Below are 55,798 nucleotides of genomic sequence, written 5' to 3' on the forward strand. Positions count from 1 at the left end.
CTTCCGGCAGCAATCCGCGTAGCGGATTCAGACCAATGCCATCGTGAGAGGCAAGGAAGTTAAACCAGGTGGTCTGCTGTGACGGCAGCGTCAGCGACTGCGCCCACTGACTGAGCGCGCGGGTGTCCTGGCGGTGCACGGCGTGCAGAACCAGCGGCGGCAGCGAAAACTGATAGACCATGTGGGCTTCGTCCAGCCCGTTGCCCAGATAGGAAATGTTGTCTTTATGCGGAACGTTGGTTTCCGTGATAATTGCCGTGCCAGGCGCGACGTCATCGGCGATAGCGCGAAACAGCTTTATCAACCGGTGGGTCTTTTCCAGATGAATGCAGCTTGTGCCCGGCGTTTTCCACATAAAGCCTACTGCGTCGAGACGCACATAATCAGCCCCGTGTTCAAGGTAAGTCAGCAGCACGTCGACCATCGCCAGCAATACATCCGGATTGGCATAGTTGAGGTCGATCTGATCTTCGCTGAAGGTGGTCCATAAATGACGCACGCTATTATCTTTCAGAGTAAACGGCGTCAGCAGCGGTAATGCGCGCGGACGCGTGACCGCGCTCAGATCGGTCTGCGGATCCATTTCAATAAAGAATTGTTCAAATCCCGGCGTCTGCTGTAAATAATGTGCGAACCACTCGCTTTTCGCCGACATATGATTACAGACAAAATCAAACATCAATTGACAGGATTTATTTAACGCCGCGATATCCTGCCAGTCCCCTGTTTCTTCGGCGACCTTATAATAATCGATGACCGAGAAACCATCGTCAGAAGACCAGGGATAAAAGGGCAGCAGATGGACATGGGAGAATATTGACGCCAACCACCGGGAATAGAACCGATTAAATGTAGGCAGTGGTTTTTCTTTTTCACTGTGAAATTGGTCGGCGTAAGTAATCAACACCACATCGCTTTCATCCCAGTGTGGTTTACGCTTTTTCGTAATAACCTTTCGCGCGTTTTCTATTCGCGCGTTGAGCATTTCATCATGACGATGCGTCCATGAATCTTCACAGACAAAACTGAGGCATTCCTGAATTTTGTGCTTCACTTGATTTTTCCGTGGTAGCGGTCCCATGACGCAAGAGACTACTCCCGGTAAAATTAGCTGTCAATGCAGGACACGGGGTTTTCGCGGCGAAAAAAAACCATTTTGGCAGCCCAAAAATCGTATTTGTGAGCTGCCGCAAATTAATTTTTAAATTGTGATTTATTTGTTACGGACCGGGCGGCCCGTAATCGACAGGATTAATTTTTGGAATAACGTTTTGATATTTTTGCAGCCATCCGGCTTAATAAGGGTTCAAGCGCGAGCGCCAGCAACATTTTCAGCGGACGACGGGCGACGGACTTCACTGCCCAGCCCGCCACACCTGCCGGACCGTAACGCAGCGCCGTCAGAAGTACCAGCTTACCTGCTATTTTCATACCGGGTTTCACCTTTTGCCCGGCGCGTTGCCAGCGATTATTCATCTTAGCCCTCACTGAATTCATTACAGCTGACGGAAACGGCTACGTAACGTAAACGTATCCGAGGTGACATAGCGCTCCATCTCACGCAGGCGCTTCTCCCCCGCCGCCAGCTCTTTATCAACCGCGTCCAGCAGTTCTCCGCTGGTAGGCTGGTTTTCGACTGCGGCCAGGTTGTCCGGCATCGGATCAAGCACAAAAGACAGCACGATGTAGGCAACCAGGGTAAAGAATGCCAGACCAAAAAAGATCGACAGCACCACCAGAATGCGCACCAGTTTCACCGGCACGTCGAGGTATTGCGCGATGCCCGCGCACACGCCGCGTACCATCCCTTGTTGGGGGATGCGCCATAATTTTTTGTTCAGGTTAATGCCTCCCATTAACGTTCCCTCCAGTTCGGATGTTCCGCGTCAAGAATCGCTTCCAGCGCCTGAATACGTTCACGCATTCGTCTGGCGTCGTCGGTAAGTTGGACTAAACGCTGTTGCTCGCTCTGCGAGAGTTCGCCGCGACCGGAACGGTTGCTGTAATGCAGCCATAACCAAATCGGCAGCACAAACAGCACGAAAATGGTTAGCGGAATGGCCAGAAATAGCGCGCTCATGTGTACTCCTTACAGGTGATGAGCGGCGGCGCGTTCGGGCGCCGCCAGGTATTATTATTGCTTGTCTTGCTGCATTTTGGCTTTCAGTTGCGCCAGTTGCTCGCCGATCTCATCATCGGCTTTCAGGTCAGCGAACTGCTGGTCCAGCGTCGGTTTCTTCCCAAAGCTGTGGCTTTCCGCTTCAGCTTCCATTTGATCGATGCGACGTTCAAAAGATTCAAAGCGCGCCATCGCTTCATCGATCTTGCCGCTGTCGAGCTGGCGGCGAACATCGCGGGAAGAACTGGCCGCCTGATGGCGCAACATCAACGCCTGCTGGCGGGCGCGGGTTTCGCTGAGTTTATTTTCCAGCTCGCCAATCTCTTTCTTCATGCGCGTCAGCGTATCTTCCACCAGCGCCACTTCCTGCTCGAGCGTCACGATCAGATCGGTCAACTTCTGTTTTTCGATCAGCGCGGCACGCGCCAGGTCGTCTTTATCTTTACGCAGCGCCAGCTCCGCTTTTTCCTGCCACTCGGTCTGCTGCGCAGTGGCCTGCTCAATACGGCGGGATAGCTGTTTCTTTTCTGCCAGCGCGCGAGCGGAATTGGAACGAACTTCAACCAGTGTGTCTTCCATCTCCTGAATCATCAGGCGAACCAGCTTCTGCGGATCTTCCGCTTTTTCAAGCAGCGCGTTGATGTTGGCGTTCACGATGTCGGCAAAACGAGAAAAAATACCCATAATTCAGTCCTCATATTTTTTGATGTCGGGCGATGCCCTGCTGAATGTGTAATACAATCCTCGTGCCAACTTTTTAACTCACTGAAATACCAAGTAACGTACAGTTTTACCTCGGCACAAAAACAGCGTAAAGTGGTGAAATACACCAACAAGTGGCGAAATTCATCATGGCAGAATACAAAGACAATCTTTTAGGTGAGGCCAACAGTTTTCTCGAGGTCCTCGAACAGGTTTCACGTCTGGCGCCACTGGATAAACCGGTCCTGATCATCGGTGAACGCGGCACCGGTAAAGAGCTTATCGCTAACCGCCTGCATTATCTCTCTTCCCGTTGGCAGGGGCCGTTTATTTCTCTCAATTGCGCCGCGCTCAATGAAAATTTGCTCGACAGCGAACTGTTCGGTCACGAAGCTGGCGCATTTACCGGGGCGCAAAAACGGCATCCCGGTCGCTTTGAACGCGCCGATGGCGGGACATTGTTTTTGGATGAGCTCGCCACCGCGCCGATGCTGGTGCAGGAAAAGCTGCTCCGCGTCATTGAATACGGTGAACTGGAGCGTGTCGGCGGCAGCCAGCCATTACAGGTGAACGTGCGGCTGGTCTGTGCGACCAATGCCGACCTACCGGCGATGGTGAAAGAAGGCACATTCCGCGCAGACCTGCTGGATCGCCTGGCGTTTGATGTTGTGCAATTGCCGCCTCTGCGCGAACGGCAGGCCGATATCATGCTGATGGCGGAACATTTTGCCATTCAGATGTGCCGTGAAATACGCCTGCCGTTATTCCCTGGTTTCACCGACCGCGCCAGAGAAACGCTGATGACCTACGCCTGGCCCGGTAACATCCGTGAATTAAAAAACGTCGTTGAACGTTCTGTATACCGTCATGGCACCAGCGACGCGCCGCTCGATGAGATCATTCTCGATCCGTTCAAACGTGAGGAAAACCGCCTCCCGTCACAGACTGACGCTCCCGCGTCGGTCCCCTCCCTGCCCCTGGATTTGCGCGAATATCAGCAACAGCAGGAAAAAAACCTGCTGCAACTGAGCCTGCAGCAGGCGAAATTTAATCAGAAACGGGCGGCTGAACTGCTCGGTCTGACCTACCACCAGCTGCGTGCGTTGCTTAAAAAGCATCAGATTTAGCGTTTTCACGGCGAATTTGCGCAGTTTTGCGTCAGTTACCTACAGCCATTTTTACCTGACGGGCCGAAGTGCGATACACTTTGCAAATCGAATCTCAAAACCTTAAAAATTATTTTTTAACGCCCCTTAGAAATCAACATTTCATTATTAAAAATAGAGTTATAATAATTAACACGAAGACAATGCGAGTCATTTTAGTGCCCCTTTTCCTGCCCCAATCGCGTTTCCCCCCCACACAATCCACCCTTCGAAACTCTCAATTTTGCACAAAAATCCGCCAGGGTTTATATATTTCAAGTTTTACATTTTTTATATGAATATCAAAAAGCTATACGTCAAAGCTATAGCATTTAGTGTGCTGCACGTTCGAATAATAACGTGTTTATTACTATTTTTAACAGTAGAAATGGAGTTTTAAGAATGGCGATACCAGCCTATCTCTGGCTGAAAGACGATGGCGGTGAGGATATTAAGGGTTCGGTAGACGTAAGGGATCGTGACGGAAGTATCGAAATCATCGGCTTTAATCATGGTGTTTTGCAGCCTACAGATAAACACACTGGTAAGGCGACCGGTTTGCGCGCTCATTCCCCGTTTTCTTTTGATAAAGAAATAGACTCTTCCAGCCCGTATCTTTACAAGGCCGTTACCACAGGTCAGCGGCTAAAATCCGCTGAGGTTAAATTATATAAAATTAACGATGCCGGACAGGAGGTCGAGTATTTTTCAGTCCTGATGGAGGGAGTAACGATTGTGAGCGTTTGTCCGATAATGCTCGATGTCAAAAGCCCTGATTATGAGAGACATAATCACATTGAACTCGTCGAATTGCTATACGAGAAAATCACCTGGCGCTTTGCTGACGGAAATATTATTCACTCGGATAGCTGGAATGACAGGAAAACCGCATAGGAGCAAAAATATGGGTTGGAAATATGAGCAAAGCACGGGGAAAATGTACAAGGACGGAAAGTTGATCGAGACTGGCTATTCCGGTGCGCTGACAAACAAAAACAATCCGGATCGTCAGCATGTTAAGGGGTTGGGTCCACTCCCTCGCGGGACATATAAAATCACGGGGCATTCTAATTCAAAAGGCCCGGTCACTATTATTCTTGAACAAACATCGGCTGAAAATTTCGGGCGTTCGGAATTCAGAATACATGGCGAACGCAAGCACGGTCCGGCAGGATTCGCCTCTGAGGGCTGCATTATTATGTCGCTCTCAACGCGACGAAATATTCTGCGTGACGGGGGAAGTATAGAGGTGGTGCGATGAGGCTGCGGCTTGCTCTGCTACTGTCGGCCTGTCTTTCATTTCCGGCGCTGTCGAAAAGAAGCGACTGGGATAAAATCGTAAGTGGTGTTGCCAGCGGGGATCCGGCAAGTCTGGAGCAGATTGCATCACTCGCAGCGACGGCAAATGCAAAGCAGGCGCAGGAACTGGAGGATGCCCTTGCAAGCGCGCTCACATCAAACACACCTGGCGCGTTACGGGCATTGCAAAAAATTGATGCACATGACTGGCCGCACATGATTGGCAGCAATCTTGTCTGCACCGTCCCAACTGAAAGAACCGTTGAAGAAATTGACGTTTTTTATATGCGAACGCGTAGTGCGCTACTCAGGACTTTCGAAGGTGCACAGTGCCTCTGGATACTGGAGGCATCGTTTGAAGAATGGAAAGGTGATCAGGCGCGACAGCGGAGATAATTATCGCCCGGCAGGCCGGGCTTTACTGTCAATTCCGCGTTTATGTTTACCCTTTGCCGACCCACAAGGCTATTTCAGACATGAGGGCCGAACGTTCCGCAATCTGGCTTTCGCAGGCAGTTTCTGCGTTAACCGCGCATTGCAAAGCAAAGGTTTCAATAGAAAGTTCCTGTATGGTGCGTTTGGGTGTCTCTCTCAACCCGAACGATCCGCCATTTTGACATAACCAGGCGTTCAGGTATTCGGCGGCATCCGCCATATCAATCTCGGCATACTTACGCGTGTTGGTTGCTGTCTGCAAAAGCCTACTTATCGTTTATTGCGAGTCATATGGGGCATGAGAATGCTAAGATGGTTTATGAGGTATAGTCAAAATGGATAGCCGGTATGAATGCTGATCAGGTCGCGATGCTGAACGCGCGATTGCCAACACGTCTGCCCCATGATGCCCCAAAATACAAACGGTAATAGCAAATGTTATTAAATATTAGTAAGATAGATACTTTATATATAATCCCTTAAAAATTATGCGCCTGGTTATATCGTCTCTGATCGTGATGGCTGGACTCCTGCGTGGTCAGGCTGCTGCTGCGCCTGAAGCGCCTTCGCATGAAGATATCCGCGACAGCGGCTTCGTTTATTGTGTCAGTGGGCAGGTCAACACCTTCAACCCTCAAAAAGCGAGCAGTGGACTGATCGTCGACACGCTTGCCGCGCAGTTATATGACCGACTGCTGGACGTCGATCCTTATACCTATCGCCTGGTGCCGGAGCTGGCGGAACGTTGGGAGGTGCTGGATAACGGCGCAACCTACCGTTTTCATCTGCGCCGCGACGTCCCGTTTCAGAAAACAGCCTGGTTTACGCCAACCCGTAAGCTGAACGCCGACGACGTGGTGTTTACCTTTCAGCGCATTTTTGATCGCCAGCATCCATGGCATAACGTCAACGGCGGCAACTTCCCTTATTTCGACAGTCTGCAGTTTGCGGATAACGTCCAGAGCGTCCGCAAAATCGACGGTAATACCGTGGAGTTTCGCCTGGCGCAGCCGGACGCCTCGTTTTTATGGCACCTCGCCACCCACTATGCGTCGGTGATGTCCGCGGAATATGCGGCGCAGTTAACGAAGCAGGATCGTCAGGAGTTGCTCGACAGGCAGCCGGTCGGCACCGGGCCGTTTCAGCTGTCGGAATACCGCGCCGGCCAGTTCATTCGTCTGCAACGGCACGACAGTTTCTGGCGCGGCAAACCGTTGATGCCACAGGTAGTCGTGGATTTAGGGTCCGGCGGTACTGGCCGCCTGTCGAAGCTGCTCACCGGCGAATGTGATGTGTTGGCCTGGCCCGCCGCCAGTCAACTGACAATTCTGCGCGATGACCCCCGTCTGCGCCTGACCCTGCGTCCGGGAATGAATATCGCCTATCTGGCGTTTAATACCGATAAACCGCCGCTGAATAACCCCGCGGTCCGCCATGCGCTGGCGTTGTCGATCAATAACCAACGTCTGATGCAGTCAATTTATTACGGCACAGCGGAAACGGCGGCTTCTATTTTGCCGCGCGCCTCGTGGGCCTATGACAACGAGGCTAAAATTACCGAATACAATCCAGCGAAATCTCGCGAGCAGTTGAAAGCGCTGGGGCTGGAAAACCTCACCCTGCATCTGTGGGTGCCGACCAGCTCTCAGGCATGGAACCCCAGCCCGCTGAAAACCGCCGAACTGATTCAGGCGGATATGGCGCAGGTCGGCGTGAAAGTGGTGATTGTGCCGGTTGAAGGGCGTTTCCAGGAGGCGCGGTTGATGGACATGAATCATGATCTGACATTGTCCGGCTGGGCGACCGACAGTAACGACCCGGACAGTTTTTTCCGTCCGCTGTTAAGCTGTGCGGCAATCCAGTCGCAAACCAATTTCGCCCACTGGTGTGATCCGACGTTTGATCGGGTACTGCGAAAAGCCCTGTCATCGCAACAGCTTTCCGCCCGCATTGACGCCTACGATGAGGCGCAAACGATTCTCGCCAAAGAGCTGCCGATTCTGCCGCTGGCCTCTTCGTTGCGTCTGCAGGCCTACCGTTACGATATTAAAGGGCTGGTGCTGAGTCCGTTTGGCAACGCCTCGTTCGCGGGCGTTTCGCGTGAAAAAACCGTTGAGGTGAGTAAACCATGATTATTTTCACCTTACGCCGCATCCTGTTGCTGATGGTCACGCTTTTTTTCCTGACCTTTATCGGCTTCAGCCTGAGCTACTTTACTCCACACGCGCCGCTTCAGGGCGCGTCGTTGTGGAATGCGTGGGTCTTCTGGTTCAGCGGTCTTCTTCACTGGGATTTTGGCGTATCGAGCATTAACGGACAGCTGATCTCTGAACAGCTTAAAGAGGTGTTTCCCGCCACGATGGAGCTGTGTACGCTGGCGTTTGGCTTCGCGCTGATGGTGGGGATCCCGGTAGGGATGCTGGCGGGCATCACGCGCAATAAATGGCAGGATCGACTGATTAGCGCACTCGCCCTGCTCGGCTTTTCCATTCCCGTCTTCTGGCTGGCGCTGTTGCTGACGCTGTTCTTTTCGCTGACCCTCGGCTGGCTGCCGGTATCTGGTCGTTTTGATCTGCTATACGAAGTGAAGCCCGTCACCGGGCTGGCGATTGTCGACGCCTGGATTTCTGATTCGCCCTGGCGCGACGAGATGATCATGAGCGCGCTGCGCCATATGGTGCTGCCGGTGTTAACCCTGGCGGTCGCGCCAACCACGGAAGTGATCCGCTTAATGCGCATCAGCACCATCGAGGTATTCGACCAGAACTACGTCAAAGCCGCCGCCACGCGCGGTCTTTCCCGCTTCACGATCTTGCGCCGTCATGTATTGCACAACGCGCTGCCGCCGGTGATTCCTCGCCTTGGCCTCCAGTTTTCCACCATGCTGACGCTGGCAATGATTACCGAGATGGTCTTTAGCTGGCCGGGGCTGGGGCGCTGGCTGATTAATGCGATACGCCAACAGGACTACGCGGCGATCTCCGCAGGAGTAATGGTGATAGGATCGCTGGTCATTATCGTCAACGTGATTTCTGATATTTTGGGTGCTATGGCTAACCCTCTGAAACATAAGGAATGGTATGCCTTACGATAGCGTTTATAGCGAAAAGCGCCCGCCAGGTACGCTGCGCACCGCGTGGCGGAAATTTTATGGCGATGCCACGGCAATGGTTGGCCTGTACGGCTGTGCGGGTCTGGCGCTGCTGTGCGTCTTTGGCGGTTGGTTTGCGCCGTATGGTATCGACCAGCAATTCCTCGGCTATCAACTGTTGCCGCCGTCCTGGTCCCGCTACGGCGAGGTGTCGTTCTTCCTCGGCACCGACGATTTAGGACGGGACGTGCTAAGTCGCCTGTTAAGCGGCGCGGCGCCGACAGTGGGCGGCGCGTTTATCGTTACCGTGGCGGCGACGCTTTGCGGCCTGCTGCTGGGGGTGATTGCGGGAGCGACCCACGGCCTGCGCTCCGCCGTGCTGAACCATATTCTTGATACGCTGTTGTCGATTCCGTCACTGCTGCTGGCCATTATCGTCGTGGCGTTTGCAGGACCGCATCTGGTTCACGCCATGTTTGCCGTCTGGCTGGCGTTGCTGCCCAGAATGGTACGTTCGGTTTACAGTATGGTGCACGACGAACTGGAAAAAGAGTACGTTATTGCCGCCCGCCTCGATGGCGCATCCACGCTGAACATTCTCTGGTTTGCCGTACTGCCTAATATCACCGCCGGGTTGGTGACGGAAATCACCCGCGCGTTGTCGATGGCGATTCTGGATATTGCCGCGCTCGGTTTTCTCGACCTTGGCGCGCAACTCCCCTCTCCTGAATGGGGCGCGATGCTTGGCGATGCGCTGGAGCTGATTTACGTTGCGCCGTGGACAGTCATGCTGCCCGGCGCGGCGATCATGATTAGCGTTCTGTTGGTCAACCTGCTTGGTGACGGCGTACGCCGGGCGATTATTGCGGGGGTCGAATAATGCCGTTACTGGATATCCGCAACCTGACCATTGAATTCAAAACCGGTGATGAATGGGTAAAAGCCGTCGACCGCGTGAGCATGACCTTAAGTGAAGGCGAGATCCGCGGGCTGGTGGGTGAATCTGGCTCCGGTAAGAGTCTGATCGCCAAAGCGATCTGCGGCGTCGCCAAAGATAACTGGCGCGTAACCGCTGACCGTATGCGCTTCGACGATATCGACCTGCTGCGCCTCTCTCCGCGCGAACGGCGCAAGCTGGTGGGACATAACGTCTCGATGATTTTTCAGGAGCCGCAGTCGTGTCTGGATCCGTCAGAACGCGTCGGTCGGCAGTTGATGCAAAATATTCCGGCCTGGACCTATAAAGGCCGCTGGTGGCAACGTGTCGGCTGGCGCAAGCGTCGCGCCATTGAACTGCTGCACCGCGTTGGGATCAAAGATCATAAAGACGCCATGCGCAGCTTCCCGTATGAGCTGACCGACGGCGAGTGTCAGAAGGTCATGATTGCCATCGCGCTGGCTAACCAGCCGCGCCTGCTGATTGCCGACGAACCGACAAACGCGATGGAGCCGACCACCCAGGCGCAAATTTTCCGTCTGCTGACGCGTCTGAACCAGAACAGCAATACCACCATTTTGCTGATCAGCCATGACCTGCAGATGCTCAGCCAGTGGGCAGACAGAATTAACGTGCTGTATTGTGGGCAGACGGTGGAAACGGCGCCAAGTAAAGAACTGGTGACTATTCCCCATCATCCTTACACCCAGGCGCTGATCCGCGCCATTCCTGACTTTGGCAGCGCGATGCCGCATAAAAGTCGTTTGAACACCATGCCCGGGGCGATTCCGTTGCTGGAACAATTACCGATAGGCTGCCGTCTGGGGCCGCGCTGCCCGTATGCGCAGCGAGAATGTATTGAAACACCGCGTCTGACCGGAGCGAAAAACCATCTCTACGCTTGTCATTTCCCGCTGAACATGGAGAGAGTGTGACATGGTTGAGACCCTGCTCGAAGTGCGCAACCTGAGTAAAACCTTTCGCTACCGCACCGGCTGGTTTCGTCGCCAGACGGTAGAAGCGGTAAAACCACTCAGTTTTACCCTGCGTGAACGCCAGACGCTGGCGATTATCGGCGAGAACGGTTCCGGTAAGTCGACGCTGGCGAAAATGCTGGCGGGAATGGTCGAGCCGAGCGGCGGCGAACTGCTGATCGACGATCACCCGCTGAAATTCGGCGATTATTCGTTTCGCAGCCAGCGCATCCGCATGATTTTCCAGGATCCGTCAACGTCGCTTAACCCGCGTCAGCGGATTTCGCAAATTCTCGATTTCCCACTGCGTCTGAATACGAATCTGGAGGCGGAGCAGCGGCGTAAACAGATCATTGAAACCATGCGCATGGTCGGTCTGCTGCCCGATCACGTCAGTTATTACCCGCACATGCTGGCGCCAGGGCAAAAGCAGCGTCTGGGACTGGCGCGCGCGCTGATATTACGCCCGAAAGTGATCATTGCCGATGAGGCGCTGGCGTCGCTCGATATGTCGATGCGCTCGCAGTTAATAAACCTGATGCTGGAATTGCAGGAGAAACAGGGTATCTCTTATATTTACGTCACCCAGCATCTTGGCATGATGAAGCACATCAGCGACCAGGTTTTAGTGATGCATCAGGGAGAAGTGGTGGAGCGCGGCAGTACCGCTGATGTGCTGGCTTCACCGCTCCACGACCTGACAAAGCGACTGATTGCCGGTCATTTTGGCGAAGCGCTCACCGCGGATGCGTGGCGAAAAGACCGCTAAAACGGCTTCATGCAGTGGTCGGATTAACTCTCCCGGCGTCTCGTGTTAGAATCGCCGCGTTTTAACGACGCCCCGTCCCTTTACGCGGCTGGGCGCCACAACAATAACATAAGGATTTAAGCTATGGGTTTTCTTTCCGGTAAGCGTATTCTGGTCACCGGTCTTGCCAGCAAATTGTCCATCGCCTACGGTATCGCTCAGGCGATGCATCGCGAAGGCGCAGAGCTGGCGTTCACCTACCAGAACGACAAACTGAAAGGCCGCGTGGAAGAATTTGCCGCACAACTGGGTTCGAACATCGTCCTGCAGTGCGATGTGGCGGAAGATGAAAGCATCAATGCCATGTTCGCTGAACTGGGTAAAGCATGGCCGAAATTTGACGGTTTTGTTCATTCCATCGGTTTCGCTCCGGGCGACCAGTTGGACGGCGACTATGTCAATGCGGTAACCCGTGAAGGCTTCAAAATCGCCCATGACATCAGCTCCTACAGCTTCGTGGCGATGGCGAAAGCGTGCCGCGCTATGCTGAATCCGGGTTCTGCCCTGCTGACCCTTTCCTACCTTGGCGCAGAGCGCGCGATCCCGAACTACAACGTGATGGGCCTGGCGAAAGCCTCTCTGGAAGCCAACGTGCGTTACATGGCGAATGCAATGGGTCCGGAAGGCGTGCGCGTAAACGCCATCTCTGCGGGTCCGATCCGTACACTGGCGGCTTCCGGCATTAAAGACTTCCGTAAAATGCTGGCGCATTGCGAAGCGGTTACCCCGATTCGTCGTACCGTCACCATTGAAGATGTCGGTAACTCCGCCGCATTCCTGTGCTCCGACCTGTCCGGTGGTATCTCCGGTGAAGTCGTTCACGTTGACGGCGGTTTCAGCATCGCCGCGATGAACGAACTGGAACTGAAATAAGCTTTCAGCCTTCCTGTGGGCGGCGTTCTGCCGCCCATGAACACGTTCTGCCCGGCAATATACCTTTTTGATCTTTGTTATCACGTAACAATCTTTTTCCCCTTCCCCCGCTTACGCCAGGATAAAGCAGCAAAAACGATCCGGCGTGAGGTAGCCACGACGAGTCCGGGTCGCCACATACAGACCAAGGAACGCCCATGGAACAACGCCAATTCAACGGCAAAAACCAGTGGTATCATGAGACCCAGTCCAGCACCTGGCCGCAGGACGTTTTGCCACTTGTGCCGGAAGCGGCTCACGTAGAAGACCGCTTTTTGCTGGATTTGACGATTCCCGACGTGATGCAGCATTCTTTTCACTCCTGGCTGCAACCCGCCCGCCAGTTGGCGAACGAACTGTTTCCCGATCACGTTCCACTTACCCGCCTGCATACCTTTAGCGCTTATGAACGCATGAGCACCGCCTTAACCGTGGCGCAGGCGTGTGGCGTACAGCGCCTATGTAATCATTACGCCGCGCGCCTGACGCCGCTGCCGGGTCCGGATTCGTCGCGTGAAAGCAATCATCGGCTGGCGCAGATCACGCAGTATGCGCGTCAACTCGCCTGCTCACCTTCGGTGATCGACCAGCGTGCCCGCCAGCATTTAGCCGACGTCGGCCTGTCCGCCTGGGATGTGGCCCTGTTTAATCAGATCATTGGCTTTGTTGGTTTCCAGGCGCGCATGGTGGCGATTTTTCAGGCCTGGTCCGGTCAGGCTGTGCGCTGGATACCCGGCCTCAATACTCAGGCCTTTGCCGCTGAAGGCCTGTTTCAGCGGGAAAAGAGCGTGTGGGTCGCAAACCCGGATCTGGTGAAACTGCGCTACGCCAGCGCGGAGCAAGATGAATATCCGTCGCATGATCAACCACAGCCCGCGCTACAGATGCTCGCCCCTGCTCTGGCGCACCAGCCGGTACTGCTGACACTGCTCGGCAAATTGCTGCACAGTTCGCTTCGTGCGGATACCGCAGAGCATAACTTCGCGGCGCTGCTGGCCGCGAGGATAAACGGTAGCGCAAGCTGCTTCAATGAGCAGGCGTTGCCGCCGCGCATCTCGCCAGAGACTCTCACCATGCTGCGCCAGAGCGAACATGAGATTGAACGCTGGGAGCGACAACATCCGATTGAGCGACCCTTGTCTCAGGCGCTACAATTACTGACGCGCGCGCCAGACCGCTTTAGCGCCGCACATTTCACCCCGCTCGTCGAGCGCGGCGCGTCCGTCATTGAGGCTATCAACCTGTTGGGGTGGTGCGGTTTATGCGGATGGCTGAATCGCCTGAAAATCGCGTTGGGTGAGACACATTAACCTCGGCAAAGAGATAAAGAGCGCTTGCCGCACCAGGTAGTTTCGCGTAAAACTGTCAGCCGCTCTTTTGGCCACGAAAATAGACAAATATGTTTCAGGACAACCCGCTGCTAGCGCAGCTTAAACAGCAACTGCATTCCCAGACGCCGCGCGCCGAAGGGGTGGTAAAAGCCACGGAAAAAGGCTTTGGCTTCCTGGAAGTCGATGCGCAAAAAAGTTACTTCATCCCGCCGCCGCAGATGAAAAAAGTGATGCATGGCGACCGGATTGTCGCGGTGATCCACAGCGAAAAAGATCGCGAGTCCGCTGAGCCGGAAGAACTGGTTGAACCCTTCCTGACCCGCTTTGTCGGAAAAGTTCAGGGCAAAAACGATCGCCTGTCTATTGTTCCGGATCACCCGCTGCTGAAAGATGCTATCCCCTGTCGCGCCGCGCGTGGCGTAGAGCATGACTTTAAAGAAGGTGACTGGGCGGTCGCCGAGATGCGCCGCCATCCGTTAAAAGGCGATCGCACCTTCTATGCCGAGTTAACCCAGTACATTACCTACGCAGATGACCACTTTGTGCCGTGGTGGGTAACGCTGGCGCGCCACAATCTGGAAAAAGAAGCCCCGGACGGCGTAGCCACTGAAATGCTCGACGAAGGCTTAACGCGTCAGGATCTGACCGCCCTGAATTTCGTCACTATAGACAGCGCCAGCACCGAAGATATGGATGACGCGCTGTATGCCGAAGAACTGGCTGACGGTAAATTACAGCTGACCGTTGCGATTGCCGACCCGACCGCGTGGATCGCTGAAGGTAGCAAACTGGATAACGCTGCGAAAATACGCGCGTTCACCAACTATCTCCCAGGGTTCAACATCCCAATGTTGCCGCGTGAACTCTCTGACGATCTCTGCTCGTTGCGTCCGCGCGAAGTCCGTCCGGTGCTGGCCTGCCGTATGACCATTGCGGCGGATGGCGCCCTTGAAGACGATATGGTTTTCTTCGCGGCGACCATCGAGTCAAAAGCCAAACTGGCCTATGACAGCGTCTCTGACTGGCTGGAAAACGCCGGTAGCTGGCAGCCTGAAAGCGACGACATCGCGCATCAAATTCGTCTGCTGCAGCAAATTTGCCTGCGTCGCGGCGAGTGGCGCCATCACCACGCGCTGGTCTTCAAGGACCGTCCTGATTATCGCTTTATTCTGGGTGAAAAAGGTGAAGTGCTGGATATCGTCGCAGAGCCGCGCCGCATCGCCAACCGTATCGTTGAAGAAGCGATGATCGCCGCCAATATATGCGCCGCCCGCGTTCTGCGTGACAAACTGGGCTTTGGCATTTACAACGTGCATACCGGTTTTGATCCGGCGAATACGGAAGCGCTGTCGGCGCTGCTGAAAAATCATGACGTCCATGTCGATCCGCAAGAAGTGTTGACCCTTGAAGGTTTCTGCAAACTGCGTCGCGAACTGGATGCACAGCCGTCCGGCTTCCTCGACAGCCGCATTCGTCGCTTCCAGTCCTTCGCCGAAATCAGCATTGAGCCGGGTCCGCACTTTGGTCTGGGTCTTGAAGCGTATGCGACCTGGACCTCGCCGATTCGTAAGTACGGCGATATGATCAACCATCGCCTGCTGAAAGCGGTCATTAAAGGTGAAACCATTGCCCGTCCGCACGACGACACCACCGTGCAGATGGCGGAGCGCCGTCGCCTGAACCGTATGGCGGAACGCGACGTTGGCGACTGGTTGTACGCCCGTTTCCTGAACGACAAAGCCGGCACGGACATCCGTTTTGCGGCTGAAATCATTGATGTCAGCCGTGGCGGTATGCGCGTTCGTCTGGTGGATAACGGCGCGGTTGCCTTTATTCCGGCGCCGTTCCTCCATGCCGTCCGCGACGAAATGGTTTGCAGCCAGGAAAACGGCACCGTACAGATTAAAGGCGAGACCGTGTATAAAGTCACGGACGTGATCGATGTGACCATCGCCGAAGTGCGGATGGAAACGCGCAGCATCATCGCCCGTCCGGCCGCCTGACCCTGAGTTTTCACACGGCCTTTCTGAATAAGAAAGGCCGTTTGCTGGTTTTCGCCTTCCCCTCTTAACACCTTTCCTGTGCCACGCGATCAACGCTATCGGGATATATTTTCCGCCTCGCCTGTGCTTTTTCCCGGTTCTGAATTACAAATGAAGAGATAGATAAAACAAGATCTGCAGCGACGGTAAACCCTGTATTTATCGCGGTTAACCTTTCCATTGCGAAGTTCGGGCGGTCAAACGGGATGGTGCGCAACATGAAAGAGAGTCGGGAATCCGCGACGTTGTATCGTTTTCTGGGCACACACTGTCCTTACTGGCGCTTGTCAGATGATGCCGACATTCTGCATTTATCACTTACCGAAGCCGCAGAACATGATGAGGCGCTTGCGCTCGCCCCCGGGCAGGCCGCACGAATTCGCGAAATGACCGTTATCACGTCCAGCCTGTTGATTACGTTACCCCTCGAGAGCAGCGAGGTGCAGATACATCTGGTGGGTCGGAAAATCAATAAGCACGAGTGGGCAGGCAGTGCCTCAGCCTGGCATGACACGCCCTCCGTCGCGCGCGATCTGGCTAAGGGGCTGTCCTTCGCCGAACAGGTGGTTTCAGAAGCGAATTCGGTCATTGTGATCCTTGACAGCCGCGGCAATATTCAGCGCTTCAACCGCCTGTGCGAAGAATATACCGGACTTAAAGAGCAGGATGTCATTGGTCAGAGCGTCTTCAGGCTGTTTATGAGCCGCCGTGAAGCCGCTGCTTCGCGGCGCAATATCAGCGGCTTTTTTCGTAACGGAAATTCTTATGAGGTCGAACGGTGGGTAAAAACACGCCAGGGTCAGCGTCTGTTTTTATTTCGCAATAAGTTCGTCCATAGCGGTAGCGGGAAGAATGAAATATTTCTCATTTGTTCAGGTACCGACATTACCGAAGAGCGGCGCGCCCAGGAGCGTCTACGGGTACTGGCGAATACTGACACTATCACCGGACTGCCTAACCGCAACGCCATCCATGAGCTGATCAACGACGCTGTCGGGGATGCGCACGCAGGTCAGGTCGGGATCGTGTATTTTGATCTGGATAATTTTAAAAAGGTGAACGACGCTTATGGGCATATGTTCGGCGACCAGCTATTACAGGCGGTCTCCCTGGCTCTGCTGAGCTGTATGGAAGAAAACCAGTTGCTGGCGCGGCTGGGCGGCGACGAATTCATTCTGCTTGCCACCCACACCTCTCAGGGGGCGCTTGAGGCCGTCGCGTCGCGTATTCTGACCCGCCTTCGCCAGCCCTTTCGCATCGGTCTGATCGAGGTCTATACCGGCTGCTCCGTGGGCATCGCGATGGCGCCCTTACATGGCGAGGACAGCGACAGTCTGATCCGCAATGCCGACACCGCCATGTACACGGCTAAAGAAGGGGGCCGCGGTCAGTTCTGCGTCTTCTCACCGGAAATGAATGAGCGGGTCTTTGAATACCTCTGGCTCGATACGCATCTGCGCAAAGCGCTCGAAAACGATCAGCTACTGATCCATTATCAGCCAAAGATTACCTGGCGCGGTGAAGTACGCAGCCTTGAAGCGCTGGTGCGCTGGCAGTCGCCGGAGCGCGGTTTGATTTCGCCAGGAGAATTTATCTCCTATGCCGAGGAGTCGGGACTGATTGTACCGCTTGGACGGTGGGTACTGCTCGACGTGGTGCGCCAGGTGGCAAAATGGCGCGATAAAGGCATTCACCTGCGCGTGGCGGTTAATATTTCGGCGCGTCAGCTTGCTGACCAGACGATTTTCACCGACCTCAGACAGGTTTTACACGAGCTGAATTTCGAATACTGCCCGATCGACGTTGAGTTAACGGAAAGCTGCCTGATTGAAAACGAGACGCTGGCCCTGTCGGTCATTGAGCAGTTTAGCCAGTTGGGCGCTCAGGTACATCTTGATGATTTCGGTACCGGCTACTCGTCGCTTTCACAACTGACGCGTTTTCCGATTGACGCTATCAAGCTGGATCACATGTTCGTCAGAGATATTCATAAAAAAACCGCTTCCCAGTCCATGGTACGCGCCATCGTCGCCGTGGCGCAGGCGCTCAACCTTCAGGTCATCGCCGAAGGGGTGGAAAGCGCCAAAGAGGACGCGTTCCTGACTAAAAACGGTATCAATGAAAGACAAGGATTTTTATTTGCAAAGCCGATGCCCGCCGCAGCATTTGAACGCTGGTACAAACGCTGGCGCAATAAAACACAGCGCTGACCGGCAGGAAATCACGCCGTATCTGCCTGTTATGGCAGAATATATCTTGATATCGGTTATCCTACCGCGGCGTAATTTTCCCTTCTCTTTTGTCGCCATTTTTTGCATCATTGAATCCATACTCTTACTTACGAAGGATCCCCCATGTCAGATATCGACGCCAAACGGGTTGCCGAACGTATTGATACCGTGCTGGATATCCTGGTTGCCGGCGACTACCACTCCGCCATCCACAATCTTGAAATACTTAAAGCGGAATTACTTAGCCTGGCGCAGGATGAAAGCGGGTCATCGCCAGGCAAACCCAAAGCGCCGTGGGAGATCTGACCTTTACGCGCGTTGTGAAAGCGGTGGCGACCTGAGCGAGCCATCGCCGCCTGTTTTTAAAACCCGGTAAACATACCTCAATTAAAACGAATACTATGAATTCCCGACAACAATCGATTTTGCAGATGGTGATCGATAAAGGCCAGATGAGCGTTTCCGAACTGGCAAAAATCACCGGTGTTTCTGAAGTGACCATTCGCCAGGATCTCAATACCCTGGAAAAGCAAAGCTATTTGCGTCGTGCCCACGGCTTCGCGGTTTCACTGGACAGTGAAGACGTCGAAACAAGGATGATGACCAACTTCACCCTTAAGCGTCAGCTTGCCGAGTTTGCCGCTTCACTGGTAAATCCCGGCGAAACGGTATTTATTGAAAACGGCAGCAGTAATGCCCTGTTAGCGAGAACGCTGGCCGAGCAAAAAAATGTCACCATCATTACGGTAAGCAGTTATATCGCTCACCTGTTAAAGGAGACGCCTTGCGAGGTTATTTTGCTTGGCGGCATTTACCAGAAAAAAAGCGAAAGCATGGTCGGCCCTCTGACCCGCCAGTTCATCCAGCAGGTCCATTTCAGTAAAGCGTTTATCGGCATCGATGGCTGGCTGGCAGATACCGGGTTTACCGGACGCGATATGATGCGTGCGGATGTAGTCAATGCAGTACTGGAAAAAGGTTCGGAAGCCATTGTTCTGACCGACAGTTCGAAATTCGGCGTGGTCCATCCCTATACTCTGGGACCCGTTGAGCGCTTTAGTCGGGTCATCACTGATTCCGGCATCAGTGGGGACGATCGCCTGCTGATGGAACAAAAAGGGTTGCATGTAAATATTGTTGAGGCTTAGCGCATCGGTGGGCAAATGATTTGTCGCTGCAAATCATTTGCGCTTGAGACAATTCCGACACCTGAATTAAGACTATTTACCTGTTGCCTGCGGACAGACGAGGTAAAATTATTATTAGCGATATAACAGGAAGTGACTATCACCTGCGTGATATTACCCTGCGCAATAAAGTTTCACGAATGTTCTTCGAAGACTGGATATGTAAACTATAGTTAAAAAGAACTAACTTTCGTGAATCGTTAATTCAGGAGAAAGTATTATGTTAGTAACGAGCAAAAAAATGACCGCCGCGGTTCTGGCAATTACTCTGGCAATGTCTCTGAGCGCCTGCTCTAACTGGTCCAAACGTGACCGTAACACCGCTATCGGTGCGGGTGCCGGCGCATTAGGCGGCGCAGTGTTAACTGATGGCAGCACGCTTGGCACGCTGGGCGGTGCCGCTGTTGGTGGTGTTATCGGCCATCAGGTAGGTAAATAATCGTAAAATATCTACGGTTGACCGGCTCGATATAATAATACGATTATCTTTTCTGGTCTGAGCTACACATTAGTAAACGATTAATTATAAAGCCACGATATTTCTGTCGTGGCTTTTTCATTATCCGCCTGCCAGTTTGACCATCATGCCTTTGGCTTCCAGCAGCGTTTTAATTAAATCACGTTTGTCGCCCTGAATTTCTATAACGCCCTCTTTAACCGCCCCGCCACAGCCACACTTTTTCTTTAGCTCAGCGGCCAGTTTGTTCAGAGCTGCATCATCCAGATCAATGCCGGTAATCAGACAAACCCCTTTGCCCTTCCGGCCACTGGTCTGGCGCTGGATACGAACAATGCCATCGCCTTTTGGACGTACGGGGGCGGTTTTCGGCTCATTAATCCGCCCACTGTCTGTTGAATAGACCAGCCGGCTGTTCGAATCGTTCATTTACTCCCCCGTCTTCAGTGATGCATTGATCGCCTTTAATGTCTGCGCCGGATCGGCGGACTGAGTAACAGGACGACCGATGACCATAAAATCCACCCCTGCGGCTAAAGCCTGTTCTGGCGTCATAATGCGGCGCTGATCGCCTGCGTCGCTACCCTGCGGCCGAATCCCCGGCGTGACCAGTTTAAACGCGCCACCAAACGCCTGTTTGAAGCGCACCGCTTCCTGCGCGGAACACACCACGCCATCCAGACCGCATTTCAGGGTCAACGCCGCCAGACGCTCCGCGTGCTCGGCAGGCGACAGCGTCACGCCAATATCGGCCAGATCGCTGGCTTCCATACTGGTCAGCACAGTCACGGCGATGAGCAATGGCGCATCTTTGCCCAACGGCAACAGCGCCTCGCGAGCGGCGGTCATCATTCTCGCACCGCCCGACGCATGGACGTTTACCATCCACACGCCCAGATCTGCCGCAGCGGCAACCGCATGAGCGGTGGTGTTCGGGATATCATGAAATTTCAGGTCGAGGAAGATATCGAAGCCACGCTGCTGAAGGTCGCGAACCAGCTGAGGGCCAAACAGCGTGAACATTTCTTTACCGACCTTCAGGCGACAGTCGCGCGGATCGATACGGTCAACAAATGCCAGGGCTTTGTCACGGTTATTATAATCGAGAGCGACAACCACGGGAGAATCAGTAACAGCGCGGGATGTAGATGATGCAGTAACCGTCATAACCAGACCTTTTGCGAGGGGGAAAATGGGTAAACGGCGTGCATTCTACCTGCCGAAAGGCGAAATTAACAGACGCCTTTTACTCCTCTGTAACGCCTCAGCGCAGCGATGCCGGAGGAGTGGCAAGTAAAAGCAGAAAAGTATGTTGTAACTAAAGTCGATTTTTTTTAATAATTACAGACCGTCAAGGCCGCGTATTGGCTTGATCGTTGACCAGGCGCGACAGGACGGACAGTGCCAGTACAGCGTATACGCGGTAAACCCACACTTCGAACAGCGGTAGCGCGGCTTACTGCGCACCTGCTCGCCCACCATGTCGCGCAGCACCATCAGGCTCTCTTTTGCGCGCCCCTCTTCCGCCTCATTAAGATGGTAGTCCATAAGCTTATGGAAAACGCGCATCGTCGGATGGCGCTGCAGTTGACGGGTAATATAGACCTGCGCGGTATCGTGACCTTCCCGGGCTTCAAGAATATCGGCAAGCATCAGCTCGGCAGCAGCGCCGGTGTTTTCTTCAACTGCGCGACGCAAAAATTCCGCCCATTCGTCATTTTTGCCCAGTTGCTGGTAGCATGTCTGCAGCATTTCCAGCGTTTCGCTGACCAGTTCTTTATCCTGCGCAATGACCCGCTGGAGAGACTCCACCGCCCTGGCGTAGTCGCCCTTCGCCATCCAGATGCGCCCCATCATGATAGACACCCTGGCGCTGTTTTTGTCCGCAGCGGCGCCCTTTTTCAACAGCGCCATCGCCCGGTCCATGTCGTCGCTGCCCATTTGCTGCAACGCCAGTTCACAATAGAAATGGGCAATTTCGATCCGCTGTTTATCCTTGCCCAGCTTCACCAGACGCTCTGCAACGTCGATTGCCTTCTGCCAGTCGCTGGTGGCCTGATAAATCTGCAGGAGTTGTTGCAGCGCGCTGACACGAAAATCCGTTTCGTCGGTCAACTGATTGAACATATCCTCCGCCCGGTCGTACAACCCGGCGGCCATGTAGTCGCGGCCCAACTGCTGAACGGCCAGCAAGCGCTGTTCATAGGTCAGCGAGGCGCTTTCCATGAGCGTCTGGTGGATACGAATAGCGCGGTCGACTTCGCCACGGGAGCGGAACAGGTTTCCGAGGGTGAGATGCGCTTCAACGGTGCCGGTATCCTCTTTCAACATATCGAGGAACAGATCCACCGCTTTATCCTGTTGGTTGCTCAGAAGGAAGTTAACCCCCGCGACATAATCGCGAGACAGACGGTTAGCCTCCTCCTGTTTTGTTTGTTGCGCACTTCTGCGGCCCATGTACCAGCCATAGACGGCCGCGACAGGCAACAGCAGAAACAACAACTCCAGCATAAACGATTATTCCTTCACGACCGGTGTACCCGGCGCGACCACCACGTCAGTGGCAGGCGTAAGCTGGTTTTCCAGGCGTTTAATTTTACGTTCAGCGCGCGCTAAGGAAACACGAACCCGCAGCCAGAAAAGGCCGCAGACCAACCAACCGATAGCGAAACCAGCGGCGAACAACACAGCCAGCAAGGTAGAGATACGGTACTCCCCCTGCGCCAGCAGGTAATTAAACGTCACCTGCTGATCATTCTGCGCGCCTAATGTTACCGAGATAACAAAAATCGCCAACACCAGTAAGAAAATGAGTAAATATTTCACATTACTTCCCGTTATGTGGTTTAAGCGAATAAATCGTGTTCAACGTTTCGCATTTAGCCTTTTAAATTACCATTTTCACGGCGTGTGCGAAATGGAAAAGCGTCAGGCCATACAGGGATTTGAGGGCTAATGACGGAAATTCAACCGCGATCAGCTTTCCTGCTCACGTTGCGCAATCTCCTGCTCTTCTTCCGGCGGCGGCGTAAGCGGGCCGCAAATCCGCTGCGCAAGCCAGGTCGCGACGGTTACCAGCGCCCATGAAATCAGCGTTGCAACCACCAAATCACGCGGCCAGTGCATCCCCAACAGCAGGCGACTCCCCATTACCCCGGTTGCCCAGACCAGCAGTATCGCAATCGTGACGGTACGCCTGCGCGGCCACAACAGGCCCACAGCCAGTAGCGCCCAGCTTGCGGCAAACATGGTATGTCCGGAAGGAAATGCGAAGCCGGTCTCTTTTTGCCAGTGCTGACGCAAAAACAGCGGAATATTCCCCTGCGTCGCGAGCTGCTCCTTCACCAGATTCCCACGATCCTTACGTTTTAAAGTGTAGAACTCATCGACCGGTATATTGTGCGTTTTTTCCAGCCAGATAACGAAAGGACGCGGCTCCTGGGCTTTCTCTTTAACCCACGACTTAACACCCTGCCCCACCAGGATCGCCGCTGCGAGAATAGCAAAGAGCATCACCGCTGCCTTAAGACGAAAACGCAAGCACCACAGAAACCAGGCGCAGAGAATAACGTGCGTGATGATTCCCCAGGGTTGAGTTACCGTTTCGGTTATCCAGTACAGCGTTTTCAACCACCCGCCACTGTGATCCGGCTGCCAGCGCCATCCAGAAACCCATACGGCGATGGGCATAACCAGCAATAATCCCGCACCAGTTGCAGTACGTTTTGCAATCGACAGCATGAACACCTCTTTTAACGATAAGTTTCATAATCATAACTGAAAAAAGCTCAGTACGGGAAAATTGACAGATTTGTGCCATTCCCCGCCCGATTACACGGCAGCGATTAGGTGAACGCCGTCGCCTTATGGCAAAATAAACGCATAAGCCAACAGGCAACGGCACGCCATTACGTGCCAGCATTATCTGGAGAAACACATGCAGCTTAAACGAGTGGCAGAAGCCAAACTGCCAACCCCATGGGGCGATTTCCTGATGGTGGGTTTTGAAGAACTGGCAACCGGACACGATCACGTAGCGTTAGTGTATGGTGATATTTCAGGCCTGACGCCGGTTCTGGCGCGTGTCCATTCAGAATGCCTGACAGGCGATGCTCTGTTCAGTCTGCGCTGCGACTGTGGTTTCCAGCTGGAAGCGGCGTTGGCGCATATTGCGGAAGAAGGCCGTGGGATCCTCCTTTATCACCGTCAGGAAGGACGTAATATTGGTTTGCTGAATAAAATTCGCGCCTATGCGCTGCAGGATCAGGGCTATGACACCGTAGAAGCCAACCACCAGCTGGGCTTTGCCGCCGACGAACGTGATTTCACCCTTTGTGCGGATATGTTCAAGCTGCTTGGCGTCGATGAGGTTCGTCTGCTCACCAATAACCCGAAGAAAGTGGAAATCCTCACCGAAGCGGGAATCAATATTGTGGAACGCGTACCGCTGATCGTGGGGCGTAACCCGAATAATGCCCATTATCTGGACACCAAAGCTGCCAAGATGGGGCATTTGCTGGATAAATAACCCGATGCGTTGTCACTGCCTTGCGGGTAGCCGCGGGTGACGCACATTGAAAAAGCCTGCACGTCACATGCAGGCTTTTTAGTTTTTACATCAGCATGTTACGAATAACATAATGCAAGATGCCGTCGTTCTGGTAGTAGGTTAACTCGGTGGCGGTATCGATACGGCAGCGACACGGTATGACTTCTTGTTTACCGTCCGGACGCGTGAACGTCACTGGCACCGTGGCGCCCGGTTTCAGGTTCTGCAGATCCGCGATGTCGATCGCCTCTTCCCCAGTCAGTCCCAGGGTCTTACGCGTGACGCCCTGCGGGAATTCCAGCGGCAGAATCCCCATCCCGATCAGGTTAGAACGGTGAATTCGCTCGAAGGACTCAGCGATCACCACGCGGATCCCCAGCAAACGCGGCCCCTTCGCCGCCCAGTCACGGCTGGATCCGGAACCATACTCTTTACCCGCAATCACCGCCAACGGCGTGTTCTCTTTTTGATACAGCATCGCCGCATCATAGATAGACATCACATCCGTTCCAGGCAGATGCCGCGTCATTCCGCCTTCCACCCCGGGCACCATTTCATTGCGGATACGAATATTGGCAAACGTGCCGCGCATCATCACTTCATGGTTTCCGCGTCGCGATCCGTAGGAGTTGAAGTCTTTCCGCTCAACCCCATGGCTTTGCAGATAACGACCTGCCGGGCTGTCCGCTTTAATGCTCCCCGCCGGGGAAATATGGTCAGTGGTCACGGAATCGCCGAGCATGGCCAGAATCCGTGCGCCGCGAATGTCGGTGACCGGCGCCGGTTCCGCCAGCATCTCGTCAAAGAAGGGCGAGAGCCGGATATAGGTAGAGTCATCCTGCCAGCCGTAGGTGTCAGAGCGTTCGACAGGGATCCCCTTCCACTCTTCCGTTCCTTCAAACACTTCCGCATACTCTTTACGGAACATTTCTGAGGACACCAGTTCCACCGCACGAGCGATTTCCTGCGCCGACGGCCAGATATCTTTCAGATACACCGGATCGCCTTTGCGATCGTGGCCCAGCGGATCGGTAGCAAGATTGATATTCATATTGCCCGCCAATGCGTAAGCCACCACCAGCGGCGGCGAGGCCAGCCAGTTGGTCTTCACCAGCGGATGGATACGCCCCTCAAAGTTACGGTTGCCGGAAAGCACAGCGCCTACGGTTAAATCGCCTTGCTTGATGGCCGTTTCGATAGGCTCCGGCAGCGGCCCCGAGTTACCAATGCAGGTCGTACAGCCGTACCCCACCAGATTAAAACCCAGTTCGTCCAGATACGGCGTCAGTTTCGCCTTCGCCAGATAATCCGACACCACTTTCGACCCGGGCGCCAGCGACGCTTTTACCCACGGCTGGCGTTTCAACCCCAGCGTAACCGCTTTTTTCGCCAACAGGCCGGCGGCCATCAGCACGCTCGGGTTGGAGGTGTTAGTACAGGAAGTGATCGCTGAAATGACCACCGCGCCGTCCGGTAACTGATATGGCTGACCGTTCAGCACATATTCGACTGGCTTGCGGTCTTTTTGCGCGGTGTTCAGTTCCAGCTCGCTGCTGGCGGCAAACGCTTTTGGAACATCGCCGAGAGCGACACGATCCTGAGGCCGTTTCGGCCCGGCAAGGCTGGCTTCCACGTCGTTCATATCCAGCGCCAGCGTGCTAGTAAATACCGGCTCGTCGCCAGGATTACGCCACATGCCCTGCGCCCTGGCGTATTTCTCTACCAGCTCAACCTGATCTTCCGTCCGACCGCTCAGACGCATGTAGTCAAGCGTGACGGCATCAATCGGGAAGAAGCCGCAGGTGGCGCCATATTCTGGAGACATGTTGGCGATGGTGGCGCGGTCCGCCAGCGGCAGTGAATCCAGACCGTCGCCATAGAATTCGACAAATTTACCGACCACGCCGTGTTTACGCAGCATCTGCGTGACAGTTAACACCAGGTCGGTCGCCGTGATCCCTTCACGCAGTTTGCCGGTGAGCTTAAAGCCCACGACATCCGGGATCAGCATCGACACCGGCTGTCCGAGCATCGCGGCTTCGGCTTCGATACCGCCGACGCCCCAACCGAGCACGCCGAGACCGTTGATCATGGTGGTGTGGGAATCCGTACCGACCAGAGTATCCGGGTAAGCGACCCATTCACCGTTTTGCAGCTCGCTCCAGACCGCTTTGCCGAGATACTCAAGGTTCACCTGATGGCAGATCCCCGTTCCCGGCGGCACCACGCTGAAGCGGCTAAACGCCTGTTGCCCCCACTTGAGGAACATATAGCGTTCATGGTTACGCTCCATTTCAAGGCGCACGTTTTCTTCAAATGCGTCATCGTCGCCGAAATGGTCAACGGTGACGGAGTGGTCAATCACCAGATCGACAGGCGACAGCGGATTCACTTTCGCGGTATCGCCGCCAAGGCGTTTAACCGCTTCGCGCATTGCCGCGAGATCCACGACGGCGGGCACGCCGGTGAAATCCTGCATCAGCACGCGAGCCGGACGATAAGCAATTTCGCGGTCAGCATGGGCATTTTTCAGCCAACCTGCCAGCGCCTGGATATCTTCTTCGGTAACAGAATCACCATCCTGCCAGCGCAGCAGGTTTTCCAGCAAAACTTTGAGCGACTTGGGCAGACGGGTGATATCGCCCAGTGATTTTGCAGCCAGCGGCAGACTGTAATAATGGTAGGTTTTGTCTTTGGCCTGCAACGTGTCCTTACTGGCTTCTCGTAGGGTTGACGACATAGCTCCTCCTTTATGACGGGGTTGCGATGCCCTGAATCTCCTCAGGGTGAATATTAAAGATAACACAAACAAGCTGTAACGTTTTGATAACAACCCAAATGGATAAAAGAGGAGAAACCTTGCAGAGAGGCGACGTTGCAGAAAACAAAAACCTCGCCGCAGCGAGGTTTATGGCCATGATCGAACAGGGATGCCAGATAGCGTTTAGCGTCTCTGGCGTTATCGTTAACGGGCAACGATCCAGATCAGTTCAGCCCAGAAGAGCAGCGATACGGAAAATGCGCCCATCCAGGACCAGTATTTCATGTTTGAAGTAAGCATAGGCTACACCAACTTTTATCTGACACGTTATGTTGAGTCATTCTCAACGTCTTATTGCTGTGGTGTAAAAGAAAAGGCATTGCGCCTGTTAATAGCGTGCTTAAAATTGCGCGCTAATTAAGAATGGTGTCGATTATTGTTTTCGTTTATCGTCTTCAGCAAAGGAATCAATAAATGCCTGCTGCTGTTGCGTGAGTTTCCAGTTTTCAGGGCTTGTCTTCACACGCACGCTTTTGCTTTTCCGGGTATTGTCACAAGGCTGACATGTCGGTAGCGACGTGTGTTGCTGTCCGCGAACCCTCATCTTTACCCCCAGGCGTTCCAGATCAGCAGGCCGACGACCAGCCAGAACAGCGCTGAGCCCAGAAAAACCGCAAGCCACGCTTTGCGTTTCAGTTCAGGGTCCCGACGTGGTTCCTGGTTTTCAGACGGCATTGCTAACCTCATACAATCGACATCACTTATCATTCTGGCACCAAACAATCGGTACAATTAATCATCAGATGAGACAAATCCTAATCAAACTTTAGTCAAAAATCCAGTGAATTTACGAATCGTTTGCCGTGAATAAATCAATCTTTTGATCAAAAATAAATAATTGAAATACGAAGTTTGCGGGGCGGGTAATAAGACACTACTTTATGAGGCATTAACCCTGGCAATACCAGGGTTAATAATTCCCGAAATTAAGAATAAAAGAAAAATGTGATTTAATTAAAACTTTCGCTGTTTCTTGCTGATAAAAAATCCCGAAACCAATATCCCGTTTGATTACTTCTCCGGCAGCTTTATATCTTTAAACATGGCTTCAATCTCTTCATTCGAACGTAATGCCACCGCGGTATCAACGACGTCACGCGTCAGGTGTGGCGCAAAGCGTTGAATGAAATCATACATGTAGCTGCGCAGGAAGGTGCTGCGACGGAAACCGATCTTTGTCGTGCTGTGGCTAAAGACATCATGCGCATCGACGCGCACGAGATCCGGGTCGGAAACCGGATCTACCGCCATGCTGGCAATCACCCCAACGCCCAGCCCCAGACGAACGTAGGTTTTAATGACGTCGGCATCGGTGGCAGTAAAGACGATCCGTGGCGTCAGCCCCGCCCGGTTAAATGCGGTATCCAGCTCGGAGCGTCCGGTAAAGCCGAAGGTATAGGTGACAAGCGGATACTGCGCCAGCTCTTCAATCGAGACCGAGGCTTTATTCGCCAGCGGGTGTTCAGGCGTCACCACAATCGAACGGTTCCAGTGATAGCAAGGCAGCATCACCAGATCGTCATACAGATGGAGGGCTTCGGTAGCGATGGCGAAATCGGCATTACCTTTAGAGACGGCTTCCGCAATCTGAGTCGGCGATCCCTGATGCATATGCAGCGATACGCGTGGATAACGCTCGATAAACCCTTTTATCACACCGGGTAGCGCGTAGCGTGCCTGGGTATGGGTGGTGGCGATATAGAGCGAGCCTTTATCCGGCCAGGTATGTTCACCGGCAACCGACTTGATGGCGTCAACCTTCGAGAGCACTTCACGTGCGATGCGGATAATTTCCTGCCCCGCTGGCGTCACCTGGGTCAGATGCTTGCCGCTACGGGCAAAAATCTGGATGCCCAGCTCGTCTTCCAGCATCCGCACCTGCTTACTGATACCCGGTTGTGAAGTATAAAGTCCTTCCGCAGTTGAAGAGACGTTCAGGTTGTGATTAACCACCTCAACAATGTAGCGAAGCTGCTGTAATTTCATGTTAAACCATCCAGATTAGCGCCATCAGGTCATCGTCTTTACGCAGCGACACGCACTGCTAATACGATTTAATAATAAAAAAGCCGTTAACTATAACCACTATATCATTTATAGCATTGGTGTATAGACAGGAAGAAAAATTAATAAGAAAGGAATAAAAAAACAGGGTCGCAAACACGACCCTGTTATAGATGGCTGTCCCGGAGGTTTATCCGTTGCGCAGCTGCGTAACAAACCTGTGGAACGTGACCCGCTTGCAAGCCCGGTAAACAGCAGCGCTACCGGGCAATTAACAGGGAATTACTTCTTCCCTTCAACCCATTTACCGTCAACGAAGAACGCAGACCAGCCGGTCGCCTTCCCGTCTTTTTCCGCCGCAACATACTGCTGCCTGGTTTTGCGGCTAAAGCGTACCAGCGTTTTGTTGCCTTCCGGATCCTGCTGCGGCGCGTCGGCCAGATAGCGCAGTTTTTCCGGCAGGCGATCGCGGAAACGATACAACTCTTCCACCAGCGGCGCGCGCGTTTCGCGGGATTTCGGGAACGTATTGGCAGCAAGGAAAACCCCGGCCGCGCCGTCACGCAACACAAAATACGCATCCGACTTTTCACACGGTAGTTCAGGCAGCGGAACCGGATCTTCTTTCGGCGGCGCCACTTCACCATTACGTAGAATTTTACGCGTATTCTTACACTCATCGTTGGTGCAGGCCATGTACTTACCAAAACGCCCCATCTTCAGGTGCATTTCGGAACCACATTTCTCACACTCGACGATCGGGCCGTCATAGCCTTTGATGCGGAACTCGCCCTCTTCAATCTCATAGCCGTCGCAGGTCGGGTTGTTACCGCAGACGTGCAGCTTACGCTTCGGATCGATCAGGTAGCTGTCCATCGCCGTGCCGCACTTCTTACAGCGACGTTTGGCGCGTAACGCATTCGTTTCCGCGTCATCGCCTTCCAGCACGTTCAGCACTTCGTTTTCCGGCACCAGGTTAATGGTCGTTTTGCAGCGCTCTTTCGGTGACAGCGCGTAACCGGAGCAGCCGAGGAACACGCCAGTACTGGCCGTACGGATCCCCATTTTGCGGCCACAGGTCGGGCAGTCGATGCTGGTCAACACCATCTGGTTCGGACGCATACCCCCTTCTTCCGGATCTTTCTCCGCTTTGTCTAACTGCTGAGTAAAATCACTGAAGAAGTGGTCCAGCACCGCTTTCCATTCCGCTTCATGGTTAGCCACCTGATCCAGGCTGTCTTCCATTTGCGCGGTAAAGTCGTAGTTCATCAGTTCGCGGAAGTTTTCTTCCAGACGATCGGTAACGATTTCACCCATTTTTTCCGCGTAGAAACGGCGGTTTTCAACGCGCACATAGCCGCGATCCTGAATGGTTGAAATGATTGACGCATACGTAGAAGGACGACCAATACCGCGTTTTTCCAGCTCTTTAACCAACGAGGCTTCGCTAAAGCGGGCCGGTGGCTTAGTAAAATGCTGAGCCGGAACCAGTTCAACCAGAGACAATTCGTCACCTTTGTTCACCGCTGGCAGCGTACGGTCTTCATCACCTTTACGCAGCGCCGGCATCACTTTTGTCCAGCCGTCGAAGCGCAGGATACGTCCACGCGCTTTCAGGCGGAAGTCACCGGCGCCGACGGTCAGCGTGGTGGAATCATACTGGGCTGGCGTCATTTGACAGGCGACAAACTGACGCCAGATCAGCTGATACAGCTTCTGCGCGTCAGATTCCATATCCTTCAGCGAGTCGGCCAGAACCGACACATCGGAAGGACGAATCGCTTCATGCGCTTCCTGTGAGTTTTCTTTACTGGCGTACTGATTCGGTTTCTCAGGCAGATATTTCTTGCCAAAGTTGTCGCTGATATAACCGCGAACCATGTTCACCGCGTCCTGGCTCAGGTTGGTAGAGTCAGTACGCATGTAGGTGATGTAGCCTGCTTCATACAGGCGCTGGGCCATCATCATGGTTTTCTTCACCCCAAAGCCCAGACGGGTACTTGCCGCCTGTTGCAGGGTGGAGGTGATAAACGGCGCGCCGGGTTTACTGCTGGTCGGTTTGTCTTCACGTTCGAGAACGGTATAACGCGCTTTTTCCAGCAGGCTAACCGCGGCATGCGTCTGCTCACGGTTAACCGGGCGGAATGGTTTGTCGCTCTGGTGAGTCACCTGTAACGGTAGCGCATCGCCGGATGGCGTGTTGGTATTGGCGTCGATCTCCCAGAACTCTTCCGGAACAAACGCTTTGATTTCGCGTTCACGCTCGACAACCAGACGCACTGCGACAGACTGTACGCGACCGGCAGAAAGGCCGCGGGCGATCTTTTTCCACAACAGCGGGGACACCATATACCCCACCACGCGGTCCATAAAGCGACGCGCCTGCTGGGCGTTAACACGATCGATATTCAGTTCGCCGGGCTTCTCAAACGCCTGACGAATCGCATTTTTGGTAATTTCGTTAAACACCACGCGACTGTAGCGCGCGTCGTCGCCACCGATAACTTCCCGCAGGTGCCAGGCAATGGCTTCCCCTTCGCGGTCAAGGTCGGTTGCGAGATAGATGTGGTCGGCTTTTTCAGCCAGTTGTTTTAATTCAGAGACGACCTTCTCTTTACCAGGCAGCACTTCGTAATGCGCGTCCCAGTTGTGCCACGGGTCAACGCCCATGCGATTGACGAGCGCGCCACGTTCATCCTTTTTAGGCTTCTTAGCCGTTTTGGTGGAGGTAGAGTCGGCGCTCTTTTTAGCTGCTGAGCCACTGGTCGGCAAATCACGGATATGACCCACGCTGGACTTAACCACGTAGTCACTACCCAGATACTTGTTGATCGTTTTGGCTTTTGCCGGGGACTCAACGATGACAAGAGCTTTACCCATATTCACCTTTACCTAATTTGATTCTTCCAGGAATGCGTCGCACGTTGATTCACCTTCCACTGGCGACGAGACACGGATATGGTCCCTGCGTCTGCGGATATCAACCCCTTGTACTGACTCTGTGCACTAAATAGTCAGGTGACTGAGTTAACAGGTTTTTTCGCACATAAGCGCTATAGCACGACGGAATTTCGGTCGAATGTCAAGCAAATCTGTTGCCAGATTGACGAAAGCGTCACACTGTACCTGATAAAATTCGTTACGCAACTTTATTAGCATGCAAAACCAAAACTCGCCAGTCAGCGAAGGTTGACAAGACCCTGGACTTTATCAGCGAATATTTGCCCATAAGCGGCGCCCGGCGTAGACTAATGTTCTTGTTTAAGGAGTAAAAAATGCATAAAGAGACGCAACCGATCGATCGCGAAACGCTGCTGAAAGAAGCCAATAAAATCATTCGTGAGCATGAGGACACGCTGGCGGGGATTGAAGCCACCGGCGTAACGCAGCGAAATGGCGTGTTAGTCTTCAGCGGGGAGTATTTTTTAGACGAACAAGGCTTACCGACGCCGAAAAGCACCGCCGTGTTTAATATGTTTAAACATCTGGCCCATGTGCTTTCTGAGAAATATCACCTGATTGATTAACCCTGGCGCAGTGAGGCCGGTTGGCGCTGCGCATATCGCCATTCAGGGCGAAACAGCGCCAGCCGGTACGGGATGTTTACATCAGGGGTTTTTGTCCGCGCTGCCACCAGCGCATCAGTAAGCGGTCAGCGCTTTCCGCCGCGCTGCCGGTGAAACGGTCCATTAGCTTTTTGCGTTGCAGATAGCGCACGTTCAGCACGTCGCGTCCTTCCATCAGGTTCAGGATCACGTCATCGCTGGTATTGATTTCATCAATAAGCCCCTTCTCCAGCGCCTGCTCACCGTACCAGTGCTCTCCGGTGGCCACCTGTTCAATGTCCAGAGTCGGACGCATACGATGGACAAACGCCTTAAACAGCTGGTGTGTTTCGTTTAAGTCTTCACGGAATTTCTGTCGCCCTTCTTCGGTGTTTTCTCCTAACAGCGTCAGGGTGCGCTTATACTGTCCCGCAGTGTGAAGTTCAATATCAATGTCTTTGCTTTTCAGAAAACGGTTGAAGTTAGGGATCTGCGCGACCACCCCAATAGATCCTATGATGGCAAACGGCGCAGAGACGATCCTGTCCGCCACGCAGGCCATCATATAGCCGCCGCTTGCTGCCACTTTGTCGACCGCAATCGTCAACGGGATGTTTTTATCGCGCAAGCGCTGTAATTGCGACGCGGCCAGGCCGTAGCCGTGCACCACGCCGCCAGGGCTTTCCAGGCGCAAAACCACCTGATCCTGCGGTTTTACCACTGCCAGCACCGCCGTCACCTCTTCACGCAAGGCGTTAACTTCGTGAGCATCCATACTGCCTTTGAAATCAAGCACCCAGACGCGCGGCTTGTCGGTGTCCCGCGTTTCGTCTTGTTTTGCTCTCGCCTTTGCCGCTTTCGCTTCCTGCTTGCGCTTTTTCTTTTGCGCTTTATGCCACAGCTTTTGCTGATGACCGTCGAGCAGCGCCATCGCCAGGTCATCCTTCATCTCCTGATACTGCTCGCTGAGATTGGTCACCCGCAATTCGCCACGCTGACGTTTGCGCTGGGCAACGTTCACAATAATGGCGGCAATAGCGGCGACAGCAACAACAATGGTGATGATTTTGGCAAGAAATAGCCCATATTCAGACAATAATTCCACACGACCCACCTTGGTTAAATAACTTTGCTTCGGCTCAGTGTACAACAGGCGTCATGCGTCGTCTCGTTGGATGTCGCGAGGGAAAAAAGTATGACAAAGTGTTCATTTTAAGGCGTTATCGCCCCAGGCTGATTGAATTATGGCGGAGATTCAGGCATAAACCCGAAAAGTCAACGAGAAGCAGAGCGGCCACGCATGTCGCCGAGGAGTAGCCATGCATTATCAACCCAAACACGATCTTCTTCAGGGCCGCATTATTCTGGTCACCGGGGCCAGCGATGGCATTGGCCGTGAAGCCGCCCTGACCTACGCCCGTTTCGGCGCAAGCGTTATCCTGCTTGGCCGCAATGAGGAGAAATTACGCCACGTCGCAGGCCTGATTGCCACTGAAACGGGCAGCCAGCCGCAGTGGTTCACGCTCGATCTGTTAACCTGTACCGCCGCAGACTGTCACCAGCTTGCACAGCGCATTGCCGGACAGTATCCGCGACTGGATGGTGTGCTGCATAACGCGGGATTGTTAGGGGACATCTGTCCCATGAGCGAACAGGACCCACAGGTCTGGCAGCAGGTTATGCAGGTCAATGTCAACGCGACGTTTATGCTCACCCAGGCGTTGCTTCCTTTATTACTCAAGTCGGATTCCGGATCGCTGGTTTTCACCTCGTCCAGCGTGGGCCGCCAGGGACGAGCGAACTGGGGGGCCTATGCCACGTCCAAATTCGCCACCGAAGGGATGATGCAGGTGCTGGCTGATGAATATCAAAACCGTTCCCTGCGCGTTAACTGCATCAATCCTGGCGGTACCCGCACAAGCATGCGCGCCAGCGCTTTTCCGACGGAAGATCCGCAAAAACTCAAAACTCCCGCCGACATTATGCCGCTGTATTTGTGGCTGATGGGCGACGACAGCCGTCGTAAAACCGGCATGACCTTCGACGCCCAACCGGGCCGTAAACCAGGAATCGCGCAATGAGTGAAGAACGCTATCAGCAGCGCCAGCAGCGGGTAAAAGACAACGTTGACGCACGCGTCGCCCAGGCGCAGGAAGAGCGCGGCATTATTATCGTGTTTACCGGTAATGGTAAGGGGAAAACCACCGCCGCGTTCGGTACGGCAACCCGCGCCGTCGGGCATGGTAAAAAGGTGGGCGTCGTACAGTTTATCAAAGGCACCTGGCCGAACGGCGAACGTAACCTGCTTGAACCTCATGGCGTCGAGTTTCAGGTGATGGCGACCGGATTTACCTGGGAAACGCAAAACCGCGAATCAGATACCGCCGCCTGTCTGGCGGTATGGGAACACGGTAAGCGGATGCTGGCGGACCCTACGCTGGATATGGTGGTTCTCGACGAACTGACCTATATGGTGGCCTATGATTATCTACCACTGGATGAGGTGATTACGGCGCTGAATGACCGACCCCATCAGCAGACGGTGATCATTACCGGGCGCGGCTGTCACCGGGATATTCTCGAACTGGCCGATACCGTCAGCGAACTCCGTCCGGTGAAGCATGCCTTCGAAGCGGGCGTCAAAGCTCAGATGGGTATTGATTACTAGGTAAAGGAACCGGAAGGCGACGTAGCCGCCCTCCGGCATAGCGACAGGCAATCAGCCGTTATTGTTCCGTCCACCTGAACGACGACCGCCGCTCATTTGGCTATGACGCTTCACCGCACGACGAATCTGATTGGCCTTCATGCGACGACGGTCTTTTTCTACCGCCACTTTTGAAGTGGTTTCCGGCGGCAGTTCTACCAGCTCACGCAGATAGTTTGTTTGCGCCAGATCCAGCTCGGTCCAGCCGCCACGCGGCAGGCCTTTTGGCAGCGGAATATCGCCGTAGCGTACGCGGATAAGACGGCTTACCTGCACACCCACCGCTTCCCACAGGCGGCGCACTTCACGGTTGCGTCCTTCAGTCAGGGTGACGTTATACCACTGGTTAATGCCTTCGCCTCCGCTGAACTTGATGGTTTTGAACGCTGCCGGACCGTCTTCCAACTGAACGCCACGGCTGAGATCGCGAATTTTCGCGTCATCGATCTGGCCAAAGACGCGGACCGCATATTCACGCTCGACTTCACGGCTCGGGTGCATCAAACGGTTCGCCAGTTCACCGTCGGTCGTAAACAGCAGCAAACCGCAGGTGTTCACGTCCAGTCGTCCTACCGCAATCCAGCGCGCGCCGCGCAGCTTGGGTAAACGGTCGAACACGGTCGGACGCCCTTCCGGATCGTTGCGGGTACAGAGTTCGCCTTCCGGCTTGTAGTAAGCCAGCACACGGCAGATTTGTTCCGCGGACTCTTTTACCGAAATCAGGTGCCCATCGATACGGATCTTCAAACCCGGGGTAACGTCAACGCGATCGCCAAGCGTCGCGATCTTGCCGTCAACACTCACGCGGCCTGCTTCGATAATGGATTCGATTTCACGGCGAGAGCCGTGGCCGGCGCGCGCCAGCACTTTTTGTAACTTTTCGCTCATAGAGCTTCCTTCAGGTGTCGCCTTCACAGGCGTCGAACAGGAGAATTAACGGCGCCGTTAAGCGCCATTTAAAGGCCGCGTAGTATACAGAGTTGCGACCTTATAAGAAAGGTTTAACGTCTCCAACCCCTTCACGCAACACCACGGGCGCATCGTCGGTTAAATCAATCACCGTGGTCGGCTGCTGTCCCAGATAACCGCCGTGAATAATCAAGTCCACCTGTTTTTCGAGGCGGTCTTTGATCTCTTCCGGATCGGACTCGGTAAATTCGCTGCCAGGCAGCATCAACGAGGTAGAGAGCATCGGCTCGCCGAGCGCCTCCAGCAGTTCAAGTGCGATGGGGTTCGACGGCACGCGCAAACCAATGGTTTTGCGTTTTTCCTGTAGCAGGCGCCGCGGCACCTCTTTCGTTCCTTTCAGAATAAAGGTGTAATTCCCCGGTGTGTTGTTCTTGATCAGGCGAAACGCCACGTTATCGACAAACGAATAGGTCGACAATTCCGACAGGTCGCGACACATCAGAGTAAAGTTATGGCCGTCCGGCAGCTGGCGAATTCGGCAAATGCGCTCCATCGCCCCTTTGTCTTCAATTTTACAACCAAGCGCGTAGCCGGAATCGGTAGGATAAACAATCACCCCGCCTTTGCGGACAATTTCAACGGCCTGGTTAATCAGGCGCTGCTGCGGGTTATCAGGATGGATATAAAAAAACTGACTCATACTTCCCTCACTGTGGTGTTCTGTGGCTGTTCCCACAACTGCCAGACGCCTTCCACGCCAGCCGGCAGCCAGAGCTTACGTCCCAGCTCTATCCACGGGCACGGCTGATGAAAATCAGACCCTTGCGATGCCCATAGCTGATGCTGACGGGCAAGGGTGGCCAGTTGCGTTCGCTCGTTGGGAGACTGCTGACACTGCGCAACCTCCATCGCGTCGCCGCGATGGTCAGCAAAATGCGCCACCAGTCTTTTCAGCCACTTGGCGCTAAGGTTATACCGCCCCGGATGAGCCAGCACCGCCTTACCGCCGGAATGATGAATGACATCAATAGCTTGTTCTATTGTACACCACTGCGGCGGAACGTATCCGGTTTTCCCTCGCGCAAGATACTTTTTGAAGACATCGGCCATGGTCGTCGCTTTGCCGCACTCCACGAGGAAGCGGGCAAAATGCCCCCGTGTCACCGCGCCACCGTCAGCAAGGCGCAGCGCCCCTTCCCATGCGCCGGGAATGTGGGCTTTCTCCAGACGCTCGGCAATGCGCTTTGCCCGCTGCTGACGGCGTTCGGTTTGTTCCGCCAGAAACGCGCACATCGCCGGGTGGGCGATGTCAATATTCAGGCCAACAATATGGATCTCATGATTCTCCCACAGCGTGGAGATCTCAACGCCGGGGATCAGGGTCAGCGGCAGGGCTGATCGTGAAATTTCTTCGCTTGCCGCCGGGATCGCGGCTGTGGTGTCATGGTCGGTAATCGCCAGCGTGCCAACGCGCATCTCGACAGCCCGGTGGACTAATTCTTCCGGCGTCAATCGTCCGTCGGACGCCGTGGTATGGCTGTGCAGATCGTAAATCACTGCGTAATTCGTGTCGCTCAAGGCGAACTCCCGTCTTCATATAAATGGACTTGCCTGCGCATCATAACGGTTTCAGCAAATTAACTGAAATCAGGTATTGACAATATGCCATCGAACTAGTTAACTAGTACGAAAGTTCACTTAGAAAAGGGTATCACAATGCAAGCATGCTTCATTCTTCACGGTTGGTGGCGCACTTCCTGACTTCGGGCAGTGTACTTGTGCATACTAACCGCACCCAGATACCCGGCCCGCCTGCAAGCGGGCTTTTTTTTGAGCAAAATTAATGAGAACAACAATGCAGACATCAAAACCTACACTTGAGCTGATTACCTGCGACGCCGCGTACCGCGAGAACCCCACGGCGTTGTTTCATCAGGTTTGCGGCAACCGGCCAGCGACGCTGCTGCTGGAATCCGCCGATATTGACAGCAAAAACGATTTAAAAAGCCTGCTACTGGTTGACAGCGCGCTACGCATCACCGCAATGGGTGACACTGTCACGTTACAGGCATTATCCGCGAACGGCGCCGCGTTGCTGAACCTGATGGATACCGCCCTGCCCGCAGGCGTGGAGAATGCCCCGCAGCCGGATGGCCGCCTGCTTCGCTTCCCTTCCGTCAGCCCCTTACTCGATGAAGACGCCAGGCTGTGCTCACTGTCGGTCTTTGACGCGTTTCGCATTCTGCAGACGCTGGTGACCGTTCCGGCAGAAGAACGCGAAGCCATGTTCTTCGGCGGCCTCTTTGCTTACGATCTGGTCGCGGGGTTTGAAGATTTACCGCAGCTTGAGGCAAATAACCGCTGCCCGGACTACTGCTTCTATCTGGCGGAAACACTGATGGTGATCGACCATCAGAAAAAGAGCACCCGCATTCAGGCCAGCCTGTTCACCAGCGATGACAACGAACGGCAGCGGCTTAACGCGCGTCTGGCGCATCTGAGCCAGCAGCTCAACGAACCCGCGCCGCCGTTACCGGTGGTCTCCGTGGCGCAAATGCGCTGCGAGTGTAATCAGAGCGATGAAGAATTTGGCGCCGTGGTGCGCACGATGCAAAAAGCCATTCGCGCTGGCGAAATTTTCCAGGTCGTGCCCTCCCGTCGTTTTTCGCTGCCCTGCCCGTCGCCGCTGGCAGCCTACTACGTGCTGAAGAAAAGCAACCCCAGCCCGTATATGTTCTTTATGCAGGACAATGATTTCACCCTGTTTGGCGCCTCACCTGAAAGCTCACTGAAATATGACGCTACCAGTCGTCAGATTGAAATTTACCCGATTGCCGGTACACGTCCGCGTGGCCGTCGCGCTGACGGTTCGCTGGACCGCGACCTCGACAGCCGTATTGAGCTTGAAATGCGCACCGATCATAAAGAGCTTTCCGAACACCTGATGCTGGTGGATCTGGCGCGTAATGACCTCGCTCGCATTTGTACGCCGGGCAGCCGCTATGTTGCCGACCTGACTAAAGTCGATCGCTATTCATACGTGATGCACCTGGTTTCCCGCGTCGTCGGCGAGCTACGCCGCGATCTCGACGTGCTGCATGCGTATCGCGCCTGTATGAACATGGGCACCCTGAGCGGCGCGCCGAAGGTACGGGCCATGCAGCTGATTGCCGACGCCGAGGGACAGCGACGCGGCAGCTACGGCGGCGCCGTAGGCTATTTTACCGCTCACGGCGATCTGGATACCTGCATCGTGATTCGTTCGGCCCTGGTTGAAGACGGGATCGCCACCGTGCAGGCGGGTGCCGGCATCGTGCTGGATTCGGTTCCGCAGTCTGAAGCCGATGAAACCCGTAATAAAGCGCGCGCGGTTCTGCGTGCCATCGCGACCGCGCATCACGCACAGGAGACGTTCTGATGGCTGATATTCTGCTGCTCGATAACATTGATTCATTTACCTATAACCTGGCAGATCAGCTGCGTACCAACGGCCATAACGTAGTGATTTACCGTAACCATATCCCGGCTCAGACCCTGATTGACCGCCTCGCCACCATGAAAAATCCGGTGCTGATGCTCTCTCCGGGGCCGGGCGCGCCGAGCGAAGCGGGCTGCATGCCAGAACTGCTGACGCGTCTGCGCGGTAAACTGCCAATCATTGGCATCTGCCTTGGGCATCAGGCGATTGTGGAAGCCTACGGCGGCTATGTCGGTCAGGCCGGTGAGATTCTTCACGGTAAAGCGTCGAGCATTGAGCACGACGGGCAGGCGATGTTTGCCGGCCTGAGCAACCCGCTGCCAGTGGCGCGCTACCATTCGCTGGTGGGCAGTAATGTCCCGGCGGGGCTGACCATTAACGCGCATTTTAACGGCATGGTGATGGCGGTCCGTCACGATGCTGACCGGGTCTGCGGTTTTCAGTTCCACCCGGAGTCAATCCTCACCACCCAGGGCGCGTTGCTGCTCGAACAAACGCTGGCCTGGGCGCAACAGAAGCTGGAGCCAACCAATACGCTGCAGCCTGTTCTGGAAAAACTGTATCAGGCGCAAACCCTGAGCCAGCAGGAAAGCCATCAGCTTTTCTCTGCGGTCGTCCGCGGTGAACTGAAACCAGAACAGCTGGCGGCGGCGCTGGTCAGTATGAAAATTCGCGGCGAACATCCGCTGGAGATTGCCGGTGCGGCCACAGCCCTGCTGGAAAACGCCGCCCCGTTCCCGCGCCCGAACTATCCGTTCGCGGATATCGTGGGGACCGGCGGCGACGGTAGCAACAGCATTAATATTTCTACGGCCAGCGCGTTTGTCGCGGCGGCGTGTGGCCTGAAAGTCGCTAAACACGGCAACCGCAGCGTATCCAGTAAATCCGGGTCGTCGGATCTGCTGGCCGCCTTCGGCATCAACCTTGACATGAATGCCGACAAATCGCGCCAGGCGCTGGACGAGCTCGGCGTCTGCTTTCTGTTCGCGCCGAAATACCACACCGGTTTCCGCCATGCAATGCCGGTACGCCAGCAGTTGAAAACCCGTACGCTGTTTAACGTGCTCGGCCCGCTGATTAACCCGGCGCATCCGCCCCTGGCGCTGATCGGCGTCTACAGCGCGGAACTGGTGCTGCCGATCGCCGAAACGCTGCGCGTGTTGGGTTATCAGCGCGCGGCGGTGGTGCACAGCGGCGGCATGGACGAAGTGTCCCTGCATGCGCCGACGATCGTGGCGGAACTCCATGACGGCGAAATCAAAAGTTATCAGCTCACCGCGGAAGACTTCGGCCTGACGCCGTACCATCAGGAACAACTGGCGGGGGGAACGCCGGAAGAAAACCGTGACATTCTGACACGCTTGCTACAAGGTAAAGGCGAAGCCGCGCACGAGGCTGCTGTCGCCGCAAATGTCGCGATGCTGATGCGACTGCATGGTGAAGAAGATCTGAAAGCTAATGCGCAAACTGTCCTGGACGTTCTGCGCAGTGGTTCCGCTTATGACCGAGTCACCGCACTGGCGGCAAGAGGGTAAATGATGCAAACCGTTTTAGCGAAAATCGTCGCAGACAAGGCGATTTGGGTAGAAGCCCGCAAACAACAACAGCCGCTGGAGACATTCCAACAGGATGTCCAGCCGAGCACGCGCCATTTCTACGACGCGTTACAGGGGGCGCGCACAGCCTTTATTCTGGAATGTAAAAAGGCCTCTCCGTCGAAGGGCGTGATCCGCGACGATTTTGATCCGGCGCGCATTGCCAATGTGTACAAGCACTATGCGTCGGCGATTTCCGTCCTCACTGACGAGAAATATTTCCAGGGCAGCTTCGATTTCCTGCCGCTCGTCAGCCAGGTCGCGCCGCAGCCGATTCTGTGCAAAGACTTTATCATCGATCCGTACCAGATTTACCTTGCGCGCCACTATCAGGCCGACGCCTGCCTGCTGATGCTGTCGGTACTCGATGATGAACAGTATCGCCAGCTTGCCGCCGTCGCCCACAGCCTGAAAATGGGGGTGCTGACGGAAGTGAGCAACGAAGAAGAGCTGGAGCGCGCCATTGCGCTCGGGGCGAAAGTGGTCGGCATTAATAACCGCGATCTGCGCGATCTGTCGATTGATTTAAACCGTACCCGCCAGCTTGCGCCGAAACTGGGTCACGGCGTGACGGTCATCAGCGAATCAGGTATCAACACCTACGGTCAGGTCCGCGAGCTCAGCCACTTTGCTAACGGTTTTCTGATTGGCTCTGCGTTAATGGCATATGACGATCTCAACGCCGCTGTGCGTCGCGTCCTGCTGGGGGAAAATAAAGTCTGCGGGCTGACGCGCCCGGAAGATGCGAAAACGGCTTATGAGTCGGGCGCGATCTACGGCGGGTTGATTTTCGTTCCTACCTCTCCCCGCTTCGTCACTGACGAACAGGCACAGCAGGTGAAAGCCGCCGCGCCGTTGCAGTATGTGGGCGTGTTCCGCAACGCTGAAATCGCCGACGTTTGCGACAAAGCGAGTCGACTGATGCTGGCTGCCGTCCAGTTGCATGGCGGCGAAGACCAGGCTTACGTTGATGCGCTACGCGCCGCGCTGCCTGCACAGGTGCAGATCTGGAAGGCGCTGAGCGTTGGCGAAACGCTCCCGGCGCGGGATTATCGGTCTGTCGACAAATACGTGCTGGATAACGGCCAGGGCGGCAGCGGCCAGCGTTTCGACTGGTCGCTATTGCAGGGGCAGGCGCTGGATAACGTTCTGTTAGCAGGTGGGCTTGGCGCAGATAACTGCGTCGAGGCCGCGAAAGCCGGCTGCGCCGGTCTTGATTTCAATTCAGGTGTAGAGTCACAGCCGGGCATTAAAGATGCACGCCTTCTGGCATCGGTATTTTCGACACTGCGCGCATATTAAGGAAAAGGACATGACAACATTACTTAATCCCTATTTTGGTGAATTTGGCGGCATGTACGTGCCGCAGATACTGATGCCCGCGCTGCGCCAACTGGAAGAGGCGTTCGTCAGCGCGCAAAAAGACCCGGCGTTTCAGGCCCAGTTTACCGACCTGCTGAAAAACTATGCGGGTCGTCCCACCGCGCTGACGAAGTGCCAGAACATTACGGCGGGCACCCGCACCACGCTGTATCTGAAGCGCGAGGATTTGCTGCACGGCGGCGCGCATAAAACCAACCAGGTATTAGGCCAGGCGCTACTGGCAAAGCGAATGGGCAAAACCGAGATCATCGCGGAAACCGGCGCCGGACAGCATGGCGTTGCGTCGGCGCTGGCCAGCGCGTTGCTCGGCCTGAAATGCCGCATCTACATGGGCGCGAAGGACGTTGAGCGCCAGTCGCCCAACGTGTTTCGTATGCGTCTGATGGGTGCTGAGGTCATTCACGTTCACAGCGGTTCCGCGACGCTGAAAGATGCCTGTAATGAGGCGCTGCGCGACTGGTCTGGCAGCTACGAATCCGCCCACTATATGCTCGGCACTGCGGCAGGTCCGCATCCTTTCCCGACCATTGTACGCGAATTCCAGCGCATGATCGGCGAAGAAACCAAAGCGCAAATCCTAGAAAAAGAAGGACGTTTGCCGGACGCCGTTATTGCCTGCGTTGGTGGCGGTTCCAACGCTATCGGGATGTTTGCTGACTTCATTAATGAAACCAGCGTCGGGTTAATTGGCGTTGAACCAGGCGGTCACGGGATAGAAACAGGCGAACATGGCGCCCCGCTTAAGCATGGCCGCGTCGGGATTTACTTCGGTATGAAAGCGCCAATGATGCAGACTGAAGAGGGTCAGATCGAAGAGTCTTACTCAATTTCCGCGGGTCTGGATTTCCCGTCGGTGGGGCCGCAGCACGCTTATCTGAACAGCACCGGGCGTGCCGATTATGTGTCGATTACCGACGACGAAGCGCTGGATGCGTTCAAAACGCTGTGCCGTCATGAAGGGATTATCCCGGCGCTGGAATCCTCCCACGCATTGGCCCATGCGCTGAAAATGATGCGTGAGAACCCGGAGAAAGAGCAACTGTTGGTGGTAAACCTCTCCGGACGCGGCGACAAAGACATCTTTACGGTACACGATATTCTGAAAGCGCAAGGGGAAATCTGATGGAACGCTACGAAACGCTGTTTGCACAACTGAACGATCGCAAGGAAGGCGCCTTTGTCCCCTTCGTGACTCTCGGCGACCCCGGCGTGGAACAGTCGCTCAGCATTATCGATACCCTGATAGAGGCTGGCGCTGACGCGCTGGAGCTGGGGATCCCTTTCTCCGATCCGTTAGCCGATGGCCCGACTATTCAGAGCGCAACCCTGCGCGCTTTTGCCGCAGGCGTTACGCCAGGCCAGTGTTTTGAGATGCTGGCGGCCATTCGCGCTAAGCATCCAACGATCCCGATTGGTCTGCTGATGTATGCGAATCTGGTATTCAGTAAGGGCATTGATGAATTTTATGCGCAGTGTGAAAAGGTCGGCGTGGATTCGGTACTGGTTGCCGATGTGCCGGTAGAAGAATCTGCCCCCTTCCGTCAGGCTGCGCTACGCCACAATGTCGCGCCAATTTTCATCTGCCCGCCCAATGCGGACGATGACCTGCTGCGCCAGATTGCCTCCTACGGTCGCGCCTACACTTACCTGGTGTCTCGCGCAGGGGTGACCGGGGCCGAGAACCGGGCGGCGCTGCCATTGCACCATCTGGTAGAAAAGCTGAAGGAATATCACGCTGCGCCTTCCCTGCAAGGTTTCGGTATCTCGGCGCCGGAACAAGTATCCGCCGCCATTGACGCCGGTGCGGCAGGTGCGATATCGGGTTCAGCGATTGTAAAAATCATCGAGAAAAATATCGACACTCCTGAGCAGATGCTCAGCGAACTAAAAACCTTCGTCAGCGATATGAAAGCGGCCACCCGCCGTTAACACATTGCAGGCCGCCAGATTCATGCTGGCGGCCTGCTCCGTTGCGTGACGTCAACGCACTCAAGCCATGAACAGGTTTCCATAACTTTTCCTTCAGTCTGCTGTAATAGCAGGGTTTTTTGGTTGGTTACGCCTCCCGTCTGCTGCCTACAGCCGCGTTTATACGACCTGCACCCTCAAAAAATCTGCATCAATAGAAAATTTTCCTTCATGGATTTTGAACACCCACGGTTTGCCAGGAATAATCCTAAAGCCCTGAGCCCAGACAACGCTTAAACGTCAGTTAGCCGCAGTTAACGTAAGTTTATGTCAGCATTACGTTTATCATTAACATAACCACACATTATGGTAACGTAAGTTATTAGTTGAAAGGTTAACGATATGTCGCTAAGCCACTCATTTTTAACGGGCTACTATTAAATAATTAATATCGCAGCAAAATTATTTTCACCGCAACCAGAACAGCCGCTTAAATTTGACTATCTGCTGATAGCGACTAATTTTAGAAGGGTGACGACAACGGTCACAAATTAACATTTATATATATTAACGAAACAGGAGAAATAACATGGCCGAACATCGTGGTGGTTCAGGAAATTTCGCCGAAGATCGTGAAAAAGCATCAGAAGCAGGCCGCAAAGGCGGTCAGCATAGCGGCGGGAATTTTAAAAACGACCCGCAACGTGCTTCTGAAGCAGGTAAAAAAGGTGGCCAGAATAGCCACGGCGGAAATAAATCCGACAAATCATGATTTAATTGTTTCCACAACAACATGATTTCTCGAAGCATGCTGCGAGTCTTCGGGCTCGCAGTATTAATCTCAGGAGAATACCAATGAATATGAAGACTGTTGAAGACGTTTTTATCCATCTACTTTCAGACACCTACAGCGCAGAAAAACAATTGACTCGTGCTCTGTCGAAATTATCCAGAGCCGCCTCTAACGAAAAATTAATCCAGGCGTTTCAGGCTCACCTTGAAGAAACGCAGGGTCAGATTGAGCGTATCGATCAGGTCGTTGAATCTGAAGCCGGTATTAAAGTGAAGCGCATGAAGTGCGTGGCGATGGAAGGCCTGATTGAAGAAGCGAATGAGGTCATTGAAAGCACTGAGAAAAACGAAGTGCGTGACGCCGCCCTGATTGCTGCTGCGCAAAAAGTTGAACACTACGAAATTGCAAGCTACGGCACTCTGGTAACGCTTGCCGAACAACTGGGCTATACCAAAGCGGTCAAACTGCTTAAAGAAACGCTGGAAGAAGAAAAAGCCACTGATTTAAAACTTACCGATTTAGCAATTGGTAATGTGAATAAAAAAGCCGGAAATAAATCCTGATAATTTTATTTCCTGTTTTTAACCCACGCTGCTTTTAATTATTTTCTGAGGACATAACCAATGAATGCGATTGAACATTATCATGACTGGCTTCGTGACGCCCATGCTATGGAAAAACAAGCCGAATCCATGCTCGAATCAATGGCGAGCCGCATCGATAATTACCCTGACTTGCGTGCAAGAATTGAACAACATATTAGCGAAACCAAGCATCAAATTACGGTTCTGGAAGGTATTCTCGACCGCAATAATATTTCCCGCTCGGTTATCAAAGATTCAATGAGTAAAATGGCTGCGCTTGGTCAGTCTATCGGCGGTATGTTCCCTTCCGACGAGATCGTGAAAGGGTCAATTAGCGGCTACGTTTTTGAGCAATTCGAAATTGCCTGCTATACCTCCCTGCTCGCAGCTTCGCAAAAAGCAGGCGATACCGCGTCTATTCCTGCCATTGAATCCATCCTTAATGAGGAAAAACAAATGGCTGACTGGCTGATTAAACATATTCCTGACACAACAGAACAATTCCTGCTGCGCTCTGAAGCAGACGGCGTAGAAGCGAAAAAATAAATTATTATCAGGAGGCAGAATGTTTCGACACGTTAAACAACTTCAATATACGGTGCGAGTCAGTGAGCCTAATCCTGGTTTAGCAAATCTTTTGCTGGAGCAATTTGGCGGCCCTCAGGGCGAACTGGCTGCTGCATGTCGTTACTTTACCCAGGGGCTGGGTGATGATGATGCAGGACGCAAAGAGATGCTGATGGACATAGCGACCGAGGAACTGAGCCATCTGGAAATCATCGGTTCGCTGGTAGGCATGCTGAATAAAGGCGCAAAGGGCGCGCTGGCTGAAGGTACGGAAAACGAAGCCGAGCTGTATCGTTCCCTTACCGCTAACGGCAACGATAGCCACATTACTTCCCTGCTCTATGGCGGCGGCCCTGCCCTGACCAACTCCGCAGGCGTGCCGTGGACAGCGGCTTACATCGACACAATTGGCGAAGTGACCGCCGATTTGCGATCCAATATCGCTGCTGAAGCACGGGCAAAAATTATTTACGAGCGGCTGATTAACGTCACAGACGATCCCGGCGTTAAAGACGCGCTGGCGTTTCTGATGACCCGTGAAGCTGCGCACCAGTTGTCGTTTGAAAAGGCGCTGTACTCAATTCGCAATAACTTCCCGCCGGGTAAATTGCCGCCTGTGGAGCAGTACACCAACGTGTACTACAACATGTCTCAGGGTGACGATCCGCGCGGTAGCTGGAACAGTGACGAGAACTTTGAATATGTTGCCGAACCGATGCCAGCCGTTGACGGCGGTGACGGTCTGGCTACCGTCAAACTGACGAAACAGCAGCAAACGCTGTTAAAAGCGATGGCGGAAAGAACCAAGTCCGATCCGTCGGCTGACCCGCTCACCGGTGCAGAACTCGGTCAAGGCGAGCCGCAGGAAAAGCAGTAATAGCGTGAAGAAATAATTCCGTGTGTGTCATGTCCTTATTGACCCCGTAAATACGGGGTCTTTTTTTATGGCATCAGAAACGATAACCGGCGGAGAACATAAATACCCACGGGTCGAGACGAATGTTGTCATTGTATCGGCCTGCCGGCAGTACTGCGCCGTTGGATTTATATTTCGCTTCGGTATCAATATCCATGTACCAGACGGACATGTTGATCAACCAGTCGCGATCGATTAGATAATCCAGCCCAACCTGTCCTGCTACGCCCCATGAGTCCTTCAGACTCAGATCGGATAACCCCGCTTCCTTTCCATCATCATTAAATTTGGTATCAAAGAAAGTGGTGTAATTCACACCTGCCCCTACGTACGGGCGCAGCTTGCTGCTGGAATCGCCAAAATACCATTGCGCCATCAGTGTTGGCGGTAAATGGTGAACGGTTGCGATATCACCGGTCGCCTGCGTGCCGACCTTATGGCGGAACGGTGTCGCCGCCAGTAATTCAACGCCGATGTTATCGGTTGCCATGTAAGTAAAGGTCAGGCCGAGTTGGGTATTGTTACTGACGTTAAAACCGCCCAGATGGCCTAATGTGCCGTCTGCGCCTTCTGTCGGACGAACCGTCGCCGAGCCTGCCCGAATAAAAAACTCGCCAGCTTCATGCGCATAGACGCCGCCAGAGAGAAGTGTACTTACTGCCAACGCCGCCACTGTTAACTTTTTCATATCCGCTCCATCGTTATGGTTATAACTGCGTGACGAATATACCTACATTGGAGTAATGAGTGATCTAACCTGGATCACATTACGTCGTGTAATTTAACATTTATTGATCCAGATTAATTTAGAAGTAGCATTCAAAATCCTGGTTATTGTCATTCAGATCAAATTTGAAATATTTTCATAAAGTGAATATCTTTTGAGCAATCGTCAAAGCCAGCGCCTGTTTATTGCTTCCTGCTTTACAAAGATATGCTTTTCCATACAACCGTTGATGCTGCCACTGCGCCTTTATCCAGGGTACAATTGCCCGCTTAATAACACCTGCAAAACTCAAGGAGAGTGCATGTCTATCACGGCGAAGTCCGTATACCGTGACACCGGGAATTTTTTCCGTAATCAATTTTTAACCATCCTGCTGATCTCGCTGCTGTGCGCGTTTATCACGGTGGTATTAGGGCATGCCTTCTCACCCAGCGATGCGCAAATCGCGCAGTTGAGTGAAGGGGATCATCTGGCCGGGAGCGCTGGCTTGTTCGAGCTGGTGCAAAATATGACGCCAGAGCAGCAGCAGATCCTCCTGCGTGCGTCGGCGGCGTCCACGTTCTCCGGCCTTATCGGTAATGCCGTCCTCGCCGGTGGCGTGTTGTTAATGATCCAGCTCATTTCCGCAGGCCACCGCGTGAGCGCGCTGCGTGCTATTGGCGCCAGCGCGCCGGTGCTGCCAAAGCTGTTCATTCTGATTTTGCTGACCACGCTGCTGGTGCAACTGGGGATTATGCTGATTGTGGTGCCCGGCATTCTGCTGGCCATCGTATTGGCTCTGGCCCCGGTGATGCTGGTGCAGGATAAGATGGGCATATTTGAGGCCATGCGTAACAGCATGCGTCTGGCGTGGGCGAACATGCGACTGGTGGCCCCGGCCGTCATCGGTTGGCTGTTGGCAAAAACGCTACTGTTGCTGTTCGCATCGAGCTTTGCCGCCTTTGACCCGAACGTTGGCGCGGTGATCGCAAATACGTTGAGCAATTTGATCTCTGCCGTATTGCTCATCTACCTGTTCCGTTTGTATATGTTGATTCGCCAATAACCCCTTACGCGTCGCAGGCCTTTTCGCCCGACGCTTTTGATTACGGAAATGAACAATGAAGCAGTTTCTCGATTTTTTACCGCTGGTGGTCTTCTTTGTTTTTTACAAAGTCTATGACATCTATGCCGCCACCTCCGCGCTGATTGTGGCAACGGCCATCGTGCTTATCTACAGTTGGGTTCGCTACCGCAAGGTAGAGAAAATGGCGCTGATTACTTTTGTTCTGGTCGCTGTGTTTGGTGGGCTGACGATCTTCTTCCATAACGATGAGTTTATTAAGTGGAAAGTCACGGTCATTTATGGCCTGTTTGCCAGCGCGTTGCTGATCAGCCAGTGGGTAATGAAAAAACCGCTGATTCAGCGCATGTTGGGTAAAGAACTGACGCTGCCGCAAGCAGTGTGGTCGAAGCTCAACCTCGCGTGGGCGGTGTTCTTTATTCTGTGCGGCCTCGCGAATATTTATATCGCGTTCTGGCTACCGCAAAATATCTGGGTGAACTTTAAAGTGTTTGGCCTGACCGCGCTGACGCTGATTTTTACCCTGCTCAGCGGCGTCTATATTTATCGACATATGCCGCAGGAAGACAAATCCTGAACCGCTTTTGATGCCAGGCCTGAAAGCCTGGCTTTTTTTCTCCCCTCCCGGTATCACCTGTTCTGCACTTTTCCTTTGTTATCGATCCATAAATTGGGTGAATCATGAAGATATTGTGGAGATTGCCTTCCCGATATTGTAATGAGAATGCTTATCATTGATATTCCGTATCGCGTTTTTAACAATAGGGATGTCCGTTGATGATTTCGATAATAAAAAGCTCTCCGCGCCCTCTGGCGCTCTTGATTGCCGCAGCATTGAGTGGAAATGCGTTCGCTGCAGACGACGCGATGAATGACGGTGAAACCATGGTCGTTCAGGCCACCGCCGAAGAAGCCCTTAAGCAGCAGCCAGGGGTGTCTGTCATTACCGCCAAAGACATTGAAAAACACCCTCCCGTTAACGATCTCTCCGATATTATTCGCACTATGCCGGGGGTTAACCTGACGGGTAACAGCGCCAGCGGCAGCCGGGGCAATAACCGTCAGATAGACATTCGCGGTATGGGTCCGGAAAACACCCTTATTTTGATTGACGGCGTACCGGTAACGTCCAGAAACTCGGTACGCTATAGCTGGCGCGGCGAGCGGGACACCCGGGGTGATACCAACTGGGTGCCTGCGGAAATGGTTGAGCGCATTGAGGTTCTGCGCGGCCCGGCGGCGGCACGCTACGGCTCTGGCGCCGCTGGCGGCGTGGTGAATATCATCACCAAACAGCCAACAAACGACTGGCACGGCTCGCTTTCTCTCTATACCAACCAGCCCGAGAACAATAAAGAAGGCGCGACCAAGCGCGCAAACTTCAACCTGAGTGGGCCGCTCATTGACGATGTACTGACGATGCGCCTGTACGGAAACATTAACAAAACCGACGCCGACGCCGCGGACATCAATACCCAACAAAACGGCTCCTATGCCGCCGGACGTGAAGGGGTACGCAACAAAGATATTAATGCCCTGCTCTCCTGGAAACTGACGCCGCAGCAGATTGTCGATTTTGACTACAGCTACAGCCGCCAGGGGAATATTTACGCAGGCGACACCCAGTACAGTAACAGCAACGTCAGCCCTAATGGTCTGGTCAACACGCTATACGGTGAAGAAACTAACCGGATGTACCGTCAGTCATGGGGCTTAACCCATAACGGGATCTGGGACTGGGGACAGTCAAAATTCGGCGTCTATTACGAAAAAACCCATAATACGCGGATGCAGGAAGGCTCGACCGGGAAAGTGGAGGGAATGATCAATAATACCGATTACTCCACCAGCCGCCTGGAGTCGTATCGTTCTTCTGGCGAACTGAACATTCCGGTCTTCTGGCTGGTCGATCAAACCCTGACCCTTGGGGCCGAATGGAGCCGCGATGAACTAAACGATCCGGCATCGATGCAGGCGACCAGCGCATCCGGCGTGCAGATTGGCAATGTCTCCGGCGACGCTTCTGACCGTAGCACGAAAAACAGCGCCACCCTGACCGGTATTTATCTTGAAGATAACATCCAGGCGCGCCCAGGAACGGACATCATCCCGGGGATCCGCTTTGACTATCACAACGACTTCGGCAGTAACTGGAGCCCCAGCCTGAACATGTCCCAGGAGCTTGGCGACATGTTTAAGCTAAAAGCCGGGATTGCGCGGGTCTTCAAAGCGCCAAACCTGTATCAGTCCAGCGAAGGCTATCTGCTGTCCACACGCGGCAACGGCTGCCCGAATAATATCGCCACGGGCAGTTGCTACCTGCTGGGCAACCCGGACCTGGATCCGGAAATCAGCATCAATAAAGAGATCGGTCTTGAATTTAACTATGACGGCTGGGATGCGGGCATAACCTGGTTCCGTAACGACTACAAAAATAAGATTGTTTCGGGAACCGACATCATCGGCTACGCCTCTAACGGCAACAACATTCTGCAGTGGGAAAACGGCGGCAAAGCAATAGTCGAAGGTCTGGAAGGTAACGTGGTGATCCCGCTGCTGCCGGACACCCTGAGCTGGCGCACCAATGCGACCTACATGATCAAATCGGAAAATAAGGACACCGGTAACCCACTGTCGGTTATTCCTAAGTACACGATCAATACTATGCTCGACTGGCAGGTTAACGATAAATTCTCGACAAACCTCCAGTGGACGCAGTATGGCCGTCAGAAACCGCGTGAGTACGCCGAAACGCGTAACGAAACCGGCGCAATGTCGGATAAAGAAATCGGCGCCTACGCGATTGTCGGCATTGGCGCGAATTATCAGATGACAAAGAATCTGCGACTTAATGCGGGCATCAGTAACCTGTTCGATAAGCAGATTTATCGTGAAAACGACGGCGCGTCGACCTACAACGAACCAGGCCGGGCATATTACGCTGGCGTCACCATGTCATTTTAATCTCTCCAACGCCCGCCTCGCGGGCGTTTCCCCTCTGTTATCCATGCGAAAATCATAGTAGCATCGCGGCTGGAATTTTTTCTCTCTACTCGGTTTTACCATGACAACAACAACTAACGTCCCTCAGGGCGAACTGGTTTTACGCACACTGGCCATGCCCGCCGACACAAACGCCAATGGCGATATTTTTGGCGGCTGGCTGATGTCACAAATGGATATTGGCGGCGCGATTCAGGCGAAAGAGATTGCTCATGGCCGCGTGGTAACCGTCCGCGTGGAAGGAATGAGCTTTCTGCGCCCGGTAGCCGTGGGCGATGTCGTGTGCTGTTACGCGCGCTGCGTGAAGCGCGGAACCACCTCGGTGAGTATTAATATTGAAGTCTGGGTGAAAAAAGTGGCGTCAGAGCCCATTGGCCAGCGCTACAAAGCAACCGAAGCGCTGTTTATCTATGTTGCGGTTGATCCGGACGGAAAGCCGCGCCCGCTGCCGGTGCAGGACTGATATCGGAAACCTGCCTCAACAGTGCCGGAGGACGGTGTACTGTCTTCCGGCTGCGGATTTATACGATTCATTACTCGATCTGTGTGGTGCCGTTCAGACGGAAGACAATATTGACCACCAGCCCGGAACCGGGTTTACCCGCTTCGTAGCGCCATCTGCGCATCGCATTCTTCACTTCACGCTCGAACATATTGGCAGGTTGGGCAGAAAGAATTTGCACATTGTCCACCCGACCGTCTGCAGTCACATCAAATTTCACCTTCACCCGCCCTTCAATACGTAACGCCTGCGCGCGCGCCGGATACTGCGGCTGATTACGGCGCAGGGCGCGGGGTCCTGACGGCACGGCGACAGCAGGTTTGCTGGTTGCCGCCGCGCTACGGGTCGTCGGACGCGCAGACGCGTTAGTGTCAAACGGTGATGCCGGACGCGGCTCTGCAGGCTTAACGTCCCGTTTCGGCTGCTCCTCGACCTTTTTCACCGGCTTCGGTTTGGGTTTCGGTTTTGGCTTTGGCTTGGGTTTCGGTTTTTCGATCACCACCGGCGCTTCTTTTGGCGGTTCGGGGGTAATTTCAGGTTCCGGCTCGGGTTCAGGCTCAACGACCGGTTGCGGCGGCGGCTGAACCGCCTGAGGCGGTTCCAGGTCTGCCGGAGAGACCATCGTTACGGAGATAGGCTGCGCAGGCGCGGGCAGTTCAATAACCTGATGTACCGAGGTATATAAGAGTCCCGCAACCAGCGCGCCATGAATGGCAACAGAGAGCAGCGTCGGCCAGGGGAAGCGACGAGGTAAATCAAGGGTCATTGAAGTCATAATCGTTTCAGTTGAAAAACCAGACCTCAATTTTAAATGCAAATAGCAATCATATTCAATAAGGCATCACGGTCGGCGGCATTTAAAAACCAAATTCTGGCGAAAAAAATCCTTGCTAACGCTGTGGCCTTAACAAAGCTGACATCTTTGCGTTGCAGTCAGGTGACCTTTCCAATAACGTATTTACACACTCGATCTGCCTGTTTGCGTCCCATGACGTTTCTGATTAAGGAGCCTTATACGTGCTTTATGTTATCTATGCTCAGGATCACGCCGATTCGCTGGAAAAACGCCTTTCCGTCCGCCCTGCTCATCTGGCGCGTCTGCAGTTGCTTCGCGATGAAGGTCGTTTGTTGACCGCAGGTCCAATGCCCGCGGTCGACAGCAACGATCCGGGTGCGGCGGGTTTTACCGGCTCAACGGTCATTGCAGAATTTGATTCACTGGAAGACGCGCAAAAGTGGGCGGAAGCCGATCCGTATGTGGCCGCCGGGGTGTATGCCCAGGTGTCGGTTAAGCCCTATAAGAAAACGTTTTAAACCGCGGTTCTTTGGGCACCGCAGGCGGTGCCCGTGTTGCTCAGACGCTGTGGATCGCAAACAGCAGCGCGTTACGCTGATGGTTGAGGATACACTTTCTGATTGAGTGGATCCGCATATTGCGACGTGACTGCCCTTCAAGCCAACGCGCTTTTCGGCGACTGGCCTGACGCAGCATACGCCAGCGTCCCACTTCCGTTCTACTCCGCTTCATGTGACTTACTCTTACAGTGCAAGAGTCTGCATTATACGCCTCGTCGCCAGGCAGGCTAGCGCTTTTCCCGCGTTTTTATTTGCCAGATTAATCCTGACGCGTAAACTCTTAACAATGCGCTTTCAAAAGGATTTTTAAACTATGACAACCTTCTACACGGTGGTGAGTTGGCTGGTCATTCTGGGCTACTGGGTGCTCATTGCCGGTGTAACATTACGTATATTAATGAAACGACGCGCGGTGCCTTCCGCCATGGCCTGGCTGCTGATCATTTATATACTGCCGCTGGTCGGGATCATCGCTTATCTTTCCGTTGGAGAACTTCACTTAGGCAAACGTCGTGCTGAACGCGCGCGGGCAATGTGGCCTTCCACGGCCAAATGGTTAAACGATCTCAAATCCTGCAAACACATTTTCGCCGAAGAAAACAGCAGCGTGGCGTCCTCGCTGTTTAAACTTTGCGAACGTCGCCAGGGCATTGCCGGCGTCAAGGGCAACCAGCTCCAGTTGCTGACCGACACCGACGATGTGATGCAGGCGCTGATCCGGGACATCCAGCTGGCGCGGCATAACATCGAGATGGTGTTTTATATCTGGCAGCCAGGCGGCATGGCCGATCAGGTTGCGGAGTCGCTGATGGCGGCCGCGCGTCGCGGCATTCACTGCCGTCTGATGCTCGACTCTGCTGGCAGCGTGGCGTTCTTCCGCAGCCCATGGGCGGCGATGATGCGTAACGCCGGGATAGAAGTGGTTGAAGCGCTCAAGGTTAACCTGCTTCGCGTCTTCCTGCGGCGCATGGACCTGCGTCAGCACCGTAAAATGGTGATGATTGACAACTACATTGCCTATACCGGCAGCATGAATATGGTGGATCCGCGCTACTTCAAACAAGACGCCGGCGTCGGCCAGTGGGTAGACTTAATGGCGCGCATGGAAGGTCCGGTTGCGACTGCGATGGGCATCGTTTACTCCTGCGACTGGGAGATCGAAACCGGCAAGCGCATTTTGCCCCCGCCGCCGGACGTCAATATTATGCCTTTCGAGCAGGCCAGCGGTCACACGATCCACACCATTGCATCCGGCCCCGGCTTCCCGGAGGATTTGATTCATCAGGCGCTGCTGACCGCCGCGTATTCCGCGCGTGAATATTTGATCATGACGACGCCCTACTTCGTGCCCAGCGACGATTTGCTGCACGCCATCTGTACCGCCGCCCAGCGCGGCGTGGACGTCAGCATAATTCTTCCCCGCAAGAACGATTCCCTGCTGGTTGGCTGGGCCAGCCGTGCGTTCTTTAGCGAACTGCTGGCGGCAGGCGTCAAAATTTATCAGTTCGAAGGCGGCCTGTTACATACCAAAAGCGTCCTGGTGGACGGTGAGCTGAGTCTTGTCGGTACGGTCAATCTGGATATGCGCAGCCTGTGGCTGAATTTCGAAATCACGCTGGTGATCGATGATGCCGGATTCGGCGGCGATCTCGCCGCGGTGCAGGACGACTATATCTCCCGCTCGCGGTTGCTGGATGCCCGTTTGTGGGTAAAACGCC

60 protein-coding genes, 2 pseudogenes and 1 other annotated feature (2 of these 63 only partly in view) are annotated in these 55,798 nt (G+C 54.0%); of the genes and pseudogenes, 38 read left to right on the plus strand and 24 right to left on the minus strand.

Annotated elements, in window-relative coordinates; genetic code table 11:
* The 5 genes from CSE01S_RS01600 to pspA form a co-directional block, all read right to left on the minus strand.
* Positions 1-1,054 carry the 5' portion of a sugar phosphorylase gene (locus CSE01S_RS01600; RefSeq protein WP_392397373.1) on the minus strand. 629 nt of this gene lie to the left of the window's left edge, so 1,054 of the gene's 1,683 nt are visible here — the first part of the coding sequence; its start codon is at positions 1,052-1,054; the stop codon falls past the left edge of the window.
* A gap of 197 nt (positions 1,055-1,251) precedes the next feature.
* The gene (gene pspD / locus CSE01S_RS01605; protein WP_042283355.1) at positions 1,252-1,476 is read right to left on the minus strand and encodes a phage shock protein PspD; all 225 of its coding nucleotides are present in this window, start codon (positions 1,474-1,476) and stop codon (positions 1,252-1,254) included.
* A 20-nt stretch (positions 1,477-1,496) separates the two neighbouring features.
* On the minus strand, positions 1,497-1,856 hold the full coding sequence (pspC, locus tag CSE01S_RS01610) for an envelope stress response membrane protein PspC (RefSeq protein WP_042283357.1): 360 nt from the start codon (positions 1,854-1,856) through the stop codon (positions 1,497-1,499).
* Complete coding sequence (gene pspB, locus CSE01S_RS01615) at positions 1,856-2,080, minus strand: envelope stress response membrane protein PspB (protein WP_042283359.1); 225 nt, start codon at positions 2,078-2,080, stop codon at positions 1,856-1,858. Before pspB ends, pspC begins: the two co-directional genes overlap by 1 nt.
* Positions 2,081-2,134: 54 nt before the next feature.
* A complete protein-coding gene (pspA, locus tag CSE01S_RS01620) occupies positions 2,135-2,803 on the minus strand; it encodes a phage shock protein PspA (RefSeq protein WP_042283362.1) in 669 nt (222 codons plus the stop codon).
* 167 nt (positions 2,804-2,970) lie between these two features.
* On the opposite strand from pspA, the gene pspF reads away from it, so the two are divergent.
* The 4 genes from pspF to CSE01S_RS01640 all read left to right on the plus strand — a co-directional run bounded on the left by pspF (position 2,971) and on the right by CSE01S_RS01640 (position 5,661).
* Entirely contained in the window at positions 2,971-3,948 is a 978-nt protein-coding gene (gene pspF / locus CSE01S_RS01625; protein ID WP_042283365.1) for a phage shock protein operon transcriptional activator, read from the plus strand.
* A 420-nt stretch (positions 3,949-4,368) separates the two neighbouring features.
* Positions 4,369-4,860 carry an Hcp family type VI secretion system effector gene (locus CSE01S_RS01630; protein WP_042283368.1) on the plus strand — a complete coding sequence of 164 codons (492 nt, stop codon included), beginning with the start codon at positions 4,369-4,371 and terminating at the stop codon, positions 4,858-4,860.
* Positions 4,861-4,870: 10 nt separating this feature from the next.
* The gene (locus tag CSE01S_RS01635) at positions 4,871-5,227 is read left to right on the plus strand and encodes a tlde1 domain-containing protein (RefSeq protein ID WP_042283370.1); all 357 of its coding nucleotides are present in this window, start codon (positions 4,871-4,873) and stop codon (positions 5,225-5,227) included.
* Entirely contained in the window at positions 5,224-5,661 is a 438-nt protein-coding gene (locus CSE01S_RS01640; RefSeq protein WP_042283373.1) for a hypothetical protein, read from the plus strand. Before CSE01S_RS01635 ends, CSE01S_RS01640 begins: the two co-directional genes overlap by 4 nt.
* A 46-nt stretch (positions 5,662-5,707) precedes the next feature.
* Here CSE01S_RS01640 and CSE01S_RS23230 read toward each other — a convergent pair whose 3' ends face one another.
* Positions 5,708-5,962: a hypothetical protein gene (locus CSE01S_RS23230; RefSeq protein ID WP_167333845.1), complete on the minus strand. Its 255-nt coding sequence runs from the start codon at positions 5,960-5,962 to the stop codon at positions 5,708-5,710.
* On the opposite strand from CSE01S_RS23230, the pseudogene CSE01S_RS23340 reads away from it, so the two are divergent.
* The 13 genes and pseudogenes from CSE01S_RS23340 to osmB all read left to right on the plus strand — a co-directional run.
* Positions 5,893-6,129: pseudogene (locus CSE01S_RS23340) on the plus strand (site-specific integrase); the annotation flags it as partial. The gene CSE01S_RS23230 and the pseudogene CSE01S_RS23340 overlap by 70 nt on opposite strands.
* Before the next feature lie 59 nt (positions 6,130-6,188).
* Positions 6,189-7,832, plus strand: coding sequence for an ABC transporter substrate-binding protein SapA (gene sapA / locus CSE01S_RS01650; RefSeq protein WP_042283382.1), 1,644 nt, complete (start codon positions 6,189-6,191; stop codon positions 7,830-7,832).
* Positions 7,829-8,794 carry a peptide ABC transporter permease SapB gene (gene sapB / locus CSE01S_RS01655; RefSeq protein ID WP_042283384.1) on the plus strand — a complete coding sequence of 322 codons (966 nt, stop codon included), beginning with the start codon at positions 7,829-7,831 and terminating at the stop codon, positions 8,792-8,794. Before sapA ends, sapB begins: the two co-directional genes overlap by 4 nt.
* On the plus strand, positions 8,781-9,671 hold the full coding sequence (gene sapC / locus CSE01S_RS01660) for a peptide ABC transporter permease SapC (RefSeq protein ID WP_042283387.1): 891 nt from the start codon (positions 8,781-8,783) through the stop codon (positions 9,669-9,671). Before sapB ends, sapC begins: the two co-directional genes overlap by 14 nt.
* Positions 9,671-10,663, plus strand: coding sequence for a peptide ABC transporter ATP-binding protein SapD (gene sapD / locus CSE01S_RS01665; RefSeq protein ID WP_042283390.1), 993 nt, complete (start codon positions 9,671-9,673; stop codon positions 10,661-10,663). The genes sapC and sapD overlap by 1 nt, the downstream gene beginning before the upstream one ends.
* A 1-nt stretch (position 10,664) precedes the next feature.
* On the plus strand, positions 10,665-11,471 hold the full coding sequence (gene sapF, locus CSE01S_RS01670) for a peptide ABC transporter ATP-binding protein SapF (RefSeq protein ID WP_042283394.1): 807 nt from the start codon (positions 10,665-10,667) through the stop codon (positions 11,469-11,471).
* Between the two features lie 123 nt (positions 11,472-11,594).
* On the plus strand, positions 11,595-12,383 hold the full coding sequence (fabI, locus tag CSE01S_RS01675) for an enoyl-ACP reductase FabI (protein WP_042283398.1): 789 nt from the start codon (positions 11,595-11,597) through the stop codon (positions 12,381-12,383).
* Between the two features lie 197 nt (positions 12,384-12,580).
* Positions 12,581-13,732: a carboxymuconolactone decarboxylase family protein gene (locus CSE01S_RS01680; RefSeq protein ID WP_042283402.1), complete on the plus strand. Its 1,152-nt coding sequence runs from the start codon at positions 12,581-12,583 to the stop codon at positions 13,730-13,732.
* Positions 13,733-13,821: 89 nt separating this feature from the next.
* The gene (locus CSE01S_RS01685; protein ID WP_042283404.1) at positions 13,822-15,756 is read left to right on the plus strand and encodes an exoribonuclease II; all 1,935 of its coding nucleotides are present in this window, start codon (positions 13,822-13,824) and stop codon (positions 15,754-15,756) included.
* A gap of 257 nt (positions 15,757-16,013) precedes the next feature.
* A complete protein-coding gene (gene pdeR, locus CSE01S_RS01695) occupies positions 16,014-18,005 on the plus strand; it encodes a cyclic di-GMP phosphodiesterase (RefSeq protein ID WP_042283409.1) in 1,992 nt (663 codons plus the stop codon).
* A gap of 144 nt (positions 18,006-18,149) precedes the next feature.
* Entirely contained in the window at positions 18,150-18,332 is a 183-nt protein-coding gene (locus CSE01S_RS01700) for a YciZ family protein (RefSeq protein ID WP_042283411.1), read from the plus strand.
* A 95-nt stretch (positions 18,333-18,427) separates the two neighbouring features.
* Positions 18,428-19,174, plus strand: a complete 747-nt coding sequence (yciT, locus tag CSE01S_RS01705) for a DNA-binding transcriptional regulator YciT (protein ID WP_042283414.1) — start codon at positions 18,428-18,430, stop codon at positions 19,172-19,174.
* A gap of 259 nt (positions 19,175-19,433) precedes the next feature.
* On the plus strand, positions 19,434-19,652 hold the full coding sequence (gene osmB, locus CSE01S_RS01710; RefSeq protein WP_042283417.1) for an osmotically-inducible lipoprotein OsmB: 219 nt from the start codon (positions 19,434-19,436) through the stop codon (positions 19,650-19,652).
* 120 nt (positions 19,653-19,772) lie between these two features.
* Here the strand turns inward: osmB and yciH are convergent, their stop codons facing one another.
* The 5 genes from yciH to pgpB all read right to left on the minus strand — a co-directional run bounded on the left by yciH (position 19,773) and on the right by pgpB (position 23,411).
* Positions 19,773-20,099, minus strand: a complete 327-nt coding sequence (yciH, locus tag CSE01S_RS01715; RefSeq protein WP_042283421.1) for a stress response translation initiation inhibitor YciH — start codon at positions 20,097-20,099, stop codon at positions 19,773-19,775.
* Entirely contained in the window at positions 20,100-20,837 is a 738-nt protein-coding gene (gene pyrF / locus CSE01S_RS01720) for an orotidine-5'-phosphate decarboxylase (RefSeq protein WP_042283426.1), read from the minus strand.
* Positions 20,838-21,011: 174 nt separating this feature from the next.
* Complete coding sequence (gene lapB, locus CSE01S_RS01725) at positions 21,012-22,181, minus strand: lipopolysaccharide assembly protein LapB (RefSeq protein ID WP_042283429.1); 1,170 nt, start codon at positions 22,179-22,181, stop codon at positions 21,012-21,014.
* A 6-nt stretch (positions 22,182-22,187) separates the two neighbouring features.
* Positions 22,188-22,496 (minus strand): LapA family protein, encoded by a 309-nt coding sequence (locus CSE01S_RS01730; protein ID WP_042283431.1) that lies wholly within the window; start codon positions 22,494-22,496, stop codon positions 22,188-22,190.
* 150 nt (positions 22,497-22,646) lie between these two features.
* Positions 22,647-23,411, minus strand: a complete 765-nt coding sequence (gene pgpB / locus CSE01S_RS01735; RefSeq protein ID WP_042283432.1) for a phosphatidylglycerophosphatase B — start codon at positions 23,409-23,411, stop codon at positions 22,647-22,649.
* Between the two features lie 196 nt (positions 23,412-23,607).
* Between pgpB and ribA the strand changes: the two genes are divergently transcribed.
* A complete protein-coding gene (gene ribA, locus CSE01S_RS01740; protein WP_042283434.1) occupies positions 23,608-24,198 on the plus strand; it encodes a GTP cyclohydrolase II in 591 nt (196 codons plus the stop codon).
* A gap of 85 nt (positions 24,199-24,283) precedes the next feature.
* Here the strand turns inward: ribA and acnA are convergent, their stop codons facing one another.
* From acnA to topA, 6 genes are all read right to left on the minus strand, one after another.
* On the minus strand, positions 24,284-26,959 hold the full coding sequence (acnA, locus tag CSE01S_RS01745) for an aconitate hydratase AcnA (protein WP_042283436.1): 2,676 nt from the start codon (positions 26,957-26,959) through the stop codon (positions 24,284-24,286).
* A 225-nt stretch (positions 26,960-27,184) separates the two neighbouring features.
* Positions 27,185-27,280, minus strand: coding sequence for a small membrane protein YmiC (ymiC, locus tag CSE01S_RS22985; RefSeq protein WP_131729056.1), 96 nt, complete (start codon positions 27,278-27,280; stop codon positions 27,185-27,187).
* A 133-nt stretch (positions 27,281-27,413) separates the two neighbouring features.
* Positions 27,414-27,584: a YciX family protein gene (locus tag CSE01S_RS23650; protein ID WP_491536922.1), complete on the minus strand. Its 171-nt coding sequence runs from the start codon at positions 27,582-27,584 to the stop codon at positions 27,414-27,416.
* Positions 27,585-27,586: 2 nt separating this feature from the next.
* Positions 27,587-27,748, minus strand: a complete 162-nt coding sequence (locus CSE01S_RS01750; protein ID WP_072197175.1) for a YmiA family putative membrane protein — start codon at positions 27,746-27,748, stop codon at positions 27,587-27,589.
* 303 nt (positions 27,749-28,051) lie between these two features.
* Positions 28,052-29,026, minus strand: coding sequence for an HTH-type transcriptional regulator CysB (cysB, locus tag CSE01S_RS01755; protein ID WP_042283442.1), 975 nt, complete (start codon positions 29,024-29,026; stop codon positions 28,052-28,054).
* Between the two features lie 300 nt (positions 29,027-29,326).
* Positions 29,327-31,924, minus strand: coding sequence for a type I DNA topoisomerase (gene topA, locus CSE01S_RS01760; protein ID WP_042283444.1), 2,598 nt, complete (start codon positions 31,922-31,924; stop codon positions 29,327-29,329).
* A gap of 395 nt (positions 31,925-32,319) precedes the next feature.
* Between topA and CSE01S_RS01765 the strand changes: the two genes are divergently transcribed.
* Positions 32,320-32,571, plus strand: coding sequence for a YciN family protein (locus CSE01S_RS01765; protein WP_042283446.1), 252 nt, complete (start codon positions 32,320-32,322; stop codon positions 32,569-32,571).
* Between the two features lie 76 nt (positions 32,572-32,647).
* Here the strand turns inward: CSE01S_RS01765 and sohB are convergent, their stop codons facing one another.
* On the minus strand, positions 32,648-33,694 hold the full coding sequence (sohB, locus tag CSE01S_RS01770; protein WP_042283448.1) for a protease SohB: 1,047 nt from the start codon (positions 33,692-33,694) through the stop codon (positions 32,648-32,650).
* A 214-nt stretch (positions 33,695-33,908) separates the two neighbouring features.
* Between sohB and CSE01S_RS01775 the strand changes: the two genes are divergently transcribed.
* Both CSE01S_RS01775 and cobO read left to right on the plus strand, forming a co-directional pair.
* Positions 33,909-34,670, plus strand: a complete 762-nt coding sequence (locus tag CSE01S_RS01775) for a YciK family oxidoreductase (RefSeq protein WP_042283452.1) — start codon at positions 33,909-33,911, stop codon at positions 34,668-34,670.
* Positions 34,667-35,257 (plus strand): cob(I)yrinic acid a,c-diamide adenosyltransferase, encoded by a 591-nt coding sequence (gene cobO, locus CSE01S_RS01780; protein ID WP_042283454.1) that lies wholly within the window; start codon positions 34,667-34,669, stop codon positions 35,255-35,257. The genes CSE01S_RS01775 and cobO overlap by 4 nt, the downstream gene beginning before the upstream one ends.
* Positions 35,258-35,308: 51 nt before the next feature.
* On the opposite strand, the gene rluB is transcribed toward cobO, so the two are convergent.
* From rluB to rnm, 3 genes are all read right to left on the minus strand, one after another.
* Positions 35,309-36,184, minus strand: a complete 876-nt coding sequence (gene rluB / locus CSE01S_RS01785) for a 23S rRNA pseudouridine(2605) synthase RluB (RefSeq protein WP_042283455.1) — start codon at positions 36,182-36,184, stop codon at positions 35,309-35,311.
* A gap of 100 nt (positions 36,185-36,284) precedes the next feature.
* Entirely contained in the window at positions 36,285-36,905 is a 621-nt protein-coding gene (locus CSE01S_RS01790; protein WP_042283457.1) for an L-threonylcarbamoyladenylate synthase, read from the minus strand.
* Positions 36,902-37,783, minus strand: a complete 882-nt coding sequence (rnm, locus tag CSE01S_RS01795) for an RNase RNM (RefSeq protein ID WP_042283459.1) — start codon at positions 37,781-37,783, stop codon at positions 36,902-36,904. The genes CSE01S_RS01790 and rnm overlap by 4 nt, the downstream gene beginning before the upstream one ends.
* A 138-nt stretch (positions 37,784-37,921) precedes the next feature.
* Between rnm and trpL the strand changes: the two genes are divergently transcribed.
* From trpL to CSE01S_RS01840, 10 genes are all read left to right on the plus strand, one after another.
* Positions 37,922-37,966: a trp operon leader peptide gene (gene trpL / locus CSE01S_RS23485; RefSeq protein WP_120714939.1), complete on the plus strand. Its 45-nt coding sequence runs from the start codon at positions 37,922-37,924 to the stop codon at positions 37,964-37,966.
* Positions 37,943-38,037: a sequence feature (Trp leader region), on the plus strand. Its footprint overlaps the gene before it by 24 nt.
* 23 nt (positions 38,038-38,060) lie before the next feature.
* Positions 38,061-39,623: an anthranilate synthase component I gene (gene trpE / locus CSE01S_RS01800; RefSeq protein ID WP_042283462.1), complete on the plus strand. Its 1,563-nt coding sequence runs from the start codon at positions 38,061-38,063 to the stop codon at positions 39,621-39,623.
* Entirely contained in the window at positions 39,623-41,218 is a 1,596-nt protein-coding gene (gene trpD / locus CSE01S_RS01805; protein ID WP_042283463.1) for a bifunctional anthranilate synthase glutamate amidotransferase component TrpG/anthranilate phosphoribosyltransferase TrpD, read from the plus strand. The genes trpE and trpD overlap by 1 nt, the downstream gene beginning before the upstream one ends.
* A gap of 3 nt (positions 41,219-41,221) precedes the next feature.
* Positions 41,222-42,580 carry a bifunctional indole-3-glycerol-phosphate synthase TrpC/phosphoribosylanthranilate isomerase TrpF gene (gene trpCF / locus CSE01S_RS01810; RefSeq protein WP_042284701.1) on the plus strand — a complete coding sequence of 453 codons (1,359 nt, stop codon included), beginning with the start codon at positions 41,222-41,224 and terminating at the stop codon, positions 42,578-42,580.
* A 10-nt stretch (positions 42,581-42,590) separates the two neighbouring features.
* On the plus strand, positions 42,591-43,784 hold the full coding sequence (gene trpB / locus CSE01S_RS01815) for a tryptophan synthase subunit beta (RefSeq protein WP_042283466.1): 1,194 nt from the start codon (positions 42,591-42,593) through the stop codon (positions 43,782-43,784).
* Positions 43,784-44,590 (plus strand): tryptophan synthase subunit alpha, encoded by an 807-nt coding sequence (gene trpA / locus CSE01S_RS01820; protein WP_042283468.1) that lies wholly within the window; start codon positions 43,784-43,786, stop codon positions 44,588-44,590. The genes trpB and trpA overlap by 1 nt, the downstream gene beginning before the upstream one ends.
* 568 nt (positions 44,591-45,158) lie before the next feature.
* Positions 45,159-45,341, plus strand: coding sequence for a con-10 family general stress protein (locus CSE01S_RS01825; protein WP_042283472.1), 183 nt, complete (start codon positions 45,159-45,161; stop codon positions 45,339-45,341).
* Between the two features lie 83 nt (positions 45,342-45,424).
* Complete coding sequence (locus CSE01S_RS01830) at positions 45,425-45,925, plus strand: YciE/YciF ferroxidase family protein (protein ID WP_042283474.1); 501 nt, start codon at positions 45,425-45,427, stop codon at positions 45,923-45,925.
* 60 nt (positions 45,926-45,985) lie between these two features.
* Complete coding sequence (locus CSE01S_RS01835; protein ID WP_042283477.1) at positions 45,986-46,492, plus strand: ferritin-like domain-containing protein; 507 nt, start codon at positions 45,986-45,988, stop codon at positions 46,490-46,492.
* 19 nt (positions 46,493-46,511) lie between these two features.
* The gene (locus tag CSE01S_RS01840) at positions 46,512-47,390 is read left to right on the plus strand and encodes a manganese catalase family protein (protein ID WP_042283479.1); all 879 of its coding nucleotides are present in this window, start codon (positions 46,512-46,514) and stop codon (positions 47,388-47,390) included.
* A 73-nt stretch (positions 47,391-47,463) separates the two neighbouring features.
* Here the strand turns inward: CSE01S_RS01840 and ompW are convergent, their stop codons facing one another.
* Complete coding sequence (gene ompW, locus CSE01S_RS01845; protein ID WP_042283481.1) at positions 47,464-48,117, minus strand: outer membrane protein OmpW; 654 nt, start codon at positions 48,115-48,117, stop codon at positions 47,464-47,466.
* A gap of 234 nt (positions 48,118-48,351) precedes the next feature.
* Here ompW and CSE01S_RS22670 point away from each other — a divergent pair.
* From CSE01S_RS22670 to yciA, 5 genes and pseudogenes are all read left to right on the plus strand, one after another.
* A pseudogene (locus tag CSE01S_RS22670) lies at positions 48,352-48,429 on the plus strand (YkgJ family cysteine cluster protein); the annotation flags it as partial.
* Between the two features lie 28 nt (positions 48,430-48,457).
* Positions 48,458-49,201 (plus strand): YciC family protein, encoded by a 744-nt coding sequence (locus CSE01S_RS01850; RefSeq protein ID WP_042283485.1) that lies wholly within the window; start codon positions 48,458-48,460, stop codon positions 49,199-49,201.
* Positions 49,202-49,256: 55 nt separating this feature from the next.
* Positions 49,257-49,796 carry a septation protein A gene (locus tag CSE01S_RS01855; protein WP_042283489.1) on the plus strand — a complete coding sequence of 180 codons (540 nt, stop codon included), beginning with the start codon at positions 49,257-49,259 and terminating at the stop codon, positions 49,794-49,796.
* A gap of 200 nt (positions 49,797-49,996) precedes the next feature.
* A complete protein-coding gene (locus CSE01S_RS01860) occupies positions 49,997-52,183 on the plus strand; it encodes a TonB-dependent siderophore receptor (RefSeq protein ID WP_042283495.1) in 2,187 nt (728 codons plus the stop codon).
* 100 nt (positions 52,184-52,283) lie between these two features.
* Positions 52,284-52,685, plus strand: coding sequence for an acyl-CoA thioester hydrolase YciA (yciA, locus tag CSE01S_RS01865; RefSeq protein ID WP_042283498.1), 402 nt, complete (start codon positions 52,284-52,286; stop codon positions 52,683-52,685).
* A 70-nt stretch (positions 52,686-52,755) separates the two neighbouring features.
* Here the strand turns inward: yciA and tonB are convergent, their stop codons facing one another.
* Positions 52,756-53,490 carry a TonB system transport protein TonB gene (tonB, locus tag CSE01S_RS01870; protein ID WP_042284704.1) on the minus strand — a complete coding sequence of 245 codons (735 nt, stop codon included), beginning with the start codon at positions 53,488-53,490 and terminating at the stop codon, positions 52,756-52,758.
* A 251-nt stretch (positions 53,491-53,741) separates the two neighbouring features.
* On the opposite strand from tonB, the gene CSE01S_RS01875 reads away from it, so the two are divergent.
* Entirely contained in the window at positions 53,742-54,038 is a 297-nt protein-coding gene (locus CSE01S_RS01875) for a YciI family protein (protein WP_042283503.1), read from the plus strand.
* Positions 54,039-54,078: 40 nt separating this feature from the next.
* Here CSE01S_RS01875 and CSE01S_RS22995 read toward each other — a convergent pair whose 3' ends face one another.
* Entirely contained in the window at positions 54,079-54,252 is a 174-nt protein-coding gene (locus CSE01S_RS22995) for a YciY family protein (protein WP_131729057.1), read from the minus strand.
* A gap of 141 nt (positions 54,253-54,393) precedes the next feature.
* Here CSE01S_RS22995 and cls point away from each other — a divergent pair, with 141 nt between their 5' ends.
* Positions 54,394-55,798 carry the 5' portion of a cardiolipin synthase gene (cls, locus tag CSE01S_RS01880; RefSeq protein WP_042283506.1) on the plus strand. The gene runs 56 nt beyond the window's last position, so only the first 1,405 of its 1,461 coding nucleotides appear in the window; it begins with the start codon at positions 54,394-54,396; its stop codon lies off the right edge, out of view.

This window comes from Citrobacter sedlakii NBRC 105722 (genome assembly GCF_000759835.1).
GTDB classification, from domain to species: Bacteria; Pseudomonadota; Gammaproteobacteria; order Enterobacterales; family Enterobacteriaceae; genus Citrobacter_A; species Citrobacter_A sedlakii.

What these genes read in the sequence shown, in the direction of transcription:
- CSE01S_RS01860 (WP_042283495.1), top strand. Translation starts at nt 49,997, where the DNA reads ATGATTTCGATAATAAAAAGCTCTCCGCGCCCTCTGGCGCTCTTGATT.
- pspD (WP_042283355.1), bottom strand. Translation starts at nt 1,476, where the DNA reads ATGAATAATCGCTGGCAACGCGCCGGGCAAAAGGTGAAACCCGGTATG.
- lapB (WP_042283429.1), bottom strand. Translation starts at nt 22,181, where the DNA reads ATGCTGGAGTTGTTGTTTCTGCTGTTGCCTGTCGCGGCCGTCTATGGC.
- pspF (WP_042283365.1), top strand. Translation starts at nt 2,971, where the DNA reads ATGGCAGAATACAAAGACAATCTTTTAGGTGAGGCCAACAGTTTTCTC.
- CSE01S_RS01840 (WP_042283479.1), top strand. Translation starts at nt 46,512, where the DNA reads ATGTTTCGACACGTTAAACAACTTCAATATACGGTGCGAGTCAGTGAG.
- CSE01S_RS23650 (WP_491536922.1), bottom strand. Translation starts at nt 27,584, where the DNA reads ATGAGGGTTCGCGGACAGCAACACACGTCGCTACCGACATGTCAGCCT.
- ymiC (WP_131729056.1), bottom strand. Translation starts at nt 27,280, where the DNA reads ATGCTTACTTCAAACATGAAATACTGGTCCTGGATGGGCGCATTTTCC.
- yciA (WP_042283498.1), top strand. Translation starts at nt 52,284, where the DNA reads ATGACAACAACAACTAACGTCCCTCAGGGCGAACTGGTTTTACGCACA.
- trpE (WP_042283462.1), top strand. Translation starts at nt 38,061, where the DNA reads ATGCAGACATCAAAACCTACACTTGAGCTGATTACCTGCGACGCCGCG.
- CSE01S_RS01855 (WP_042283489.1), top strand. Translation starts at nt 49,257, where the DNA reads ATGAAGCAGTTTCTCGATTTTTTACCGCTGGTGGTCTTCTTTGTTTTT.
- CSE01S_RS01825 (WP_042283472.1), top strand. Translation starts at nt 45,159, where the DNA reads ATGGCCGAACATCGTGGTGGTTCAGGAAATTTCGCCGAAGATCGTGAA.
- trpD (WP_042283463.1), top strand. Translation starts at nt 39,623, where the DNA reads ATGGCTGATATTCTGCTGCTCGATAACATTGATTCATTTACCTATAAC.
- CSE01S_RS01640 (WP_042283373.1), top strand. Translation starts at nt 5,224, where the DNA reads ATGAGGCTGCGGCTTGCTCTGCTACTGTCGGCCTGTCTTTCATTTCCG.
- pyrF (WP_042283426.1), bottom strand. Translation starts at nt 20,837, where the DNA reads ATGACGGTTACTGCATCATCTACATCCCGCGCTGTTACTGATTCTCCC.
- pspC (WP_042283357.1), bottom strand. Translation starts at nt 1,856, where the DNA reads ATGGGAGGCATTAACCTGAACAAAAAATTATGGCGCATCCCCCAACAA.
- sapD (WP_042283390.1), top strand. Translation starts at nt 9,671, where the DNA reads ATGCCGTTACTGGATATCCGCAACCTGACCATTGAATTCAAAACCGGT.
- trpCF (WP_042284701.1), top strand. Translation starts at nt 41,222, where the DNA reads ATGCAAACCGTTTTAGCGAAAATCGTCGCAGACAAGGCGATTTGGGTA.
- CSE01S_RS22995 (WP_131729057.1), bottom strand. Translation starts at nt 54,252, where the DNA reads ATGAAGCGGAGTAGAACGGAAGTGGGACGCTGGCGTATGCTGCGTCAG.
- sapB (WP_042283384.1), top strand. Translation starts at nt 7,829, where the DNA reads ATGATTATTTTCACCTTACGCCGCATCCTGTTGCTGATGGTCACGCTT.
- pgpB (WP_042283432.1), bottom strand. Translation starts at nt 23,411, where the DNA reads ATGCTGTCGATTGCAAAACGTACTGCAACTGGTGCGGGATTATTGCTG.
- trpB (WP_042283466.1), top strand. Translation starts at nt 42,591, where the DNA reads ATGACAACATTACTTAATCCCTATTTTGGTGAATTTGGCGGCATGTAC.
- ribA (WP_042283434.1), top strand. Translation starts at nt 23,608, where the DNA reads ATGCAGCTTAAACGAGTGGCAGAAGCCAAACTGCCAACCCCATGGGGC.
- CSE01S_RS01630 (WP_042283368.1), top strand. Translation starts at nt 4,369, where the DNA reads ATGGCGATACCAGCCTATCTCTGGCTGAAAGACGATGGCGGTGAGGAT.
- rluB (WP_042283455.1), bottom strand. Translation starts at nt 36,184, where the DNA reads ATGAGCGAAAAGTTACAAAAAGTGCTGGCGCGCGCCGGCCACGGCTCT.
- CSE01S_RS01680 (WP_042283402.1), top strand. Translation starts at nt 12,581, where the DNA reads ATGGAACAACGCCAATTCAACGGCAAAAACCAGTGGTATCATGAGACC.
- CSE01S_RS01775 (WP_042283452.1), top strand. Translation starts at nt 33,909, where the DNA reads ATGCATTATCAACCCAAACACGATCTTCTTCAGGGCCGCATTATTCTG.
- trpA (WP_042283468.1), top strand. Translation starts at nt 43,784, where the DNA reads ATGGAACGCTACGAAACGCTGTTTGCACAACTGAACGATCGCAAGGAA.
- yciT (WP_042283414.1), top strand. Translation starts at nt 18,428, where the DNA reads ATGAATTCCCGACAACAATCGATTTTGCAGATGGTGATCGATAAAGGC.
- sapC (WP_042283387.1), top strand. Translation starts at nt 8,781, where the DNA reads ATGCCTTACGATAGCGTTTATAGCGAAAAGCGCCCGCCAGGTACGCTG.
- sapF (WP_042283394.1), top strand. Translation starts at nt 10,665, where the DNA reads ATGGTTGAGACCCTGCTCGAAGTGCGCAACCTGAGTAAAACCTTTCGC.
- osmB (WP_042283417.1), top strand. Translation starts at nt 19,434, where the DNA reads ATGTTAGTAACGAGCAAAAAAATGACCGCCGCGGTTCTGGCAATTACT.
- CSE01S_RS01790 (WP_042283457.1), bottom strand. Translation starts at nt 36,905, where the DNA reads ATGAGTCAGTTTTTTTATATCCATCCTGATAACCCGCAGCAGCGCCTG.
- CSE01S_RS01750 (WP_072197175.1), bottom strand. Translation starts at nt 27,748, where the DNA reads ATGATAAGTGATGTCGATTGTATGAGGTTAGCAATGCCGTCTGAAAAC.
- tonB (WP_042284704.1), bottom strand. Translation starts at nt 53,490, where the DNA reads ATGACCCTTGATTTACCTCGTCGCTTCCCCTGGCCGACGCTGCTCTCT.
- sapA (WP_042283382.1), top strand. Translation starts at nt 6,189, where the DNA reads ATGCGCCTGGTTATATCGTCTCTGATCGTGATGGCTGGACTCCTGCGT.
- CSE01S_RS01685 (WP_042283404.1), top strand. Translation starts at nt 13,822, where the DNA reads ATGTTTCAGGACAACCCGCTGCTAGCGCAGCTTAAACAGCAACTGCAT.
- pspA (WP_042283362.1), bottom strand. Translation starts at nt 2,803, where the DNA reads ATGGGTATTTTTTCTCGTTTTGCCGACATCGTGAACGCCAACATCAAC.
- CSE01S_RS01830 (WP_042283474.1), top strand. Translation starts at nt 45,425, where the DNA reads ATGAATATGAAGACTGTTGAAGACGTTTTTATCCATCTACTTTCAGAC.
- yciH (WP_042283421.1), bottom strand. Translation starts at nt 20,099, where the DNA reads ATGAACGATTCGAACAGCCGGCTGGTCTATTCAACAGACAGTGGGCGG.
- cobO (WP_042283454.1), top strand. Translation starts at nt 34,667, where the DNA reads ATGAGTGAAGAACGCTATCAGCAGCGCCAGCAGCGGGTAAAAGACAAC.
- CSE01S_RS01635 (WP_042283370.1), top strand. Translation starts at nt 4,871, where the DNA reads ATGGGTTGGAAATATGAGCAAAGCACGGGGAAAATGTACAAGGACGGA.
- ompW (WP_042283481.1), bottom strand. Translation starts at nt 48,117, where the DNA reads ATGAAAAAGTTAACAGTGGCGGCGTTGGCAGTAAGTACACTTCTCTCT.
- fabI (WP_042283398.1), top strand. Translation starts at nt 11,595, where the DNA reads ATGGGTTTTCTTTCCGGTAAGCGTATTCTGGTCACCGGTCTTGCCAGC.
- CSE01S_RS01765 (WP_042283446.1), top strand. Translation starts at nt 32,320, where the DNA reads ATGCATAAAGAGACGCAACCGATCGATCGCGAAACGCTGCTGAAAGAA.
- topA (WP_042283444.1), bottom strand. Translation starts at nt 31,924, where the DNA reads ATGGGTAAAGCTCTTGTCATCGTTGAGTCCCCGGCAAAAGCCAAAACG.
- pdeR (WP_042283409.1), top strand. Translation starts at nt 16,014, where the DNA reads ATGAAAGAGAGTCGGGAATCCGCGACGTTGTATCGTTTTCTGGGCACA.
- CSE01S_RS01835 (WP_042283477.1), top strand. Translation starts at nt 45,986, where the DNA reads ATGAATGCGATTGAACATTATCATGACTGGCTTCGTGACGCCCATGCT.
- CSE01S_RS01700 (WP_042283411.1), top strand. Translation starts at nt 18,150, where the DNA reads ATGTCAGATATCGACGCCAAACGGGTTGCCGAACGTATTGATACCGTG.
- acnA (WP_042283436.1), bottom strand. Translation starts at nt 26,959, where the DNA reads ATGTCGTCAACCCTACGAGAAGCCAGTAAGGACACGTTGCAGGCCAAA.
- pspB (WP_042283359.1), bottom strand. Translation starts at nt 2,080, where the DNA reads ATGAGCGCGCTATTTCTGGCCATTCCGCTAACCATTTTCGTGCTGTTT.
- CSE01S_RS01850 (WP_042283485.1), top strand. Translation starts at nt 48,458, where the DNA reads ATGTCTATCACGGCGAAGTCCGTATACCGTGACACCGGGAATTTTTTC.
- cysB (WP_042283442.1), bottom strand. Translation starts at nt 29,026, where the DNA reads ATGAAATTACAGCAGCTTCGCTACATTGTTGAGGTGGTTAATCACAAC.